At 37.5% G+C, this 57,671-nt stretch carries 52 protein-coding genes (1 of these 52 running past the window's edge); 28 read left to right on the plus strand and 24 right to left on the minus strand.

The genetic code is table 11. The annotated features are described in order from the left end of the window. The first annotated feature begins 177 nt into the window (after positions 1-177). The 3 genes from ACK4HO_RS07635 (at position 178) to ACK4HO_RS07645 (ending at position 1,994) form a co-directional block, all read left to right on the plus strand. Positions 178-771: a hypothetical protein gene (locus ACK4HO_RS07635; RefSeq protein ID WP_409664560.1), complete on the plus strand. Its 594-nt coding sequence runs from the start codon at positions 178-180 to the stop codon at positions 769-771. Between the two features lie 198 nt (positions 772-969). Continuing rightward, complete coding sequence (locus tag ACK4HO_RS07640; protein WP_409664562.1) at positions 970-1,440, plus strand: DUF1905 domain-containing protein; 471 nt, start codon at positions 970-972, stop codon at positions 1,438-1,440. A gap of 56 nt (positions 1,441-1,496) precedes the next feature. Continuing rightward, positions 1,497-1,994, plus strand: a complete 498-nt coding sequence (locus ACK4HO_RS07645) for a nuclear transport factor 2 family protein (RefSeq protein ID WP_409664564.1) — start codon at positions 1,497-1,499, stop codon at positions 1,992-1,994. A 45-nt stretch (positions 1,995-2,039) separates the two neighbouring features. Here the strand turns inward: ACK4HO_RS07645 and ACK4HO_RS07650 are convergent, their stop codons facing one another. The 9 genes from ACK4HO_RS07650 to ACK4HO_RS07690 all read right to left on the minus strand — a co-directional run bounded on the left by ACK4HO_RS07650 (position 2,040) and on the right by ACK4HO_RS07690 (position 10,921). Further along, the gene (locus ACK4HO_RS07650) at positions 2,040-2,270 is read right to left on the minus strand and encodes a YdcH family protein (RefSeq protein ID WP_409664566.1); all 231 of its coding nucleotides are present in this window, start codon (positions 2,268-2,270) and stop codon (positions 2,040-2,042) included. Positions 2,271-2,324: 54 nt separating this feature from the next. Beyond that, positions 2,325-3,026 (minus strand): sulfite exporter TauE/SafE family protein, encoded by a 702-nt coding sequence (locus tag ACK4HO_RS07655; RefSeq protein ID WP_409664568.1) that lies wholly within the window; start codon positions 3,024-3,026, stop codon positions 2,325-2,327. 29 nt (positions 3,027-3,055) lie between these two features. Beyond that, a complete protein-coding gene (locus tag ACK4HO_RS07660; protein ID WP_409664570.1) occupies positions 3,056-3,502 on the minus strand; it encodes a FixH family protein in 447 nt (148 codons plus the stop codon). Positions 3,503-3,514: 12 nt separating this feature from the next. Beyond that, a complete protein-coding gene (gene ccoG / locus ACK4HO_RS07665) occupies positions 3,515-4,936 on the minus strand; it encodes a cytochrome c oxidase accessory protein CcoG (RefSeq protein ID WP_409664572.1) in 1,422 nt (473 codons plus the stop codon). 30 nt (positions 4,937-4,966) lie between these two features. Further along, the gene (locus ACK4HO_RS07670) at positions 4,967-5,905 is read right to left on the minus strand and encodes a cbb3-type cytochrome c oxidase N-terminal domain-containing protein (protein ID WP_409664574.1); all 939 of its coding nucleotides are present in this window, start codon (positions 5,903-5,905) and stop codon (positions 4,967-4,969) included. Positions 5,906-5,930: 25 nt separating this feature from the next. Then, positions 5,931-6,098 carry a CcoQ/FixQ family Cbb3-type cytochrome c oxidase assembly chaperone gene (locus tag ACK4HO_RS07675; protein ID WP_409664576.1) on the minus strand — a complete coding sequence of 56 codons (168 nt, stop codon included), beginning with the start codon at positions 6,096-6,098 and terminating at the stop codon, positions 5,931-5,933. Positions 6,099-6,103: 5 nt separating this feature from the next. Beyond that, a complete protein-coding gene (gene ccoN / locus ACK4HO_RS07680) occupies positions 6,104-8,275 on the minus strand; it encodes a cytochrome-c oxidase, cbb3-type subunit I (protein WP_409664577.1) in 2,172 nt (723 codons plus the stop codon). Positions 8,276-8,277: 2 nt separating this feature from the next. Then, positions 8,278-8,472: a cbb3-type cytochrome oxidase assembly protein CcoS gene (gene ccoS, locus ACK4HO_RS07685; protein ID WP_121313422.1), complete on the minus strand. Its 195-nt coding sequence runs from the start codon at positions 8,470-8,472 to the stop codon at positions 8,278-8,280. A 73-nt stretch (positions 8,473-8,545) separates the two neighbouring features. Further along, on the minus strand, positions 8,546-10,921 hold the full coding sequence (locus ACK4HO_RS07690; protein WP_409664580.1) for a heavy metal translocating P-type ATPase: 2,376 nt from the start codon (positions 10,919-10,921) through the stop codon (positions 8,546-8,548). 103 nt (positions 10,922-11,024) lie between these two features. Between ACK4HO_RS07690 and ACK4HO_RS07695 the strand changes: the two genes are divergently transcribed. Then, the gene (locus ACK4HO_RS07695; protein WP_409664581.1) at positions 11,025-11,705 is read left to right on the plus strand and encodes a Crp/Fnr family transcriptional regulator; all 681 of its coding nucleotides are present in this window, start codon (positions 11,025-11,027) and stop codon (positions 11,703-11,705) included. 74 nt (positions 11,706-11,779) lie between these two features. Here ACK4HO_RS07695 and ACK4HO_RS07700 read toward each other — a convergent pair whose 3' ends face one another. The 3 genes from ACK4HO_RS07700 to ACK4HO_RS07710 all read right to left on the minus strand — a co-directional run bounded on the left by ACK4HO_RS07700 (position 11,780) and on the right by ACK4HO_RS07710 (position 15,939). After that, positions 11,780-14,599, minus strand: coding sequence for a T9SS sorting signal type C domain-containing protein (locus ACK4HO_RS07700; protein WP_409664583.1), 2,820 nt, complete (start codon positions 14,597-14,599; stop codon positions 11,780-11,782). Between the two features lie 365 nt (positions 14,600-14,964). After that, complete coding sequence (locus ACK4HO_RS07705; protein ID WP_409664585.1) at positions 14,965-15,378, minus strand: DUF6691 family protein; 414 nt, start codon at positions 15,376-15,378, stop codon at positions 14,965-14,967. 3 nt (positions 15,379-15,381) lie between these two features. Then, on the minus strand, positions 15,382-15,939 hold the full coding sequence (locus tag ACK4HO_RS07710) for a YeeE/YedE family protein (protein WP_409664587.1): 558 nt from the start codon (positions 15,937-15,939) through the stop codon (positions 15,382-15,384). A gap of 94 nt (positions 15,940-16,033) precedes the next feature. On the opposite strand from ACK4HO_RS07710, the gene ACK4HO_RS07715 reads away from it, so the two are divergent. The 5 genes from ACK4HO_RS07715 (at position 16,034) to ACK4HO_RS07735 (ending at position 26,434) form a co-directional block, all read left to right on the plus strand. Then, complete coding sequence (locus ACK4HO_RS07715) at positions 16,034-16,525, plus strand: DUF4199 domain-containing protein (protein WP_409664589.1); 492 nt, start codon at positions 16,034-16,036, stop codon at positions 16,523-16,525. A gap of 40 nt (positions 16,526-16,565) precedes the next feature. Further along, the gene (locus ACK4HO_RS07720; protein WP_409664591.1) at positions 16,566-17,021 is read left to right on the plus strand and encodes a 2-dehydro-3-deoxyphosphooctonate aldolase; all 456 of its coding nucleotides are present in this window, start codon (positions 16,566-16,568) and stop codon (positions 17,019-17,021) included. Positions 17,022-17,090: 69 nt separating this feature from the next. After that, complete coding sequence (gene kdsA, locus ACK4HO_RS07725) at positions 17,091-17,909, plus strand: 3-deoxy-8-phosphooctulonate synthase (protein ID WP_409664593.1); 819 nt, start codon at positions 17,091-17,093, stop codon at positions 17,907-17,909. A 20-nt stretch (positions 17,910-17,929) separates the two neighbouring features. Beyond that, entirely contained in the window at positions 17,930-18,775 is an 846-nt protein-coding gene (locus ACK4HO_RS07730) for a hypothetical protein (protein ID WP_409664594.1), read from the plus strand. Between the two features lie 33 nt (positions 18,776-18,808). Continuing rightward, a complete protein-coding gene (locus tag ACK4HO_RS07735) occupies positions 18,809-26,434 on the plus strand; it encodes a gliding motility-associated C-terminal domain-containing protein (protein WP_409664596.1) in 7,626 nt (2,541 codons plus the stop codon). A 34-nt stretch (positions 26,435-26,468) separates the two neighbouring features. Here the strand turns inward: ACK4HO_RS07735 and ACK4HO_RS07740 are convergent, their stop codons facing one another. Both ACK4HO_RS07740 and ACK4HO_RS07745 read right to left on the minus strand, forming a co-directional pair. Further along, positions 26,469-26,819, minus strand: a complete 351-nt coding sequence (locus ACK4HO_RS07740; RefSeq protein ID WP_409664598.1) for a DUF1801 domain-containing protein — start codon at positions 26,817-26,819, stop codon at positions 26,469-26,471. Beyond that, positions 26,820-28,193 carry a M28 family peptidase gene (locus tag ACK4HO_RS07745; protein WP_409664600.1) on the minus strand — a complete coding sequence of 458 codons (1,374 nt, stop codon included), beginning with the start codon at positions 28,191-28,193 and terminating at the stop codon, positions 26,820-26,822. A gap of 86 nt (positions 28,194-28,279) precedes the next feature. Here ACK4HO_RS07745 and ACK4HO_RS07750 point away from each other — a divergent pair, with 86 nt between their 5' ends. Genes ACK4HO_RS07750 through creD form a run of 5 tightly spaced genes read left to right on the plus strand, consistent with a single transcriptional unit; the run spans position 28,280 to position 31,400 of the window. Next, positions 28,280-28,888, plus strand: coding sequence for a hypothetical protein (locus tag ACK4HO_RS07750; protein ID WP_409664602.1), 609 nt, complete (start codon positions 28,280-28,282; stop codon positions 28,886-28,888). Between the two features lie 4 nt (positions 28,889-28,892). Further along, complete coding sequence (locus tag ACK4HO_RS07755; RefSeq protein WP_176307452.1) at positions 28,893-29,189, plus strand: winged helix-turn-helix domain-containing protein; 297 nt, start codon at positions 28,893-28,895, stop codon at positions 29,187-29,189. Positions 29,190-29,241: 52 nt separating this feature from the next. Then, positions 29,242-29,697 carry a hypothetical protein gene (locus ACK4HO_RS07760; protein ID WP_409664603.1) on the plus strand — a complete coding sequence of 152 codons (456 nt, stop codon included), beginning with the start codon at positions 29,242-29,244 and terminating at the stop codon, positions 29,695-29,697. Positions 29,698-29,699: 2 nt separating this feature from the next. After that, positions 29,700-30,014 carry a hypothetical protein gene (locus tag ACK4HO_RS07765; protein ID WP_409664605.1) on the plus strand — a complete coding sequence of 105 codons (315 nt, stop codon included), beginning with the start codon at positions 29,700-29,702 and terminating at the stop codon, positions 30,012-30,014. Between the two features lie 21 nt (positions 30,015-30,035). Then, the gene (gene creD, locus ACK4HO_RS07770; RefSeq protein WP_409664606.1) at positions 30,036-31,400 is read left to right on the plus strand and encodes a cell envelope integrity protein CreD; all 1,365 of its coding nucleotides are present in this window, start codon (positions 30,036-30,038) and stop codon (positions 31,398-31,400) included. 42 nt (positions 31,401-31,442) lie between these two features. On the opposite strand, the gene ACK4HO_RS07775 is transcribed toward creD, so the two are convergent. The 7 genes from ACK4HO_RS07775 to ACK4HO_RS07805 form a co-directional block, all read right to left on the minus strand. Then, complete coding sequence (locus ACK4HO_RS07775) at positions 31,443-32,489, minus strand: o-succinylbenzoate synthase (protein WP_409664608.1); 1,047 nt, start codon at positions 32,487-32,489, stop codon at positions 31,443-31,445. A 4-nt stretch (positions 32,490-32,493) separates the two neighbouring features. Next, entirely contained in the window at positions 32,494-33,693 is a 1,200-nt protein-coding gene (locus tag ACK4HO_RS07780) for a tetratricopeptide repeat protein (protein WP_409664610.1), read from the minus strand. Positions 33,694-33,762: 69 nt separating this feature from the next. Further along, the gene (locus tag ACK4HO_RS07785) at positions 33,763-34,440 is read right to left on the minus strand and encodes a metal-dependent hydrolase (protein ID WP_409664612.1); all 678 of its coding nucleotides are present in this window, start codon (positions 34,438-34,440) and stop codon (positions 33,763-33,765) included. Between the two features lie 16 nt (positions 34,441-34,456). Beyond that, the gene (menA, locus tag ACK4HO_RS07790) at positions 34,457-35,380 is read right to left on the minus strand and encodes a 1,4-dihydroxy-2-naphthoate octaprenyltransferase (RefSeq protein ID WP_409664614.1); all 924 of its coding nucleotides are present in this window, start codon (positions 35,378-35,380) and stop codon (positions 34,457-34,459) included. Between the two features lie 79 nt (positions 35,381-35,459). Then, the gene (locus ACK4HO_RS07795) at positions 35,460-36,962 is read right to left on the minus strand and encodes a PH domain-containing protein (RefSeq protein ID WP_409664616.1); all 1,503 of its coding nucleotides are present in this window, start codon (positions 36,960-36,962) and stop codon (positions 35,460-35,462) included. Continuing rightward, positions 36,962-37,477: a PH domain-containing protein gene (locus ACK4HO_RS07800; protein ID WP_409664618.1), complete on the minus strand. Its 516-nt coding sequence runs from the start codon at positions 37,475-37,477 to the stop codon at positions 36,962-36,964. The genes ACK4HO_RS07795 and ACK4HO_RS07800 overlap by 1 nt, the downstream gene beginning before the upstream one ends. A gap of 73 nt (positions 37,478-37,550) precedes the next feature. Further along, positions 37,551-38,393, minus strand: a complete 843-nt coding sequence (locus tag ACK4HO_RS07805) for a 1,4-dihydroxy-2-naphthoyl-CoA synthase (RefSeq protein ID WP_409664620.1) — start codon at positions 38,391-38,393, stop codon at positions 37,551-37,553. A 126-nt stretch (positions 38,394-38,519) separates the two neighbouring features. On the opposite strand from ACK4HO_RS07805, the gene ACK4HO_RS07810 reads away from it, so the two are divergent. Continuing rightward, a complete protein-coding gene (locus tag ACK4HO_RS07810; protein ID WP_409664621.1) occupies positions 38,520-39,611 on the plus strand; it encodes a C1 family peptidase in 1,092 nt (363 codons plus the stop codon). A 32-nt stretch (positions 39,612-39,643) separates the two neighbouring features. Here ACK4HO_RS07810 and ygiD read toward each other — a convergent pair whose 3' ends face one another. Continuing rightward, positions 39,644-40,522, minus strand: coding sequence for a 4,5-DOPA dioxygenase extradiol (ygiD, locus tag ACK4HO_RS07815; RefSeq protein WP_409664623.1), 879 nt, complete (start codon positions 40,520-40,522; stop codon positions 39,644-39,646). Positions 40,523-40,666: 144 nt separating this feature from the next. Here ygiD and ACK4HO_RS07820 point away from each other — a divergent pair, with 144 nt between their 5' ends. The 4 genes from ACK4HO_RS07820 to ACK4HO_RS07835 all read left to right on the plus strand — a co-directional run bounded on the left by ACK4HO_RS07820 (position 40,667) and on the right by ACK4HO_RS07835 (position 46,157). Beyond that, positions 40,667-41,911 (plus strand): MFS transporter, encoded by a 1,245-nt coding sequence (locus ACK4HO_RS07820; RefSeq protein WP_409664625.1) that lies wholly within the window; start codon positions 40,667-40,669, stop codon positions 41,909-41,911. 90 nt (positions 41,912-42,001) lie between these two features. Then, positions 42,002-42,871 (plus strand): lipoyl synthase, encoded by an 870-nt coding sequence (gene lipA / locus ACK4HO_RS07825; RefSeq protein ID WP_409664627.1) that lies wholly within the window; start codon positions 42,002-42,004, stop codon positions 42,869-42,871. An 84-nt stretch (positions 42,872-42,955) separates the two neighbouring features. After that, positions 42,956-43,942: a type I glyceraldehyde-3-phosphate dehydrogenase gene (gene gap, locus ACK4HO_RS07830; RefSeq protein ID WP_409664629.1), complete on the plus strand. Its 987-nt coding sequence runs from the start codon at positions 42,956-42,958 to the stop codon at positions 43,940-43,942. Positions 43,943-43,988: 46 nt separating this feature from the next. Continuing rightward, on the plus strand, positions 43,989-46,157 hold the full coding sequence (locus tag ACK4HO_RS07835) for an ATP-binding protein (RefSeq protein WP_409664631.1): 2,169 nt from the start codon (positions 43,989-43,991) through the stop codon (positions 46,155-46,157). Here the strand turns inward: ACK4HO_RS07835 and ACK4HO_RS07840 are convergent. Beyond that, positions 46,154-46,966 (minus strand): purine-nucleoside phosphorylase, encoded by an 813-nt coding sequence (locus ACK4HO_RS07840; RefSeq protein WP_409664632.1) that lies wholly within the window; start codon positions 46,964-46,966, stop codon positions 46,154-46,156. The genes ACK4HO_RS07835 and ACK4HO_RS07840 overlap by 4 nt on opposite strands. A gap of 217 nt (positions 46,967-47,183) precedes the next feature. On the opposite strand from ACK4HO_RS07840, the gene ACK4HO_RS07845 reads away from it, so the two are divergent. The 3 genes from ACK4HO_RS07845 to ACK4HO_RS07855 all read left to right on the plus strand — a co-directional run bounded on the left by ACK4HO_RS07845 (position 47,184) and on the right by ACK4HO_RS07855 (position 50,057). Further along, complete coding sequence (locus ACK4HO_RS07845) at positions 47,184-47,597, plus strand: RrF2 family transcriptional regulator (protein WP_409664634.1); 414 nt, start codon at positions 47,184-47,186, stop codon at positions 47,595-47,597. Between the two features lie 77 nt (positions 47,598-47,674). Further along, on the plus strand, positions 47,675-49,180 hold the full coding sequence (locus tag ACK4HO_RS07850; RefSeq protein ID WP_409664636.1) for an alginate export family protein: 1,506 nt from the start codon (positions 47,675-47,677) through the stop codon (positions 49,178-49,180). Positions 49,181-49,193: 13 nt separating this feature from the next. Beyond that, complete coding sequence (locus tag ACK4HO_RS07855; RefSeq protein WP_409664637.1) at positions 49,194-50,057, plus strand: sulfite exporter TauE/SafE family protein; 864 nt, start codon at positions 49,194-49,196, stop codon at positions 50,055-50,057. Here the strand turns inward: ACK4HO_RS07855 and lpxK are convergent. Further along, positions 50,052-51,056, minus strand: a complete 1,005-nt coding sequence (gene lpxK, locus ACK4HO_RS07860) for a tetraacyldisaccharide 4'-kinase (RefSeq protein WP_409664639.1) — start codon at positions 51,054-51,056, stop codon at positions 50,052-50,054. The genes ACK4HO_RS07855 and lpxK overlap by 6 nt on opposite strands. 57 nt (positions 51,057-51,113) lie before the next feature. Here lpxK and ACK4HO_RS07865 point away from each other — a divergent pair, with 57 nt between their 5' ends. The 6 genes from ACK4HO_RS07865 to ACK4HO_RS07890 all read left to right on the plus strand — a co-directional run. After that, positions 51,114-51,683, plus strand: a complete 570-nt coding sequence (locus ACK4HO_RS07865) for a hypothetical protein (RefSeq protein ID WP_409664641.1) — start codon at positions 51,114-51,116, stop codon at positions 51,681-51,683. 47 nt (positions 51,684-51,730) lie between these two features. Next, positions 51,731-52,825 carry a Nif3-like dinuclear metal center hexameric protein gene (locus ACK4HO_RS07870; protein WP_409664643.1) on the plus strand — a complete coding sequence of 365 codons (1,095 nt, stop codon included), beginning with the start codon at positions 51,731-51,733 and terminating at the stop codon, positions 52,823-52,825. 3 nt (positions 52,826-52,828) lie between these two features. Beyond that, positions 52,829-53,608, plus strand: a complete 780-nt coding sequence (locus ACK4HO_RS07875) for a zinc ribbon domain-containing protein (RefSeq protein ID WP_409664645.1) — start codon at positions 52,829-52,831, stop codon at positions 53,606-53,608. A 31-nt stretch (positions 53,609-53,639) separates the two neighbouring features. Continuing rightward, on the plus strand, positions 53,640-54,485 hold the full coding sequence (locus tag ACK4HO_RS07880) for an alpha/beta fold hydrolase (protein WP_409664647.1): 846 nt from the start codon (positions 53,640-53,642) through the stop codon (positions 54,483-54,485). 250 nt (positions 54,486-54,735) lie between these two features. Beyond that, a complete protein-coding gene (gene cphA, locus ACK4HO_RS07885; RefSeq protein ID WP_409664649.1) occupies positions 54,736-57,360 on the plus strand; it encodes a cyanophycin synthetase in 2,625 nt (874 codons plus the stop codon). 67 nt (positions 57,361-57,427) lie between these two features. Further along, positions 57,428-57,671, plus strand: the 5' portion of a protein-coding gene (locus ACK4HO_RS07890) for a DinB family protein (RefSeq protein ID WP_409664651.1). 218 nt of this gene lie beyond the right edge of the window; only the first 244 of its 462 coding nucleotides appear in the window; it begins with the start codon at positions 57,428-57,430; its stop codon lies beyond the right edge, outside the window.

A 57,671-nucleotide genomic window follows, 5' to 3' on the forward strand; every position in this document is an offset into this window, starting at 1 on the left:
GATAAATATGTCGTAATAAATTTAAGATAAGCACAGCCACTAACAGCAGTTTGTAACAACTGCGAAATTTGTTTAAACCGCAGGCCGATTTTCCGCTGGAAAATCTTTATTTTAGTAGAAATAAATTAATCACGCAGTCGCAGCTGTTACAATCTGCAAGACGTTACCAGCAATTCTATGAAACTACGAGCATATTTTGTTTTATTCTTACTTTGTCTTATTTCCTGTAACGGCGAAAGAAGAAATGAATCAGTTTCTTTACCGACAGAAGATGATATAAATGATGTTGTAAAAACAATCGTCTTCGATAAAGGATTTCATATTGCATCCGAAAATTTTCGATCGCCCATATGTATAGAATTGAATACTAGGAAAATTGTCGATTCTCGCAAAAAGGCTAAAGAGTATCCTACAAGTCCAATATACAGAATAGACACTTTAGCTATGTCTGACTTAATTGGAAATCCAAACTTACCAGTTAAAGATTTTTTCAAAGAAAAAGATTGGGAATTTATAAAGCTTCAAAACAAAAAAAATGTTCAGAAGTTGTCACCAAAAATGTTTGGAAATTTAAAGTTTACTACAGTTAATATAAAGCACGAAGATTGGTATTACCATTTTTCTGTTCCAATATTTTCGTCCGATTTAAAGAAGGCTTATTTACAATACTGTGGGATATATTTTGACAATCGCAACGATGGAACTGAAATATTTTTGGAGAAAAAAAATGACAAATGGGAGATAATAGAAACCACTTTCTGGTCACATTAGGAAGAAGAACGAACTGCTGGTAATAGCAGTTTGTAATTACCGCGCGCTTGGGCTTATCCCGAATTTTCTTCGAAAATTCAAAAAGGAAATTCATATTTGGAATCATCAGTAATAAATCATCGCAACTGTCACAATTTGCAGGACGTTAACAATAATATTTCTAAGAATAACTAAAGACACTTACTTTGAAATAAAACTATGAATTATTTAATAGAGAATGAAAAATTAGAAATACAACACATCCCGGGAAATGGTGCTTGGACTTACCAACTTATTATACCTAACACCAAAAATATAAAAGGAAAATGGGGAGATTTAAAAGTGTCCGGTAAAATTGACAACTTTGAAATTAAAAATAAAAATTTAGGTCCAATAAAAAACGCTGATAAAAAAATGTCCTTAAACGCTGAGATTAGAAATTCTATTGGAAAAGGTGCTGGTGATTTTGTCAATGTTACACTTTATCTTGAAAATCAAAACAAAGAAAAAAACAATAATAATGAAATGATTTTTGAATGTTTCAAAGATGCTGAAGTTTTAAATACTTTCAAAAAGCTCAAGACTGAAGAACAAAATGAAATAATTCAAAACATAAATTCCGCCGCTACAGAAAATCAAAAAGTAGAAAAAATTGTAAAGATTATTGCAAAACTTGAACAATTATATTAAAAAACATTTCGGTAGTCGTTTCGCTAGAGTATCAGAATTAAATCGCTAACAACCAAATGCAAAAAAAACTAATTTTCACCCTACTATTATTGGTATCAACCTTTGTCACCAAAGCCCAAGTGTCTAAAACTTCCGAATTGTTTTTGACTTTAAAAAAGTTGGACAGTACTTTCTTCGAACGCGGTTTTAACCAGTGTGATCTTGACTTTATTGACAAAGCCATTCACCAAGATTTAATGTTTTACCATGACAAAAGCGGGATTCAAAACCGAAAAGCTTTTATGGATAACACTAAGAAATACCTTTGTTCAGAAGCCAATAAAAAACCTATCCGAAAAGTGATTGTAGAAAGTTTGGAAGTGTTTCCTATGTACAACAATGGTATTTTATATGGTGCCATTCAAAGTGGAATCCATGATTTTTATCTCAGAGAACCTAACAAAGAAGACGTGCTTACCGGCAGCGCCAAGTTTACCCATTTGTATTTATTAGAAGGTGGAAAATGGTTGTTGAAAGAAGTTTTCAGTTTTGACCATAGCGCCAAAACCAAATAAACCACGACTTTCGACGTGGTTTAATAACTTAATAAACTTTTCAATCTATTTATTCAAATGCGCGTATAGTTCGTCTTTAAGGAATAGCAACTTGGCTTTCAACTCGTGTAAAAAGTTGTCATTGGCAATCTCGGAACCCATGTTGATTCGGTGGATTTGGTGTTCAATTTCGTGATACTCATCAAATAAGCCTCTGAAATGGGCATCAGAAACTTTTAGTTCATGTATTTTATCTTTGTGCTCTGGGAATTCGTGTATTAAATCGTGTTTTTCCATGGGTTATTTATTTTAGTGTTTAATATGGTTTGAAGTGGTTTAAAATTGTTGGTTTTAATGGCAATTGGCCTCCGCCTGAACAAATAAGTTCATGTTACTTGGTGAAACATAGGCGATGTCTAAACCCATGCCGCGCATTATAAAAAGTACTCCGATAATAACGGTGATTAATGGTACCATTCTTTGCCATTTGCTTCTGAAAGGCATAGACAAAATGCTACTCACATAAACCACAGCGCTCATCAATGGTATCGTTCCTAAACCGTAAAGCAACATATATGCCATTCCTAAAGTCACATTTTGCATCGCAATCGCACCAAAAAGAGCGGCGTAAACCAATCCGCAAGGCAACAATCCGTTAAATATTCCTATGGTGAAAAAAGCATCGGGTGTTTTGCGTTTGAATTGGTTGCCCAAACTGCTTTTGACTTTAGAAATCACACTGTAAATGGGTTTAGAAAAATTGTATTGGGCAAATATCCTATCGGGAATAATGGCTATTAAAATCATCAAAATGCCTAAGACAATTGAAAACCGCTGTTGCATTCCGGCGAGGTATAATCCTTTGCCTAATAATCCGAAAAGCAATCCTAAAGTCGCATAAGAAGTCAATCTTCCGGCGTGGTACAATAGAATTTGCAATGCTTTTTTGGTTGGATTATTTCTATCAACCGGTAACATCATGGCAATAGGTCCGCACATGCCAATGCAGTGCAAACTGGAAACTAAGCCGAATATGAGTGCGGTGTAAAGCATTTTTTTAGATTGTTAGACTTCTTAGGTTTTTAGAAATAAATTTCTTCTTTGTTCAAATAACTTTTTCCTTCGTATTCCCAGGCTACAGTAATACCCCAAAGACCGCCAACCAGATTGTTTTTAGGTATGAGCAAATCGTAAGCGGACAGTGAAATAGGGATTTCAAAATCCAGCTTTTGGTTTGACGGTCTATATAGGGATACTTTTCCTTTAATTTTTGAGTAGTCAAATTCTTTTGGGAAATTCACCACTAATCCATTAGCTGTTTTGGTAATGGCAACTTTCTCGGCAAGATTATTAGCATTTTGGATGCTTTCAATGTTGCCTTGAACCAGTTTCTCTTTTTTGTAATATTGCTCGGTAACCATTTCGTTATCGTATTGGCTATCCGATTGTACTTTGAATACAAAGTATAAAATGAAGCTCATGAACAGTGCTATCGCAATGACAATTCCTTTTCCCCAATTCATTTTCATAATTCCTAGCTTTTAGTTGAAACTTCTCGGACCAACAAAATTGGTGGTTGCGGTTTCGATTAATTTATTGTTGTTGTAGATTTCAATTTTCAATTCTACCTTTTCGTCTTTTAATTCGCTTTCCAAGATTTTGACGAAGAAAGTTCCCTTGCTGATCCCTTGTTTTGGCACTTTCGTAAATGGACTACCGACGAGTTTGATTTCGCCTTTGGGCTCGATTAATTTGAAAGTCACATGCTCAAACTCCTTTTCGGTTTTATTGATGATATCGTAATTGTAAATATTACTAATCTTGTCGCCATCATGTTGGAATAATTGTCCCGGCGTATGTAAAATCGTCGCTTCCACATCATTTCGCAAAAACAACATTCCGATGAAAACGCCAATCAAAATCGCCAAAACTGCGATATAACCTTTCATTCTGTTGGTTAACTTGAACGGTTCTTTCTTTACAATTTCATCTTCACTCGCATATCGGATTAATCCTTTCGGCAAACCAACTTTCTCCATAATCGAATCGCATTCATCGATACAGGCGGTACAGTTGATACATTCTAATTGTACGCCGTTTCTAATGTCGATTCCGGTTGGGCAAACATGCACACAGACTTTACAATCGATGCAATCACCTTTGCCTAAGGCTCTTCGGTCTTCGTTTTTATTGAATTTGGCTCTGCCGGTTTCCCCTTCACCACGAACATGGTCATAAGCGACATTGATGGTTTTGTTATCCAATAAAACGCCTTGCATTCTACCATAAGGACAAGCGATAATACAAACTTGCTCTCTGAACCAAGCGTAAATAAAATAGAAAACCGCTGTAAAAATCAATAACGCTACCAATGTGCTGGTATTTTGAGCCGGACCTTCTTTAATGAATTCAATTAGTTCATCACTTCCGATTAAATAGGCCAAAAACACATTGGCAATAATAAAAGAGATAATGAAAAACACTATCCATTTGGTCACACGCTTTCTAATCTTTTCAGCATCCCAAGCTTGTTTTGACAATCGCATTTGTTGGGCACGGTCACCATCAATCCAAAACTCGATTCGACGGAAAACCATTTCCATAAAAATAGTTTGCGGACAAAACCAACCACAGAATATACGTCCGAAAGCCACCGTAAACAACGCCAATCCCACTACTCCAATAATCATGGAGATAACGAAAAGGTGAAAATCTTGTGGCCAAAACGGAAAGCTGAAAATATTGAACCTTCTGTCGACTACATTAAAAAGTAAGAACTGATTGCCGTTGATTTTGATAAACGGTGCTGATAACAGAAAGGCTAACAATAAATAGCTGACTATTTTTCGCTTATCATAAAACGGACCCGAAGGTTTTTTAGGATGAACATATACTCGCTTCCCTTTCGCATCAATAGTTGAGATGCTGTCTCTAAAACTTTCATCCGGGATATTGTTTTCCATTTTGTTGTTGAATTAAGAATTTAATTCGAATTATTTTGCCGCTACTTTAGTGGTATCACTCGCTACTGTTGCTTCTACTTTTGGTGCCACTTCCTCTACCCATTTTTCACCTTCGGCCGCTTTCGCACCTGCTGGTTTAGTGCCTTGCAAGCTCATCACATAACTGGCAACTTTTTGCACTTCTTTCGTTCCTAAAGTTTTGGCCCATGCTACCATGGTTGGATTGTTTTTACTACCTTCTGCAATTATCTTAAAGACGTTTTTGATACCACCACCATTGATCCAATGTTCATCGGTTAGATTTGGTCCAACCACACCACCACCATCAGCTTTGTGACAAGCGGCGCAGGCATTGACATAAATTTCTTTCCCTTTCGCCAAACTCTCCGCGTCGGTAAGCAGCGTAACTTTATCTAATGTTATTTCTTCTTTAGGCGAATTCAGTTTGTTTTTTTCAATTTCGATATTGGCTGCTGCCACTTCCTGATCATATTCCTGAGCTTGGGTATATTCATCCATAACGTGGAATCTTACCAAATATATTGCCCCAAAAATGATGGTTGCATAGAACAAGTTTACCCACCAAGGCGGTAGCACGTTATCTAACTCTTTGATACCATCATAATCATGGTCGAGCATTACATCGGCTTCTTGCTCGATAGATTTGGAACGGGTCATGCTTTTCATTAAATTCTGCACCCATTTGCTTTCGGTAAATGAAACCGATTGTGCTTCTTCCAATTGTTGGCGTTGTTCCTCGGTTAGCATATGATAAGTCACTTTGTCTACTGCGCTAACCACAATTTCGATGGCTACCAACAAAAACAAGAAGACTACCAAAAACAAGGCTACCATGGGGAACTTGATAAAAGCCGGACGGTCACCTGAGTCTATGAAATATTCCAGGGCCAATAATACTATGGCAAAAATCACCGGAACTCTTACGTATGATGGAATTAATTTTTTCATTTTTATACTTTTTAAATTGGAATAATTAGTCTTCCAATGGAAGGTTGCTTACTTTTTTGATGGTTTCTTTGCTGTAGGTCATTGCCCAAACCGTGAACAAGACAAAAGCCGTAAAGAAAATCGTCAACGAAATGATAGGGTAAATCTCTACACCCGTAATCGTTTCTAAATTATGTTTGACATATTTTAACATGACGCTTATTTTTTAGATTTTACTTGGGTATCAGTTCCTAATCTTTGCAGATAAGCAATCAAGGCCACAATCTCTCTGTCTTTCAACGGAACAGTTGCGTTTCCGAAAGCTTTTTTGATATCGGCATTCGCTAATAACCTGGCTTCAATTTTAGCTGCTTGCTCGTCAGAAATTTTAACCGCATTGGCTACTTCTTCTTTAGAATAAGGCACACCTAAAGTCACCATCGCTTCTATTTTGGCTTGTAAAGTTGAATTGTCTAATTTATCTTTAATCAACCATTGGTATCTTGGCATAATAGAACCAGGAGAAATACTTTGCGGATCATACATGTGATTGAAATGCCAAACGTCATCTCTACCACCATTGAACGGTTTGCCCGGAACACCTTCTCGCGCTAAATCCGGACCGGTACGTTTAGAACCCCAAAGGAATGGATGGTCATACACATTTTCACCCGATTTAGAATACTCACCATAACGCTCTACTTCAGAACGGAAAGGACGAATCATTTGAGAGTGACAGCTCACACAACCTTCTCTGATATACAAATCTCTACCTTGTAATTCAAGCGGAGTATATGGTTTTACTGCGGCTATAGTTGGGATATTGGATTTCACTAAAATGGTTGGCAAAATTTGAATCAAACCACCAATTAAAATGGCAATGGTAGTATAAATCATAAATCTCACCGGTTTTCTTTCTAACCAAGCGTGCCATTTTTCACCTTTCAAACGGTTTGGACTGATAACTGCCAATGCTGGAGCTTCAGCCGGTTCGTCTTGAATAGCAGAACCTTGTTTTACAGTTTTTACAATGTTGTACACCAAAACAATCACCCCAACCAAATACAAAGTACCACCGATGGCGCGCATCCAGTACATTGGCATAATTTGGGTCACGGTTTCTAAGAAGTTACCATATTGTAGTGTTCCGTCCGGTTTGAATTGTTTCCACATAGAAGCCTGAGTAAATCCGGCCACATACATTGGAAGTGCGTATAAAATAATTCCTAAAGTCCCAATCCAGAAGTGGAAGTTGGCTAGCTTTTCAGAATATAATTTTGATTTAGTCATTCTTGGGATTAACCAATAAATCATGCCAAAGGATAAGAATCCGTTCCAAGCTAAAGCACCAACGTGTACGTGAGCAATAATCCAGTCGGTAAAGTGGGCAATAGCGTTTACGTTTTTCAACGACAACATCGGACCTTCGAAAGTGGCCATACCGTAACCGGTAATTGCTACGACGAAGAATTTCAATACCGCATCGGTACGAACTTTATCCCAAACTCCGCGTAAAGTTAACAATCCGTTGATCATACCACCCCAAGACGGCGCGATTAACATAACTGAGAATACTACCCCAAGGTTTTGTGCCCAATCCGGTAAAGAAGAGTACAACAAGTGGTGTGGTCCGGCCCAGATGTAGATGAAGATTAAAGACCAGAAGTGAATGATAGAAAGTCTATAAGAATATACAGGACGATTAGCCGCTTTTGGCACAAAATAATACATCATTCCTAAGAACGGCGTAGTTAAAAAGAAAGCTACGGCATTGTGTCCGTACCACCATTGCACCAAAGCATCTTGTACTCCGGCATACACCGAGTAAGATTTCATGGCAGAAACCGGTAATTCAAAACTGTTAAATATATGAAGTACTGCAACAGTAACAAATGTCGCGATGTAAAACCAAATCGCTACATAAATATGACGTTCTCTTCTTTTGATAATCGTACCAATCATATTGATTCCGAATACTACCCAAATCAAAGCAATGGCGATATCAATCGGCCATTCTAATTCGGCGTATTCTTTAGAAGTGGTGTAACCCAACGGTAACGTAATGGCCGCGGCTACTATGATTAATTGCCAACCCCAAAAGTGCAGCTTACTCAATAAGTCACTGAACATTCTGGCTTTAAGCAAACGTTGCATTGAGTAATACACTCCTGCGAACATGGCGTTACCCACAAAAGCGAAAATCACCGCATTGGTGTGTAAAGGTCTTAGACGTCCAAAACTCAGGAACGGAATTCCACTGGTGACATTGGGAAATAAAAACATAAATGCTAATATTAGCCCAACCAACATCCCTACAATACCAAAAACGATACTGGCATAAATGAAGTTCCTTACAATTTTGTTGTCATACTGAAATTGTTGCATTTCCATAATTATAATTGTTTTTCTTCGGTTATATTAATTTGATTTTTGTTAGTTTCTTTTACGAGCTCGTCGTCAAAAAGCATTCTGACGGATGGCGTATAGTCGTCATCATATTGTCCGCCTCTTACTGCTTTAATAAAAGCGTAGAGAAAGAACACTGCGACTACAATACTTATCGAGATTAACATATAAATGACACTCATACCTCTAATTTGTGTTAGACAAAATTACTGCTGTGGTTATTCTTAAAATATGACATTTGTCATACTTCGGATTTTATTTCTTTCCGGCAAAAACATTACTCATAATGGTTACAAAAGTCACAATGGTTATAGTACTCAAAGGCATGATAATCGCCGCTACTATGGGCAATAAATTACCGGTAACCGCGTAGCTCAAGCCGACTACGTTATAAAGCAATGACAATCCGAAACTCATATAAATGGTGATCATCGCGTTTTTAGAATACTTCAAAAAGAAATCAATCTTTGGGAACTGACTCGCATCTAAAATTCCGTCGCAAGCGGGCGAAAACACATTCACATTTTCGGAAATAGAAATTCCAATGTTACTTTGTGCCAAAGCGCCGGCATCATTCAAACCATCACCTATCATTAACACATTTTTACCTTCTTTTTGAAGATTGTCAATGTAGGCTAGTTTCTGTTCGGGTTTTTGATTGAATACCAAATGGGTTTTCTCAGGAAGCATTTTTTCTAAAATTCTTCGCTCTCCGTCATTGTCGCCCGACAATACTATGAGGTTGTATTTTTTAGCCAAACTTTCAAATAATTGTTCTAATCCTTTACGGTACTGATTATTAAAAACATAACTGCCTTTGTAAACGCCATTGATTTCAACATGGACTTTGGTTTTCTTATGCGTGTTTTCACTCATGTGTTGCAAGAACTGTGAAGAGCCTAATTTGATTTTGTCATCTCCCAATTCGGCAAAAACACCTTTTCCTATGATTTCTTCGAAATGGTTTACCTCCATTTTATCTTGAGGCAGAATAAAATCATACAATCTTCGGCTTAACGGATGGTTGGAACCTCTGAGAGCATTCTTTAATAGTTTCAATTCAAAATCATTCAAGACATCTCCTTCATAAGTTATAGACGTCTTTTCATTAGTGGTTATGGTTCCCGTTTTATCAAAAACTATAGTGTCTACTTTAGCCATTTGCTCAATGACGATAGCGTTCTTGAGGTATAATTTTCGGTTACCCAAAATGCGCAACACATTGCCTAAAGTAAACGGAGCTGTTAAAGCCAACGCACACGGACAAGCCACAATTAATATGGCGGTAAAAACATTAAACGCGGTGGAAACATCTATAAAAATCCAATAGCCAAAGGACACTACAGACAACAACAACAATGCCGGTGTGAAATAGCGGCTGATTTTATCGGTGATGGATTTGTGTTTTTGTTCGACTTTCTTCTGAAAAACGTCATTGCTCCACAATTGGGTTAAGTAACTTTGGGACACAGAAAACAACACTTCCATTTCGATGACTTTGCCTAGTTGTTTGCCACCGGCGAAAATCTTGTCACCGGATTTTTTTTCAATAGCAACCGCTTCTCCAGTCACAAAACTGTAATCGATGGAAGTTTTATCTGAAATTATAATTCCGTCAACCGGGATTAATTCTTGGTTGCGAATTAAGAGTCTGTCTCCTTTTTTGATGTCGTAAACCTGAACCGCTTCTTCGGCACCATTCGGTAAAACTTTGGTAATAGCAATGGGAAAATAGGATTTGTAATCGCGTTCAAACGAAAGAAAATCATAAGTTTTTTTTTGGAATAACTTTCCTAATAACATAAAGAAAATCAACCCACACATGCTATCGAAGAAACCTTGTCCGTAACCAAAGGCAATATCTATTGTACTTCGGATAAACATTACCACTATACCTAATGCAATTGGGACTTCAATATTCAACATGCCTTGTTTAAGGCTTTTCCAAGCCGCTACGTAATAAATTGAAGCTGAATAAAGAAAAGCCGGAAGCGACAAAGCAAAAGTCAACCAACGGAAGAAACCTTTGTACTGTTCTATCCAAAATTCATTGACTTCAAAATATTCGGGAAACGACAGTAACATGATGTTACCAAAACAGAAGAAAGCTACCCCTAATCTGTAAATTAAGGAGCGATCAATTTTCTTTTTGCCTTCGTCAAAATTTTCTAAGCTGATGTAAGGTTCGTAACCAATAGAACAAAGCATCTCAACAATTTGTTTAAGATTGGTCTGTTCAGGATGATAAGTAATTCGGACTTTCTTATTGGGAAAATTAACTTGAGAGGTTATGATTCCCGGTTGAAGCCTTTGTAAATTTTCCAGAATCCAAATACACGAACTACAGTGAATATGAGGAATGTAGAGTGAAACAATATGTGTTGTAAGCTCTTCGAACTCGAGAAGCTTGTGTACAATTTCTTCATTAGCTAAAAAATCATATTTGCCTTTTATATCAAGTGGTGTAGCGCCGGGCGCTGATTGAAAATCATAATAACACGACAAGTCATTCTGACTGAAGATTTCGTAAACTGTTTTACAACCGTTGCAACAAAAACTTCGATCATCGAAAAGAATCTTGTCTTTTTCTATGATTTCATTACCACAATGGAAACACTGTGATGTATTCATAATTTGCTCATTTTACCTTTGACAAAGGTCAAACAAGCGTTAAAATTAAAATATGATATTTGTCATACTTTCGATATATTTGTAAAATCAAACCCAAAGCAGTATGAGTAAATGTGAACAATGTATCGTGAGACAGTTTAGCTCTCTTAAGACATTGACCAAAGATGAGTTACTCAAAATGGCCGAATGTAAAACTTCTTATACCATCAAAAAAGGAGAGCCTATTTTTGAAGAAGGTGAAGTCACCAATGGCATTTACTGTGTAAAGGATGGTGTTTGTAAACTTTCCAAATTGAGTTCCAATGGAAAAGACCAAATTGTAAAACTGGTCAAACCGGGCGAATTGTTAGGACAGCGTTCCATGATTAGCGAAGAACCGGCGAATTTGAGTGCGGTAGCTTTAGAAGACATGGAAGTTTGTTTTATTCCTAAAACCGAGATTATCCAATTCTTTACCCAAAACAATCAATTTTCGATGAGTGTGATGAAAACCATCTGTGGCGACTTGAAAGAAGCCGATGATCATATGGTTGAATTGGCTCAGAAGAGTGTTAAAGAGCGTTTGGCCGGAACCTTAATTTATTTGGAAGAAACTTTTGGTACCGATTCTGATGGCTCGCTTCGTTTACAATTATCTCGTGAAGAATTAGCCGGCATGATTGGTACTGCTACCGAAAGTTGTATCAGATTACTTTCCGAACTCAAAAAAGGTGGTTGGATTGATTTGACAGGTAAAAAAATAAAGATAGTCGACAAAAATAAACTCCGTCGCATCGCAGAATAATTCCTTATTAATTTAAACAAAAAACCACCCCAATCTTGCGATAAAGGTGGTAGCTGATAAGATAACAGGGTTAGTTATTGTATCAACGTTTTCTTTGTATGTGTTTGTCCGTTTTCTAAAGTTACTTTTACCAAAAGCATTTGTGAAACGCTTTGCAATTGAACTGATTCAAAGGCATTGGTTTCTATATTATTTTGGCTGAATAAAAGTTTGCCTAAAACATCAAATACTTCCACTTTAGTTATTGGAGTTGAAGCGCAATAAACAGACAGCCCTTGATTATTTGAAACTACTTTAATGTCATTATCTGAAACTGTATTTGAATCAATTCCCAAAGCTTGAGTAGCATATCTTAATTCGAATCGGTCATTAAAAGTACCACTAATAGTTGTAAAGGTATAATTTCCAGCTTTTAAATCGTAGTAAAGTCCGGTGGCATTATCTAACAAATATACATTTTGATTGTTAAATAAGCCGTCAAAGTTTTCCAAACTGATGGTCAATTCGCCATCAATAATAGTCGAGTATCCAAATGGAACCACATCTACTTCTGAAAAAGGCAAAGCTTTCCCTTGGATAGACAAATCTGTTGTTCCAACCGTGGTGTAAATCGAAACCGGATTTCCTACTACGGTAGTTTTTCCATCAAAAAGGGCATCAAAATCATTCGTGGCGTTTTGGATGTATCCTACTAACATTTCATTGTAAGCGCCTTCATTATTGCTAATAGAAAGCCAAACTCTGTGTTTTTCTAAAGTCTGAGAAACTGAACCGCCATTATCATTATTTACGGTATTATTGGTTCTGAAAAACTGATTGTTGTTTCCTGAAATTCTCATCGAATTTTTAAAAGTAGCCGAATACGTTCCGTTAGCCAAAGCGGTATTGGCTTCTATGAAGAAACCTTGTCCGGCTGCGACTTTCCCTGTTGGAACAACTCCGCCTGAAAGTGCGGCACTTGCCGTTTTTACGCCTCCGGTCAAATTGTATTTAGCATAATCATTCACCGAATAATTATTATTGGTAATGGCTGTATTGTGTGTCCAAAGAAAAATGGTTCCGTTTACGATTCCGGAATTAGCCGTATCGGTTAAGAACAAATCAATGTCAATTGCCGAAGGATAAGGATTTCCAATCAAATTATTCGTTCCGATTGATTTTACAATTGGTGTTGAAATGATGCCGTTATTAGGGGTACCAATAAAGGTAGATTGCAAGATTAATGTCGGATTATAAACTAAATTTTCAGGCGCTCTTGAAAGATAACCTACTCCTAAAGCCATAGTAGTTCCTTCAGTTTGATAAACGTAGTTATTAATGCTTGGATTAAAAAAATAAAAATAAGAATCACCGGCCAATTGGCTTAGCGTTGCATTATTCACGGGTGATGACCAATATCCGTAATCATACAACTTCATTGGATTTGTATTTCTTTTATAGGTAATATTGCCCGAATTTACAGCGGAATCATTGGTTTGCACCAAACTGGCAGTATCTTCAAAGGTCAAAGAACCTCCTGGATTTATGCTAACCTCATTGGCAATAGTCAAAGTATGTCCGGCATTAAAAATTACTGTTCCCGAAGTCACACTACAACTACAACCCGAAATATTTCCTGAGGAAGTATAATTTCCTGAAAAAATTAATCTTTGTGCCAATGTCGGAGTGCCATTTGACCAAACAGTTCCGTTCCAAGTATTGGACGGTTGTTGTGAAATAGTAACGCTACCGGAAGCTATTGAAGAACATGAACCTAATGTGGCTGTAACGGTGTAAGTTCCGGATGGAGCCGAAACCGTAGAACCTGATATGGTAACGCCTAAAGAAGGAGAAACTGAATAAGTGTAGCTCGCATTATAATTGGTTACAGTAAAACTTCCTGAGGTTAAAGTACACGATGGTTGTGTCAAACCACCAATTGTTGGTTGTGACGGCGAAATGGGTTGGGCATTAATAGTAGCGCTAGTTACCGATGAAATACAACCCGATGCACTTTTTGCCGTAACATTATAAGTACCTTGAGCTACTGATGTAAAAACTCCGGTGGTGTTGGTATAAGTTGAACCGTTTATGCTATAAGTCATGCCTGAAGCAGTCGGACTGTTAATGGTAATAGTTCCGGTAGCTACACTACAAGTGGGATGCGTTATTGTTAGATTTGGAGCAGTCGGTATTGTATTAACTGTTACTTGTACCGCTTTTCTTGGGGTTGTAACACCACTTGAATTGGTAACAGCCTCAACATAATAAGTTGTGGTTGCAGACAATGTTCCGGTGGTGTAAGTTACTGTGTATGGACTTGAAGTTACTGTTGAAGTAGCTATTGGACTTCCTCCGGAAGCTACTGTGTAAAAATTGAAAGTAGTTGACGAGGTTGGCGCAGGGTTTTGAGAAGCTGTAATAGTTGAAGTTCCTGAACCACAAATAGCTGTTGCTGAAGCAATCACTACATTAAATCCTCCATTGGATACTAGATTAGGAAAATCTGTAACTGCTCCTCCGCTTCCGTTGCAGGATGCCACTTTTATTGAACCGATTTTAATTAAATCAGAGGCACTACAATTACTACCGGCACTGATATTACCACCGCTTTCTACAACTATAGATGAACCGGCAGCTAAGGTCAAATCGTAATTACCATTGGAAAAATCAATGTTGGCATTATTTCTAATTACAAACTGAATGGCGCCGTAGCAACTTAAATTTAAATTTTGATTCATCACCACATTAGTCGGATTGGTTCCGTCTCCAATGTAAATAGTGGTACAACCCGAAAATGTGCTACAAGTAACAGTACTTGAATTAACATTGGGCGAACCGGTTAAAGTACATTGAGCAGAAATCTCATAAGAGAAACCTAAAATGATAACTAATAAAAATAATAACTTTTTCATAAATGCTGTTTTAGCTAGACTTGGAATGTAAAACTTCAGCAAAATTAAGCCCTAACTACAAAAACCTACACTTTTTCCGACGTTTGACACAAAAACTCTATGAACTGCGCTTTTGTTGCATTTAATAGTGAAATTTGGACTTTTATCGAATTATTATTTATTTTAAGTGATGATATTTGGCTTTTTTATGTGAAATATTTAACAAAAGGCGAGAATAAATTTTACATTAAATTCATATACGGATTTAAGAAAGTTTCGGATTTTTTAATATACATATTAAAAGAGGAATTGTCAAAACAGCGCATTTATGATACAAAAAAAGCGTCCCAATGATGGAACGCTTATATCTATTTTATTTATGGTAATTAATGTGGTAATTTATCTTTCAGCACACCATATAAGAAAGTGCCGAAAATTGCGCCTATTAATATCAGTCCTACGCTTAAAAATCCGGCGCCCAGCAGGATAAAAATGGGTCCGGGACAAGCGCCAACCATAGCCCAACCCAATCCGAAAAGAATACCGCCTATCCAATAGCGTGCATTGCCTTTTTCTTTGTCTTGGATATAAATTGGTTTGCCGTTAATATCTTTGATTTGCTTTCTCTTGATAAATTGAAGTCCGATAAAACCCGTAATAATAGCAACGGTGATGATGCCATACATATGAATGGATTGGAACTGAAACATTTCATAAATTCGATACCAAGAAACCGCTTCTGCTTTGGTTAAAATAATGCCGAAAATAAAACCTACTATAATATATTTTAATAAATTCATGTCTTAAAAAATTAGAGGTAAAATTAAATGCGCCATAAGCAATCCGCCGACAAAAAACCCAATTACCGCTTTAAGAGACGGCAACTGCAAATTACTCAAACCTGAAATGGCATGACCCGAAGTACAACCTCCGGCATAACGCGAACCAAACCCGATTAAAATGCCGCCAACGATTAATATAAAAATCATTTTAGGCGATTGGAATATAGCACTTCCAAAAAGAGTGTCAGGTAATAATTTACCGTTGGGTGCTTCAATTCCCATAGTAGCTAATTGCTCAATAGTTTTGGGGTTAATATCCACATTCGAAGCATCGCTTAGAAAATTCACCGCCACATAACCGCCAATCATTGCGCCTACAACCACAGCCAAATTCCAGCGTTGTGATTTCCAATCCCAGTCGAAAAAAGGTACTTTTTTCCCAATACCGGTAATTGAACACAAAGAGCGCAAATTGGAGGACATGCCGAAAACTTTACCGAAATAATTTAGGGTCAGCATAACCATTCCGATTAGAAAACCCGAAATAGCCCAATGCCAAGTGTGAGTAATAAATTCCATTTAACTTTTTTTTACAAAAATAGAAATATTAAAGTGTTTGGCGGTATAAAATTTATTGAAATAAAGTATTTTTGACCTTCAAACAAACCCTAAAATGAAAAACTATTCTGTAGAAATAAAATGGACGCTCCGCTACATACTTCTAGTATTGGCATGGGCTATCGGTGAGAAGTTTATCGGACTACACGACCAACACATTGACAAATACATTATTTATACTAATCTTTTTGCACTTCCCGCTTTTTTGTTTTTTTATTTGGCCCTGAGAGAAAAAAAGAAGTATTTTTTTAACAATCAAATGACTTGGACACAGGGATTTGTGACCGGTATTATTTTGTCTTTTTTTATTGCTTTGCTCCTGCCTTTTGCGCAATTGGTTATCTACAAAAGTATTACACCTCATTTTTTTGAAACCGCCATTGAATACAAAACAAAAAGTCCTTTGATTAAATACCACATGACACTTGAAGCGGCCAAAAGTTATTTTAACCTAAGAAGTTTTATCATTGAAAGCATCTATACTGAATTATCAATGGGTACTATAGCCGGATCGATTGTTGCCTTAATGATTAGAAACAAAAAATAAATAGCACGATTATTGTATTATCGAAAAAAAACAGTCAATCATGAAAATATTTACCAAACTCTCTCTATTTGTTGTACTGATTTCATTATTTACTTCTTGTGTCAGTACCCGTTCCACTTTAAAAAATGTGGATGACAATGCGCCTATTCCGACTCTAAAAGGAGATGCTTTTGTATTAACCGAATACAGCAAAGACAAAAAATACGGTTACGACCCGGATTATCCTATAAATGTTTTTTATAAAAATACCAAAGACGAAAACCTCAACGCCGAAAGGTATCTCAGAGCATTGGCCGGACCAAATGGAGAAAAAATAACTTTTACCAAATTGGAAAGCTGCTGTCCGTTTCCAACCAAAAGAACAGAAATTGGTGCCGGTTTTTTAGATATTTACGAACTGAAATGGGAAGGCCAAAAGAGTCCGATAAAACTTTATGTAAACATTTATGAAAGAGGATATTTACTTGTTCCTGTTGGGCTTAGCCTCAAAAAATAACTTAACAAAATAACTATATAAAGTAACTAAATTATTCATAACTTAGCGGTTTTTAAAACCTGAAATTTTATGAATATAAATACCATTCCACAAATCAAGAATACCGATAGTGGAAATTTCTTTGTACTTGCTGGACCATGTGCCATTGAAGGTGAAGAAATGGCGATGCGAATTGCCGAGAAGTTAGTTGGCATCACTGATAAATTACAAATTCCATACGTTTTTAAAGGCTCATTTAAAAAAGCCAATCGCTCCAGAATTGACAGTTTTTCGGGTATTGGCGATGAAAAAGCGCTTAAAATTCTTCGCAAAGTTTCGGAAACTTTTCATGTTCCAACTGTAACTGATATTCATACCAATGAAGATGCGGCGATAGCTGCTGCCTATGTTGATGTTTTACAAATACCGGCATTTTTAGTTCGCCAAACCGATTTGGTTGTGGCAGCTGCCAACACCGGAAAAGTGGTCAACTTGAAAAAAGGACAATTTATGAGTCCGGAAAGCATGAAACATGCCGTTCAAAAAGTTTTAGATTGCAATAATCAAAACGTGATGGTTACCGATAGGGGAACCATGTTTGGTTATCAAGACATGATTGTTGATTTTCGCGGTATTCCAACAATGCAACAATATGCTTCTACGGTTCTTGATGTTACCCATTCGTTACAACAACCAAACCAAACCACAGGTGTAACCGGCGGAAGACCGGATATGATTGAAACCATTGCCAAAGCCGGCATAGCTGTTGGAGTAGACGGGATTTTTATTGAAACCCATTTTGATCCGGCTAATGCCAAAAGCGATGGTGCCAATATGTTACACTTAGACTATTTTGAAGGGTTAATGACAAGATTAGTAGCTATCAGAAAAACAATCAATTCATTTTAATTTTTAAATTCATCTAAGCCTTGAAAAAAATATTTTTTGTTTCATGTTTGACAATTTATGCCTTAACACAAACCGTTTCAGCGCAAGAAAAAACAGCCAATCCTGATAAATACACCGCCCAGAACAAAGGTAAAATGTATGTGTTTTGGGGTGGAAATAGAGAAAGCTATTCTAAATCAGATATTCATTTTAAAGGAGACAATTACAATTTTACTTTGAATGACGTAACAGCCAGAGATAAACCAAAAGGTTGGCAAATTGACTATGTGAATCCGGCACGAATGACGATTCCGCAAACCAATTTGAGGGTCGGTTATTTTATTAATGATCATTATAATGTTTCTATTGGATTTGACCACATGAAATATGTAATGAATCAGAATCAGGTGGTTAACATCTCCGGGGATATCAACGAAGGAACTGCGTTTGACGGTACATACAACAACGAACCTATAACATTGACTGAAGATTTTTTAACTTTTGAACATACCGATGGTTTGAATTATGTGAACACCGAATTTTCGAGAGTTGACGATATTTCAAAGCTTTTTAAAATTCGCAATACGGATAAATTTCAACTCAATATTACAGAAGGATTAGGTGCCGGATTTTTATATCCAAAAACCAACACCAAGTTACTGGGCAAAGAAAGATATGACGAGTTTCATGCCGCCGGTTATGGTGTTTCTGCAAAAGTGGGGCTAAACCTTACTTTTTTCAAACACTTTTTTGTTCAAGCAGAATTAAAAGGGGGTTACATTGACATGAATGACATTAGAACTACCGGAAGTAAGTCTGATAGTGCTTCGCAACATTTTTATTTTTTACAGAGAATCATAGCCTTTGGAGGCATTTTTAAAGTATAATTTTTTTATTTACCCAACCTAACACCAACCCGTATGAAAAAAATTACATTACTATTATTAATCATTTTCTTTTCCATAAGTGGGTATTCCCAATTAGCGTTAGAAGGATTTGAATCAACCACCGGACCTACCGGATTACCATCAACCACTTGGACATTGGGCACAGGAAACTGGGCAGTCTTTGACAATGGAATTGGCCTCGGACAACGATGGGGAATCAACAGTTCTGTAACGACACCACCTACACCTCCTATTGTTTATCAAGGGACTAATGCCGCTTATGTAAACAGAGAAAATATAGGTCAAGGAAATACTTCTGAAGACTATTTGGCAACGCCATTGGTTACTATTCCAACAAACGGGCAGCTTCATTTTTACACCAGAAGTTTTACTACCGGTAACCAAGGAACAATTTACCAAATAAAAGTAGCGCCTGCCAATGCTTCACAAACCGATCCTGGAGCTTATACATTGGTGACCCAATGGACAGAAGTAGATTTGACTACTACCTACAATATTTATGAAGAAAAAGTAGTTAGTTTATCAGCCTATGCCGGACAACAGGTATATGTCTCTTTTGTAAAAATATACAACCAACCGCTAACTACCTTGGATGGAGACCGTTGGTTAGTTGATAATGTTAGCATCATAGAGCAATGTTTGGATCCTACCACACTTGCAGCTTCGGGAATTACACAAACCTCAGCCAATTTGAGTTGGGGCAATCCTAGTGGAGCCACTTCATGGGAAATTGAAATCTTACCGGCTGCAGGTACTTTTACCGGAGTGGGTGTAGTATATAATGGGATTTTGCCTTATAATGCTACCGCTACGGCAACCGGAACAGCATTCACGCCATCCACGGATTATAAATATTATGTTAGAGCACTTTGTAGCAATGGCGGAAGCAGTCTATGGGTTGGGCCTTTTTTATTCTCAACTACTTCCCCTGGTATAAGTTGTGCTGCTCCGATTGTTATTGGCACTTTACCATACTCAACAACTGATAACACTTCAAACTACAGTGATAATACTGCTATCGAAGGTGTACCGGGAACTTCTTGTGGTGCTGCAAATGGTTACCTCAACGGTAATGATGTTGTATATGCCTATACTGCGACTGCCAATGGTGTAATTAATGTTACGATGACCCCAACAGCAACCTATTCGGGAATATTTGTTTATAACAGTTGTGCCAATATTGGTGTTAGTTGTATTGCCGGAGTTGGTAATTCCAATACCGGAGTTAGAACATTTGACTTAACGGTTACCGCAGGAACTACTTATTATATTGTGATTTCTACTTGGGCATCACCACAAACTACTGGATATACTTTAACCTTGCAAACCGTTAACTGTCCACCACCTACCATTCTAAATGCTACGGGAATCAGTCAAAACGGAGCCAATATAAGTTGGGCAAATCCCGGTGCTGCTACTTCTTGGGAGTATGTGGTGCAATCGGCAGGTTCGGCAATCCCAACAGGTTCGGGTACCCAAACCAGCAGCAATACAACCAATCCTATTTCGGGATTAACTTCCGGAACCAATTATCAGTTTTATGTTAGAGCCGATTGTGGCAACGGAACTTTTAGTGCTTGGACAGGTCCTTATTTGTTTTCTACCGCGGCCAATTATTGCGCCGGCAATCATTTTTATGACACCGGTGGAGCAACAGGAGTTTATAATAACAGTGCCAATGTTACAACTGTAATTTGTCCGGATACGCCCGGTGATCAAATTACGGTTATCTTCAATACTTTCAACTTGGAAAGTGGATTTGACTATTTAAAAATTTATGATGGAAATAGCGCTACCGGCACTACTCTGCTTGGCAATTTTACCGGAGCTACACTTCCTCCATCCTTTACTTCGAGTGCTGTTAACGGATGTTTGACTTTTGTCTTTACCTCTGATACTTCAGTAACTTTGGCCGGTTGGGATGCTACCATATTGTGTTTGCCACCACCAACTTGTCCGAAACCAACAGCAGTCAATATTTCTGCTATTGGACAAAACAGTGCAAGTATTGCATGGACAGAAGTTGGAACTGCCACAACATGGGAAGTTTTATTATTACCGGCTGGTTCTCCTGCACCATTAGCATCTGCTTCCGGAATTACTACTACAGACAATCCATACTTAGTTAATGGTTTGACTTCAGCCACCTCTTATGATGTGTATGTAAGAGCCATTTGTAGCACAACTGATATTAGTTTGTGGTCAAACAAAGTGACTTTTACCACCTTGATTACCAATGACGAATGCGCCAATGCCATAATAGTTCCTGTAAATCCAGCCACTTTTTGTACCTTTACAGCTTCTGGAGCATTAACGGGTGCTACTGCCTCTACTCAAGGAAACACTTGTTTCGGGACCGATGACGATGATGTTTGGTTCCAATTTACGGCTACAAGTACACAACATATAATCTCATTATTAAATGTAGCCGGATCTACTCAGGATTTATTCCATGTTTTATACACCGGTAGTTGTGGAGGTTTAACCCAATTGTACTGTAGCGACCCTAACAGTAGCACTGCCAATAATTTAACCGTAGGACAAGTTTATTACATAAGAATTTATTCTTACACTTCAACTCCGAATCAAAATTCAACCTTTAACATATGTATTACTACTCCTGTTCCACCGCCAACTTGTATTAACAATCAGCCGGCAGGAAATACGTGTCAAACAGCAACACCTATTTGTAATTTAAATGGGTATTGTGGAAGCACCTCTTCAACTTACACTGCAGATTATTGGTCACAATTAAACACTGCATTTTGTGGTTCAATTGAAAACAACTCCTTCTTGACATTTGTAGCTACTTCAACCGCTATTTCATTTGATGTTTGGGTAACAAGCTCTACAGATAATGGCGGTATACAGATTATGATTTTTAGTGCTACAAATTGTTCTGGAACGGTAAACGAATTTACATGCTGGAGTCCGGGTATAGTTCCATCAGGTTCTACCAATATTTCAGCTAATGGACTTGTCGTTGGAAATACTTATTACATCATGATTGATGGTTTTGGAGGTGACGTTTGTGATTATGTTATTGCAGCGAATAGCGGTATTCAAACACAAGTCAATGCGACAACTTCAGATGACACCCTATGTTTAGGTGATACTGTAAATCTAAATGCAGTCGGCGGAAACGGATCATATAATTGGACCTCATCACCGGCTACAACAGGCCTTAGCGCGACCACGGGAAGTGATATAACTTTTACTCCAACAGCTTCAGGTGTTTATACAATCACAGCGACATCAACAGATGGTAATACCCTTTGTCCTCAAGATGTATCCGATTTTGTTACTATAACCGTGAATAATGATGACGCTCCTGTATTTGATACTTTTGGGCCTTATTGTGAAGGTGAAACAATTCCTGCTTTACCAACAACATCTAATAATGGTGTAACCGGAACTTGGTCAACGGCTTTAGTCAATAACACACAATCCGGAAGTTATACTTTTACGCCTGATACGAGTGAATGTTCTTCACCTGTTACTGTTTCAATCACTATTGATCCAATAATTAACCCAAGTTTTGATACTATTCCGGCTTTATGTAATGGTGAAACATCTCCAATATTGCCTACATTATCAAACAATAATATAACCGGTATTTGGAATCCTTTAATCATTGACAATACCCAATCAGGAACTTATACCTTTACCCCTGATGCGGGTCAATGTGCCACAGCTGTAGTTGTGAATGTAACTGTTGACCCTTTAGATACGCCAACTTTCTTGTCTCCGGCACCTATTTGTAGCGGAGATACACCTCCGGTTTTACCTTTGACTTCATTGAACGGAATTACAGGAACTTGGTCACCGTCAGTAGTTGACAATACCCAAACAGCGACTTACACCTTTACACCGGATGCTGATCAATGTGCTACAACTACTACTATGTCAGTGACTGTTTATCAGAATTGCTCTTTTGGTAGTTATGCTAGTGCTGTATGGTTAACCAATTGTCAAACCGGAGACTTCTTTAATACTGTGGGTTCTGGTGCTTCTATCATTGGACCTGCCCAAAATATTTTCCCGAACACAGATTTCGGAACTTATGTTTCCTATTCCAATACTTTTAAATTAAGAGGCGCAGAAGTTAAAACCTTTAAAATTGCTACAGCTAATGTTTGTAGTGCTCGTTTATATTACCGAATTTATCCTGCTTCCGGAACTCCGGGAACTTTTGCTGTGATGGATTTACCTTTCTTAGATGACTGTGTTAGTGGCTCTTTCCCAAGTGGTGGACCATGTAATACAGGTGATCAGAAATGGCAAAAAGTACTGACCGATGCTGAACTCCCAATTGATTTGACAGCTTATCCAGCTGGAGAATATATACTCGAGGTGTATTATGATGTAACCGGAGATGTTAATTCAACCACCCAATGTGATGACACTATCCTGATTAATAATAACGGAGCTAATTACATTGCGACTTATACTTTACAAGCCAATCCAACCTTTACTTCTATAACACCAACGACATGTGTTGCAAATGATGGGGAAATTACTATTGGAAGTTTGGCTCCTAATACAACCTATTCTTTGACTTATTCAGATGATAGTACAACGGTTGGCCCAACTTCAATAACAACTGATAACACAGGAGCTTATTCGATAACCGGATTAAATGCCGGAACTTATTCAAACTTCAGTTTTACGGTTAACAGTTGTTCCTTTACCTCTACCGATGTTATCACATTTAATATTCCGTCGACAGCCCCGGTAACCGGAACAGACCCTTTGACTTGTAATGGAAATACCGGTACAATCACTATAAGTAATTTGATTCCTAATCAAACTTATGCGGTAACCTACACGGATGACACCATTTTGGTTGGTCCTGCAAACTTTACTTCAGATGTCAACGGACAAATCACACTAACAGGATTGAATGCCGGTGTCTATACTGCTTTTAATCTAAACACGGCGAATTGTACGGTAACTTCTAGCGATACAGTAACTTTAATTAATCCGGGTGCGCCTGTAGTATCAGTTAATAGTACTGCTATTTGTAATAATCAAACAGCAACTGTAACTGCTACACCGCAAACTCCGGGTACTTATAATTATGTATGGACTGTTCCAGCCGGTTTTACTAATCCGGGTAACGTTGCCAGTTTTGTGACTACTGTTCCAGGAACATATACTGTTGTGGCAACTCCTATAGCAACTCAATTCTGTAATGGTAGTTTTGAGAGTCCAACCGCTACAGGTCAGTTTCCTAATATGTTGAATGAAAATGTAGTTCCTTGTTGGGACACAACTGCAGCTGACGGAATTCTGGAAGTTTGGCCTGCTGCCGGATTTGAAAATGTTTTTGCATACCAAGGCACGCAGTTTATTGAAATGAACGGAAATTCAATTGCTACAATATTCCAAGATTTTACCACAAGTCCGGGTTCACAATTACAAATCTCCTTCGCTCACCGTGGCCGTCAAGGTAATGATACTGTTAGGGTTGAAATTGGACCGGTTGGTGGACCTTATGTTAGTTTAGGCAACTTTACTGACGGTAATACCGCTTGGGTTTTACACAATTTAACTTATACTATTCCGGCTATCGGAGGTAACAACTATAGTTTGCGATTTGTATCTGTATCCAGTACAGGCGGAAATCCTTCTGTTGGTAATTTCCTTGATGCTGTTACCGTTACTTCTACTGGATGCAGCTCGCTGCCAACTTCAGGAATGGTTTCTTTATCGCCTTCAACAAATTTAGTTTTAAGTTCAAACAACAACAGTCAAAATATTTGTATTAATACTGCTATTGCCAACATAGTTTACACTGCTACTAATGCTGATAGTGTTAACGTTACAGGTCTTCCTTCCGGAGTGACCGGTACATTTGATTCAGGAACAGGAGTATTCACTATTAGTGGAACTCCGACCCAATCCGGTATTTTCAACTATGGCTTAAGCACTTCTAATAGTTGTAATACAGTCGCTTTAACAGGCACCATTACTGTAAATCCAACAATTACACCAACATTTACTCCAATCTCAATTTGTAATGGACAAACTGTGGCATTTCCTGGAACTTCATTGGAAGGATTAACAGGAACATGGAATCCGGGAAACATAGACAATACACAATCGGGATCATATACATTTACCCCAAATTCTGGTCAATGTGCTCTGCAAGGAACTTTAACTATTACAGTAAATCCTTTAGTACAGCCAACATTTAGTCCTGTATCGCCAATTTGTTCAGGAGACCCATTAAATCCTCTGCCTACCAATTCAATTGAAGGTATAGTTGGTACTTGGTCACCAGCATTGAATAATACTGCTACAACAACTTATACTTTTACACCGAACGCAGTTAATCCTTCACCAACTAACTTAGTTGTAAATGGTGACTTTACTGCCGGAAACTCAGGCTTTAACACAGATTATCAATACCTTGTTGATGCCGGCCTAAACGGAGTACAAAAAGCATATGGAATTGTCGCTGTAGCTAATACTTGGTTCCAGTTCTTCCCGGCTTGTAACAGTAATTCACCATCAGGAGGAAATATGATGGTAGTTGATGGCTCTACAACAAATGGTGGGAATGATATCGTTTGGTCTCAAACGGTTACAGTTCTACCTAATCAAACTTATAACTTTAGTTATTGGTTACAAACTGTATCTATGCCAAACCCTGCCATCGCAGAAGTTACCATAAATGGGGTCTCTATAGGCATGACAACTGCACCAGGAAACAATTGTGAAAGCGGTCAATATTCTTATACTTGGAATTCGGGTTCTAGCACAACAGCGCAAATTGCTATCTATGACAGGAATATTCAATCTAATGGAAATGACTTTTCACTTGATGATATTTCTTTAATCCAAGCGAACTTCATTCCATGTCCTACATCAACAACGCTTACTATTACGGTTAATCAACCGGTAACATCAACTTTTAATGCTATTTCGGAACTTTGTTTTGGAGGTACAGCTCCGGCTCTACCAACTAACTCTTTAGAAGGATTTACCGGGACTTGGACACCGGCAGAAATTGACAATACAACTTCTGGAACTTATACTTTTGTTCCTGATGCGAATCAATGTGCTACCAACGGAAGTCTAGCTGTAACAGTACAAAGTAGTTTTGATTTTGAAATTACCGGAAGTTGTGTCGGAAATAATTTCATTTTAGAGGTTGCTGCAGTCAATGCATCTTTTGATGTTAATGCCGCAAGTTTTGCTTGGTTTACCAGTAACCAACAGTTGGTAGGTTCGAACGCAAACACATTTGATGTTAGTCAATATTTAAATTCGACTACTACTGTAGAAGAATTGCCTATATCATTTAACGTGACCGTAACTACTCCGGATGGTTGTTTTAGAAACGAGTCGATTACATTAGACAGAATTTATTGTGACATACAAAAAGGTATTTCTGCCGATAATGACGGTAACAATGATTTCTTTGATTTGAGTTTACTCGATGTTAAAAATCTTAGTATCTATAATCGTTACGGAATGAAAGTCTACAGTAAAAACCAATACCGTGACGAATGGAGAGGTCAATCCGATAAAGGAGAAGAATTACCGGATGGCACTTACTATTACGTGATTGAATTCAATAATGAAACCGAAGCCAAAACCGGTTGGATTTATAAAATAGGTCAAAACTAAAATTAAAAACGTCCCGGTTATCGGGACGTTTTTTTTAATATAAAGTCTTAGCTTCTTCAATAACTGCAACTAAAATATCATTATCTATTTTATCTAAAGCATAATAACGCAATGATTTTATAGTATTTCTGCCGTTGTCTGCAATTAAATGCTGTTGTTGGCTATTCAACTGAAAACCTTTGGCAAAACCAACATCTACAAATTGGTGTTTGTGACTCGCATTAAGATAGCAAAACGGTTTCTTTTTGTAATAGAAATAAGGTATTCCCCACTTGAATTCCAAATTTGCCTCGGGCAAAGTATGTTCAACTACTGCGACAATATGCAGCAAAATGTCGCGATACTTTTCGGGTTGGTTGAGTATGTATAATTCGGTTGGTTTCAATTAATCAATGCCATATTGGTCAAATAAATATAATAAAGCAGCCATACTAGCAGCACCCAATTCTAATTCTCTTTTATTGATGGCATCAAAAGTATCATTGGCGGCATGATGGTAATCAAAGTAACGCTGTGAATCGGGACGTAAACCGGCTTTAACTATTTTAGTCGACGTTAACGGATGAATATCCGAACCCGTGTGACCTTTCACAAAAAGATGAATCAAATAAGGTTCAAAAAGCGGTATCCAACTTCTGACTTTGGTAAAATTAGGTTCATCGCATTCCAAAGAAAAACCTCTGGGAGTAAAACCACCCGCATCACTTTCCATGGCAAAAATGTGGTTCTCATTATTGCGTTTGGATTCTGCTTCATATTGCTTTCCGCCTCTTCCACCGTTTTCTTCGTTCATGTATAAAACCACTCGCATGGTATTTTTAGGTTGGTAGTTGAGTTTCTTAAAAAGCTCCAAAACCGCCATGCTTTGAACACAACCGGCGCCATCATCGTGTGAACCATCGGCCAAATCCCAAGAATCTAAATGACCACTTACCACCATAATTTTTTCGGGATGAACTGTTCCTTTGATTTCTCCAATTACATTGTAGGAAAGAACCTCTTCCAATTGTTGACACGATTGCTTAAAATAAAAGTTGAGTTTTGGATTTTCTTTCAATTTTTGGCTTAACAATTCGGCACCATTCGTACTTATAGCAGCCGTTGGAATGTATTTTTCTTGGGGTAAATTGCCATAACTGGTAGCTCCGGTATGCGGAAAATCATCCAATCTTAAATTGAGAGAACGAACTATAGCACCAACAGCGCCAAACTTTGCTGCTTCTTGGGCTCCGGATCTTCTTTGGTCGCCACATCGGCCGTAGGATACAAAAGCATCAATATTCTCGGGCTCCATCGGACGATTATAGAAAACTATTTTACCTTTAATTTTGGCTTCGCCCAAAGTTTCAAGCTCTTTCAAACTTTTTACTTCTATAACTTCTGCTGTTAATCCGTTTTTTGGCGTAGCTATAGAACCGCCAAGGGCACAGATAGGAACACTGATTTTATTTTTTTGATCTAAAATATAAGCGGTTTCTTTTTCGCCTCTTACCCATTTGGGTACCATCACTTCTTGGAGATAAACCCTATCCAAACCTAAAGTCTCCAATTGTTGTTTGGAATAAAGTACGCCTTTTTCAGCGCCGGCAGAACCGGACAAACGATGCCCGATTTTATTCGACAAATCGTCAAGCCACACATAACTTTTAGAATTGGTCAAAGCCATTTTATAGATGTCTTTCAACATTTGCTCGTCTTTGGTTTGACCAAATGTTAAAGAAGTCAGGAAAAATAAGGATCCGAAAAGCAATTTGTTCATAGGATTAATTTTTCTCAAAAATAAATGAAAAAACATTTGGTTGCGGAAAAATTATTTACTTACTTTGTTTTTCAAAGTACTTTTATATGGAAACTAAAGATTATTTAAAAGACATTCAAGACATCAAACAAATGATGGCGCAATCTAGTCAGTTTATCTCGCTAAGCGGCTTATCGGGTATCCTAGCCGGATTGTATGCTTTTGGCGGTGCCATTGCAGTCAACTTTTTAATCGACAATCACCATACCAAGTACATCACTTTGGAAAGCACGACCTTCAAACTAATCATAGCGGTTGCTTTGGCAGTATTGGTTTTATCCTTAATCACGGCTTATTTGCTGACCGTCAAAAAAGCGAAAAAAGTTGGGGAAAAAGTGTGGAATCCATCGTCAAGAAGACTGTTAATTAATTTTTGTATTCCGTTGTTTACCGGCGGTATTTTGTGCTTACTTTTATTGAGACATGGAATTTACGGTCTCATTGCGCCTATCTCCTTGATATTTTATGGATTAGCTTGTGTCAATGCCAGTAAATATACTTTGCGAGACGTTCGTTATTTGGGTATCACCGAAATCATTTTAGGCTTAATCGCCGTAGAATTCTCAGGATACGGTTTGTACGTGTGGATACTAGGTTTCGGAATTTGCCATATCATTTACGGCGCTGTGATGCATTATAAATACGATAGGAATTAATTTAGTGAAAAACCTCATTCAAAATATCAACAAAGCTTTTGACCACCGAATACGTTTGGGGATCATGTCGGTATTAATGGTCAACGAAAGTGCCGATTTTAATATGCTCAAGGAATTACTCGGTGTAACTGACGGCAATTTAGCCAGTCACACTAAAGCCTTAGAAACCGAAGAATACATCATGATTGAAAAACAATTTATCGGAAAAAAGCCCAACACGCGTTACATCGCTACGGCAACCGGAAAAAAAGCCTTTCAAGATCACATTGAAGCGCTTGAAAAATTAATATCGAAAAGCTAAGCTATTTTTTTATTCATTTACTTTGAATTTCAAAGTACTTTTAATTTAATTTATGAGAGATTTAATTATCGAAAAAATGTATGAGTGGAGCAAAAAGCCCTACCAAAAATTCTTTAAAAAGAACGAACCTTGGAACGTAACTCCCAAAGAACTGATTCAGTATCCACAAGAAAGTTTGGGCTTTCATATGGGTTGCTTTTTGCTAAAATACAATTTCGAAATGCAACCCAAACTCGAAGATCACGATGTCATTCATGTGTTGACCAACACCGGAGTTTCAGTCATTGAAGAAATCGGAATGCAATATTATTTATTGGGCAACGGGAAAAAAAGCGCCTATTTGTATATGGTGATTTTCATGGGTACACTCTTCTACCCTAACCGATTCAATACCTTTTTAGATTTTTATAAAAGAGGTAAATCGGCGCATCAATTCCATGATTTAGAATTTAAAAAAATGCTCCACCTTACGGTTCAAAATATTCAAACCACTTTTAATATTAAATAATCATGGAAACACAACTCATTGACAAAACTGAAACTCCCGGACAATTTTCAACCTATTTAGCGATGGGTTCTTTTGGTATCGGAACATTGCTATTTCTAATGCATTTCATTCTTCCGGAATTTGGATTGCTCTATTTCATCGGTTATTTCTATTTGCTTTTCGCTTTTTTGATAAATCTGGCAGTTTTTCTGTATTTACTCTTTCAGTTTTTCACACAACCCAAAGATCGAGAAGCTTTAACTGTCAAAATGTTGATTATACTGGCCAATATTCCAATTGCATTATTTTACCTCTATATAATATTTAACAAATTTTAATCTTATTTAAAACACTACACCATGGAAAATCAAGAATTTCAAGAAAACCAAATTACAGAAGAAAAAACATTCTTCCAATCCACAACCGCCAAAATGATTATGGTTGGCGCACTCACACTCTTTTTACTCATTCCGCTATTCTTTGTTCAAGATTTGATTAAAGAACGTTCCCAACGAAAATCAGAAGTTGTCGATGAAGTGTCGACTCTTTGGGGAAGCAACGTCTCTTTTTACGGTCCGGTTTTAAGAATTCCGTATAATACTTACGAGAATCTAAATGTCATTGACCAAAAAACCGGTGTAACCACTTTACAAAGAAGAGCAACCACTAATTACGCTTATTTCTTCCCGAATGAATTGAACAATATTTCTAAAGTAAAGAAAAATGAATCTCTTAAACGAGGTCTTTTTAACCCGGTAGTTTTTACGGCAGACATGAACTTTAAAGGAAATTTCACCGCGCCTAATTTTGCCAAACTCAATATTCCGGAAGAGAGCATTCAATGGGACAAAGCCGCAATCATTGTCAAAACTACCAATTTGAAAAGTATCAAAAGCGAGCTAAAAATCCAGCTCAACAATGAAAAACTAACGTTTGAACCACAACCGGATGAAAAAAGCGATTACAGCGTTTTGGCTACCAATATTTTTGATTACAAAGTCTTAGCCGCCAATAACCAAATCAATTTTAATTTTGGCATTACTTATAACGGAAGTAACAGCATCAACTTCATTCCGATTGGAAAAGTAACCAATATTGGGATTGACTCCGATTGGGAATCGCCAAGTTTCGAAGGTTCGTTTGCCGCCAATGACACTACGAAAGTCGTAAACAAAGACGGATTCCATGCAGATTGGAAAGTATTAGACATAAACCGCACGTTTTCGCAGCAATACGCGAATGTTTTACCCAATTTGGATGATTATCTGTTTGGCGTAAAATTTATTGAAACAGTCGACGAATATCAGCAAAACGAGCGTGTTTCCAAGTATGGCTTCCTAGTAATCGGTTTGACATTTCTGATTTTCTTCTTAATTCAATCGATAAGCAAAATCAATATTCATATTTTTCAATATTCAATGATAGGCATTGCGCTGATTATGTTTTACACTTTATTGATTTCAATTACTGAACACAGTAGTTTTAGTTTAGCTTATGCTATTTCCGGAATTGCGGTGGTAGTTATGATTACACTCTATTCGATTTCGATTTTGAAGAATAGAAAATTCCCGCTGTTTATTGCGACGTCACTTTCCGTTTTGTACACCTTCATTTATGTGATTATCCAAATGGAAGATTATGCGCTTTTGGTGGGAAGTATTGGCTTATTTTTCATCCTCGGAGCCGTGATGTATTTCTCCAGAAAAATTGATTGGGGAAAGTAACTTTCTAAAGCAAAAAAACCTGTTCAAATGAGCAGGTTTTTTTCATTCTAAATAGTCTAAATCGATTTTCCAATCGAGCTCATTTTGATACCAAAGTTGGCCCTGTGAAACTTGCAACGGACAATCAAAATTATTGGTATACAAACTTCCGGTTCCTAAACCTTGCGGCATCGGATTATTGAGTCCGAAAGTAAATTGGGCAATCGCATTCAAACCCACATTGCTTTCCAAAGCGGAAGTAATCCACCAACCGATATTGAACTTTTCGGCAAGAGAAATCCATTCTAAAGTGCCGCGAAAACCACCGATAAAACTCGGCTTCAAAATGACATATTGCGGTTGGATTTTTTGGAGCAATTGTTCTTTTTCTTCAAAAGAAAACACCCCGATAAGTTCTTCATCCAAAGCAATGGGCAAATTAGTGCTTTTACACAAAACTGACATCATGTCAGTATGATTTTTTTGAATCGGTTGCTCTATGCTATGTAATTTAAAACCAGTTATTTGATTAATTTTATCTAAAGCTTCATTTTCAGCAAAAGCACCGTTGGCATCAACCCGAATCTCGATGGTTTTTTCATCAAAATTTTGGCGAATAAAGCGCAATAATTCGATTTCTTTGTTGAAATCTATGGCACCAATCTTCATTTTTATACAGGTAAATCCTTGGGCAATTTTCTCTTCAATTTGACGTTTCATAAAGGCTTCATCACCCATCCAAACGAGTCCGTTAATGACAATGGATTTTTCGCCTGACGTAAATTTTGACGGAAATAAAACAAACGGATTTTCACTTTTTAAAGATAAAAAAGCCATCTCTACTCCGAATTGAATCGAAGGAAATTCTATCAATTCTTGCCATAATTTTTCCTGGCCAAGGTGAATATTTTCACAAACCCATCGCAATTTTTCTTCATAATCTGGACGATCATCAGCCGATAATCCGCGTAAAATACCGCACTCGCCTATGCCTTTTTTACCGTCTTTTTCGAGTACCAAAAACCAGGTTTCTTTGTCGGTCAAAACGCCCCGAGAAGTACCCGAAGCCTGTTTGAAATGAAGGATATATTTATGGTAAGTTGCAGTCATTTTTTTAGTCTAAAACGCGTAAAATCTTCTTGAAATTTTCGGTACCAAAGCCATTATTTTTAAACTGTTCAAAATCAATTTTGGTCTGTTCGATCCAACTTTTGTGGTTGGCCAAATTGTTTTGTTGGTACTTTTTGTGAAGGTCTTTGGACTTATTTACTCTGTCTGTATACATATAAATATGCGCCAATTGCAATCGATAATTCAACTCTGATGGATTCATGGAAATGGCTTTCAAATAAGCTTCTTCCGCTTTTACAAATTGCCTGGAAGATAAATAAAAAGTGCCCAACAAACCATAATCAATGGCTTTAGCACGGTTTTTCTCAATGATTTCCTTTTGGATTTTAAGAATCGCTTCTTCAGATTTATTACTAAAATTAAGCTTTGTAGCTTCACTTCTGACCATTTCTAAGTAACTATTTAATTGCCCTGATTTCACCAGACTTTCTTCAGCAAAACCATCCATAGCCTTAGCTTTTTCAGCCGGTAATAGCTTTTTATAGTCACTGTAAGCATATTTGGCAATAAAGACTTCCATAAAATTCCCCAAAAACAAATTCTTGTTGGATACTTTTTTGGCAATCTCCAACTGCTCAATTTCTTTTAAAAGACTCTTTCTATTTTCCACTGTCCAACCACTTCGCAAATTATAATTAACCCACGGGACGACTTCTAAAATAATTTTTTCCTTCATCACCCAATTGTCGCTTTGAAATCCAAACCACAGATTCTGTATGCCTTGAGGTATGCATTTTGATTTTTCTGTTAGGAGCTTGGCGGCCTTGTTTACCGGTTCTTCTTGAGACACACAAGCATTGCTCGCAACACCGGTTTTTTCGTATTGCAAAGCGTCATTTTCATTGGTAAATACATAAAATTTACACTTGTCATCCCCTGAAATAGAAGAAAGCAAAAACACCGTTCCGGCAGCACCTTGACTAATTCCTGTTGGATCCGGAATAGCTTTTAAAACAGAAACCAAACTCGAACTGATTTTTTGATTGTCATCTAAAAGCGAAATGCGATAAACTACTTCAGTAGTACCAACAGGAAAATCGGCTGTTTTGATGGCTTTTCGTTTTCCGGCATTGAGTATAATAGTTTCATTAGTCGTTCTGATATTGTCCCAAAAGCCTTCGTTGCTTTGTGCAAAAGCTAAAGAGGTACAGACCAATAGTAATCCTAAAATTGAAAATTTCATAAGATGTTTTTCGTTCCTAAAACAAGAAGAGTGCCAAAACTGACACTCTCATTCTCTGTATTAATATTATTAAAGCGAAATACTTTCTCCTATTTCGAGTAGCATCAAGTCTTTTCCGGCATCGAAGAATTTCTTTTTGGCTTCGTCGTGATTGATTACGATAAATCCGAAGGTATCAAAATGACAACCTAAAACCTTGTCACAATCGACAAAATCAGCCGCTATGATTGCATCTTCAACATCCATGGTAAAACAATTCCCGATTGGAAAAATGGCCAAATCGAGTTTCGTTCGCATCGGAATCAATTTCATATCCATGGTCAAAGCTGTATCGCCAGAGATGTAAATATTTTTGTGTTCTCCTTCGATTACAAATCCGCCGGGATTACCGCCATAAGTTCCGTCAGGAAACGAACTCGAATGCGCAGCAGCCACATATTTCACTTTACCAAAATCAAACTGCCAGCTTCCGCCTTGATTCATTGGGTGGTATTGCAAGCCTTTGTTTCCGAAATGAGTCGCGATTTCCCAATTGGATATAATCACGGAATTATTGTTTTTCGCCACAGCTTCAACGTCTAAAATATGGTCGAAATGAGCGTGTGTAATTAGGATGTAATCTGCTTTTAAAGCATTGATATCAATATGAGCCGCTTTTTCATTTCCGGAAATGAATGGGTCAACAAGTAAATGTTTTCCACCTACTTCAATTCCGATACAAGAATGCCCATAAAATGTAATTTTCATGACTGCATTTTTTTAATTAAACGTAATTCACCACAACATCTGAAATAAAGAAAATCAGACACAGGGCCAAAAGAACTGAAAGCAAAAAAGTGCTGATGGCCAACTTCTTCAATTCGGGATCCAACAGTTTAGAATTTTGGTTTTTATAAACGGTAATCAAATGACTTATCAAAGGGAAATAAGCAACCACAAAAATATATTGGTCGAAGTGAAAATCATTCAAAAAGGCAAACAGCAACACCAAAACCATAGCCGAAATCACCAAAAAGAAATGGTACTTTTTAGCCGCTGCGCCACCCATTTTGACCACAATAGTATTCTTTCCGGATTTTCTGTCGCTTTCCTCGTCCCTCATATTGTTTAGGTTTAAAACACCAACACTCAAAAAGCCAATGGCCGTTGCCGGCAACAACAGCAACCAATCAATAGTTTTCGAGAACATAAAATAAACCCCAAAAGCACTCACCAATCCGAAGAAGATAAATACAAATAAATCGCCGTAACCTCGGTAACCGTAAGCACCTTTTCCAACGGTATAGCGAATCGCAGAAGCAATTGCCAAAACCCCTAATACTAAAAAGACAAAAGAATACAACAAATAACTTTCTTTAAAAGCAAAATAGATTAGCAAAACCGCAAAAGCCAAAGTAATCAAAGCTGTAATCACCATCGCTTTTTTCATGGCTTGCGGAGTTATGAGTCCGCTTTGAATGGCGCGTTTTGGCCCAACTCTGTCATCGTTATCCGTGCCTTTTACCCCATCGCCGTAATCATTGGCAAAATTGGACAGAATTTGCAAACCTAAAGTGGTCAGCAACGCAAAAATAACGATGTTCCAATTGAACATTCCCTGTGACATCGCATAAAAACTTCCAACAATAATACCCGATACCGAAAGTGGTAAAGTTCTAACTCGAGCGGCTTCAACCCAGTGTTTCATATAATTTTAAATATTAAATTTTAGATATTAGATATGATTTTGATATTTGATATTTCAAATCTAATATCTAATATTATTGCTACATCCAGTTGCTGTTAGAGGTTTCTATCTCATACAGCCAAAGGTTTACATATTCGTTTATTTTGTCAAATTTACCCAAATGAAAAGTAATATTGCCACCGGCAGTGTGCATCGTCAACGAACCAATATTCAGGCTTTTGTGCCAAAACAACTGCGAAGTCGTGATGGCTTGTATTTTGCCGATTTCAATTATTTCATGGTCAACATCCCAAGCGCCGCTTTGTTTGATGATGTGGTTATCATTGACAAACAAACGGTAATTTCGGAATCCGAAAAACAGTAAAACCGACATAAAAATAGTGTAAAAAACAGCAATATTTGCGTAATCAAACACTATTGGCTCTCCATATTTCCCAAACAAATAATAACCCGTTAAAGGTAGCACAATAATGATAAATACAGAAAAAATCAGTCTGCGGAAATTAGGCTGCATCATCATACCTTTTTCAGGCAATTGTTTAAACAATAATTTTAAAATTTCATCGCGTTCCCTCGTATTACAACCCGGAATTTCAATCAGCGATTTATTGTCTTTCTTTTCGTTGCTGATGGCTTGTCTAATTTTGATTTCCAGCACATTGAGCTTCTTTTGAAAATAGTTACTTGATATCTTAACTATCTGCACTTTCTCGGGTTTCAATATCGTACTTTGGGTGTTGATTAGGCCATAAGTCAACATCAGCGACCCTTTTTGTTTGGTAACAGTATAGTCGAAAAACTTAATGATGGTGCGCAAAATATTGATTAAAAAAACTACGCTGAACATGATCAAAACAAAAACAAGCGCCGAATACCAAACCGAGTTACTATCGACAAAACCCTCCAGTTTTTCTGTGCTGATTACATCCTCTGCACCGGCTTGGTGGAGGTTTTCATAAATGGTAAAAAAGAACGTCAGTATCAAACCGACACTTTTTACATAGTTGGAAGTAATTCCGATTTTGAGTAAACTGCCCAAATTGATTTTAAGAAACGGAATCGCTTTATATTCTGTCTTTTCGGCGGCAATATCTTCCACGGAAACGACTGCTTTTTTACCTTCATTTTCTAATAATTTCGATTTCAAAGCCAAAGCTAAATTATGCGAAATAGCTTTGATATTGCCTTCTTTTTTGTCGCTTCCGGCAGTGTCAACATCTAAGGCATAAACGCCGATTAAGCGTTGAATCAAATTTTGCTTGATGTTTACCTGTTGGATTTTATGTAGCTGAATCGTCGTTTTGGTTTTGTTAATAATACCGTCACTAATGATAAACTCTTCGTTTTCTTCATCGATATAGAACGTAAAATTTCGGTATTTTAAAAAAGAATAAACACCAAAATAAACCGCTACAGCGAGTAAAGTTAAGGAAGCGATAAAGACAGATTGAGGATTTGCCTTAAATAAAGTAATGACAATAATCGGCCACGTGGCTTTGAGCACTTGGAAAATCATCTCGAGAAAAATCACCAAAACACCCACCAAAGACTGGCGTTGCGGCTGATTGAAATTGGCCTCCATTAGAGTTGTTTTTGAATTTTACCCATCAGCAATTGCTTGATGTTTTCGGCTTCCTCTTTGGCAATCCCCGGAATCTCCAAGTCACTGGAAACGCCACCTGCGGTAAAAATTTCCACTTTGGCTAAGCCAAAAAAACGGGCAATAAAACCTTCATGAAGCGCTACGTGTTGGACGCGATTATAAGGAATCACCATTGTATTGGTGGCAATAATACCACTTCTGAAAATCACATCGTGGTTTCTGAAAGCATAGGCTTTTTTCTTAAAACTAATTCGTGACAACAATAAAGCAATGCCAAAAATAGCTACGTAGGCAGAGAAAATTAGCGGCTTATGTTCTATTTCTTCATCCACCAAAAAAAACAAAGTAACCATAATGGCTATGCCTAACAAAAAAAAGCCCGAAAGACTAATCAAAATCACTTGCCAATATTTAGGGTCGATAGGTGACAATTGAACCGCTTCAAACCGTGGCAAAGCCTTTGTATCAATGATTTCATTGGTAAAGTTTTCCATATATATATCTCAAAGAATTATTTTTTTATAAATCCAACCTGATGACTGAACACTAAATACTGAACACTCATTTTTATGGAATCCATTTGTTTTTCCCGAAATTCGGTTTTCTTTTTTCCAAAAAGGCATTTCGCCCTTCAATAGCTTCATCAGTCATATACGCCAAACGCGTGGCCTCACCGGCAAACACTTGTTGTCCTACCATACCGTCATCGGTTAAATTCATGGCGAACTTCAACATTTTTATAGACGTTGGAGACTTTTCTAAAATCTCCTGTGCCCATTGGTAAGCAGTATCTTCTAATTCTTCATGCGGAATTACGGCGTTTACCATGCCCATATCAAAAGCATCTTGCGCAGTATAATTTCGACCTAAAAAGAAAATCTCACGCGCTTTTTTCTGTCCGACCATTTTGGCCAAATAAGCCGAACCGTAACCGCCGTCAAAACTCGTTACATCAGCATCGGTTTGCTTGAAAATAGCGTGTTCTTTACTGGCTAATGTCAGGTCACAAACGACATGCAAACTGTGTCCGCCACCAACAGCCCAACCCGGAACCACTGCAATCACGACTTTGGGCATAAAACGAATTAAACGCTGAACTTCTAATATATTCAATCGGTGATAACCGTCTTCGCCAACGTAGCCTTGATGACCGCGTGCTTTTTGGTCTCCACCACTGCAAAATGACCAAATACCGTCTCTGGTACTCGGACCTTCGCCGGATAGCAAAACAACTCCAATAGAAGTGTCTTCCATGGCATCGTAAAAGGCATCGTACAATTCACTGGTTGTTTTTGGACGGAAAGCATTGCGCACATTCGGTCGGTTAAATGCTATTCTGGCAACGCCGTCACACTTTTTATAGGTGATATCTTCAAATTCTTTGGCAGTAATCCAATTGATAGTGCTCATGTCAAAACTTGCTTTATAGGGATTATTATATTTTAGTTAAAAATAATTGTCGGCAAACAAAATCTATTATTTTAGCGTAAAAATAAATCATTTTTTGAGTTAAACCTCATCACCAAACATATTCTTATGAATAAAACTTTTATCACCGTTACCGCATTATTTTTGAGTTTAAATACTTTTTCCCAAAAGTATGATTTTCAAATCATTAAAGACATCGAAGCTACTCCGGTAGTCGCCCAACAAAACACCGGAACTTGTTGGAGTTTCTCCACCACTTCTTTTCTGGAAGCCGAAATTATCCGTATAAATGGCAGCAAAGTGGACTTATCTGAAATGTACAACGTGAGAAACATTTACTTAGACAAAGCTGATAATTATGTCATGCGTCAGGGCAAAGCCCAATTCGGAGAAGGCGGTTTAAACCACGATGTAATCAACAGTGCACGAAAATACGGTATTGCTTTAGAGAGTGATTTTACAGGAAAAATCAATCCCGATGAGGCATATGACCACACTGAAATGGTAGCAGAATTAGAAGAAATTCTTAAAACAGCCGTAGATCTAACTCCTGCAAAATATGCTAATTGGAAAGAAGACTACAAAGCTGTTCTAGAAAAATATATGGGCAATGCTGATGAAGTAAAGCCTTTCAATGCACAAAAAATTTCAGCGGAGTATAAGATTGATTTGAATGATTATATCACGATAACTTCTTTCACACATGAACCCGTTTATTCCAAATTTATCTTGAATATTCCTGACAACTTTGCCAATGGTTCCTTTTATAATTTGCCTTTGGACGAATTTGTTCAAAATATTGATTATGCACTTAACAAAGGTTTTACACTTGCTTTGGACAGCGATGTCAGCGAAAAAACATTCTCCGGTAAAAACGGATTAGCGGTTATTCCTGAAAAAACTGAAGATACTGTGGCTATATTAGAAGAAATCAAACCCGAAAAAAAGATTACTGCTGATTTCCGCCAAACCGAATTTGAGAATTACAACACTATGGATGACCATTTGATGCACATAGTAGGCAAAGCCAAAGACCAAAAAGGAAATGTTTATTATAAAGTCAAAAACTCTTGGGGAACCGAATCAGGTAGAGAAGGTTTTGTTTATATGAGTGTTTCTTATCTTAAATTAAAAGCCATATCTGTATTACTCCACAAAGACGGTTTACAACCACAGACCAAAAAAGCATTAGGTTTATAACAAAAAGGGAAGCGATTAGCTTCCCTTTTTATTTATCCTATTTTAACCGAAGTCATCGTCAATGAACCGCCGACAGCTTTGTCATTGAAGAAACTTACTGAATCCGTTTTATCTTGTAATCCCAAAGTATAAAGCAACGGATAATAATGGTCCGGTGTCGGAATCGCCAACTTGGCTGCGCTATCTAACTTTTCGTAAGCAATTAAAGATTGAGCATCTCCGAAAGTGATTTTGTCTTTAAAAACCTGATTGATTTCATGAGCCCAATCGTATCCGAATTCGGGTTCGTTGAGTTTGTCCCAAGCCACCATTCTCAAATTGTGCACCATATTACCGCTGCCGATAATTAAAACGCCTTTTTTACGTAGCGAAGCCAATTCTTTGGCCAAATCATAATGGTATTGTGGTGGCTTAGTGTAATCAATACTCAATTGCAATACGGGAATATCGGCATTGGGATACATGTGTCGCACTACTGTCCAAGTTCCGTGATCTAAACCCCAATCATGGTCGAGTTCAACTTGGGTTGATGTGATTAATTTGGAAGTCTCTTGAGCCAATTCCGGACTTCCTTTTGCCGGATATTGCACATCAAATAAAGCTTGAGGAAATCCGCCAAAATCGTGTATGGTTTTCGGATTTTCCATGGCGGTAATATGCGTTCCGTTGGTTAACCAATGTGCGGAAACTACTAAAACTGCTTTAGGTCGGGGAATTTCTTTTCCATATTTGGTCCATGTTCTTGAAAACTCATTGTCTTCAATGCCATTCATAGGCGAACCGTGACCAATGAATAAAACGGGAAGTTTAGTATCGGTTGTTTTTAAGTCTTTTGACCAATTGTATAAAGGGTTTAATGCCATCATTGTCGTTCCTCCTATTGCTAATTTTATAAAATTACTACGCTTCATATAGTGCAACATTTGTATATACAAATATATGCCAATTTGTTCACGAACAAACCCTATTGTAAAAAATTTAACAGGTAAACCAAAATAAGGTTTGCACACGCAAAAAAACTTATATATTTGATTGTTATTGTTTAAATCTCTTAAATGCAACAATTTACCCGTCAGGAAAAATTAAAACACTTGTTTGGTTTTCCCGTAGTCATTGCCTCATTAGGCTATTTTGTGGATATTTATGATTTGTTACTTTTTGGTATTGTTCGCATTCCCAGTTTGAACGATATGAACTTAGATGCCGATACGGTTGGCACCATGATTATCAATTACCAAATGATTGGATTGGTTTTGGGTGGTATTATTTGGGGTGTTTATGGCGATAAAAAAGGAAGACTTTCAGTATTGTTTGGTTCGATAATCGTTTATTCATTGGCCAATATTGCCTGTGGCTTTTTACCCCAAATGGATTTTGCAGACAAAGGAATGATTTACGCTTGGTTGCGCTTTATCGCCGGAATTGGTTTGGCCGGAGAATTAGGCGCCGGAATTACCTTAGTTTCCGAAACTTTACCCAAAGAATTGCGAGCCATTGGCACTTCTATTATAGCCGGATTTGGAGTATTGGGAGCTGTTGTAGCCCAATTTACAGTAGAATTGGCCGGAAGTTGGACTACCGCTTATTTCATCGGTGGCGTATTGGGATTGATGTTGTTAGTCCTTAGAATCAGTGTAGCTGAAAGCGGCATGTACCAATCGGTTAAAGAAAATACTTCCGTTAAAAGAGGTGATTTTTTGGCCTTTTTTACCAACAAAATACTTTTTGTCAAATATTTGAAATGCATCCTGATTGGCGTTCCTATCTGGTATTGCATCGGAATCCTGGTCTTTATGGCCAACCAATTTGCTCCCGAAATGGGCATCACTTCCATCGACCCCGGAAAAGCGATTATGTGGGCATATATTACAACTTCTGTCGGTGATTTCTCGAGCGGTTTTATTTCACATGCTTTGCATTCGCGAAAAAAAACCATTCTTTATATGTTATTATTTACTTTGATTGGTGTGGCTTTGCTCCTTTTCAGCGGTCATAAAACCGAAAACATGTATTATTTTTATTGTGGCTGGATTGGCTTAGGTTGCGGTTTTTGGGCCATGTTTGTTACGGTTTCTGCAGAACAATTTGGCACCAACATGAGAAGTACGGCAGCGACTAGTATTCCGAATATGGTTCGCGGCACAGTGCCAATCATGTTAATAGGATTCGACTATTTGAAGCAAACCAATTCGGTGATTATCTCGGCTGCAATTGTAGGTTTGATTGCATTTGCTTTGGGCATATATTCCACTTTGACCATCAGCGAAACTCATAATAGGCATATGGATTTTGTGGAGTGAAAAAATCCTCTTTTTAACAACAATTTTGGAATCCAAAATTCTATATTCTAAATCCAACCTTTGTATCTTTGCACCTCGTAAATTGCAATTATGGAATCAGTACTAGAAAGCAACCAACCAATCGGTAAACCCAAATGGCTAAAAGTCAAATTGCCTATCGGTCAAAAATATACCGAACTACGTGGTTTGGTCGATAAATACAAGCTTAACACTATTTGTACTTCGGGCAGTTGTCCTAATATGGGCGAATGTTGGGGCGAAGGCACAGCCACCTTTATGATTTTGGGAAATATCTGTACGCGTTCGTGTGGATTTTGCGGCGTAAAAACCGGCAGACCCGAAACCGTTGATTGGGACGAACCCGAAAAAGTAGCGCGTTCGATTAAAATCATGAAAATCAAACATGCCGTAATCACCAGCGTTGACCGCGATGATTTGAAAGATATGGGTTCGATTATTTGGTTCGAAACCGTACAAGCCATCCGCAGAATGAATCCGCAAACCACTTTAGAAACGCTTATCCCCGATTTTCAAGGTGTAGAAAGAATCATTGACAGAATTGTTGAAGCCAATCCTGAAGTAGTTTCCCACAACGTAGAAACCGTTCGCAGATTGACTCGTGAGGTTAGAATTCAGGCAAAATATGACCGAAGTTTGGCCGTGTTGAAATACTTAAAACAACAAGGTATCAAAAGAACCAAATCGGGCATCATGCTCGGATTAGGCGAAACCGAAGAAGAAGTCATTCAAACCATGCAAGACTTGCGCGATAATGACGTAGACATCGTTACCATTGGTCAATATTTACAACCCAGCAAAAAGCACTTACCGGTAAAAGAATTCATCAGACCGGAACAATTCGAGAAATACGAAAAAATTGGTAAGGAAATGGGCTTCCGTCATGTGGAAAGCGGTGCTTTGGTGCGTTCGTCTTACCATGCGGAAAAACATATATTATAGTCGAAAGTCGTAAAGTCAAAAGTCGAAAGACATAAAATTGACTTTAAGACTTTAAGACTTTAAGACTTTAAGACTTTAAGACTTATGACAAAAATTGCCATCAACGGTTTCGGAAGAATCGGGAGAAATTTATTCCGATTGCTTTTAAACCATCCCACGATTGAAGTAGTTGCCATTAATGACATTGCTGACAATCGCACAATGGCACATTTAATCAAGTACGACAGCATTCACGGCGTTTTGCCTTATGAGGTTTCTTTTGATGAAAATTCGATTATAGTTGACGGAAAACATTATATCTTTTTTCACGAAAGAGAAATCAGTAACCTAAAATGGGAGCATATTGATTTTGTAGTAGAAAGTACAGGCAAATACAAAACCTTCGAAGACATCAACCAGCATATTTTGGCCGGAGCCAAAAGAGTAATCCTTTCCGCACCGAGTGAAGTCCCGGAAATTAAAACCGTAGTTTTAGGCGTAAACGAAAACATTTTAGACGGTACAGAGCTAATCGTTTCCAACGCCAGTTGTACCACTAACAATGCCGCGCCGATGATTCAAGTCATTAACGAATTGTGTGGCATTGAACAAGCTTACATCACTACGGTTCACTCCTACACTACTGACCAAAGTCTGCACGACCAACCCCACAAAGATTTGCGTCGCGCTCGTGGTGCAAGTCAGTCCATAGTTCCTACCACAACCGGAGCAGCCAAAGCTCTGACCAAAATTTTTCCAAAAATGGAAGGCAAAATTGGTGGCAGCGGTATTCGGGTTCCCGTACCTGATGGTTCATTGACGGATATCACTTGTTATGTGAAAAAACAAGTAAGTATTGAAGAAATCAATTGGGCTTTCAAAAACGCCGCAGAAACTAACCTAAAGGGAATTCTTGCTTATACGGAAGACCCTATTGTTTCGGTAGATATTTTAGGCAATCAAAACTCTTGCCTGTTTGATGCGCAACTGACTTCTGTGATTGATAAAATGGTAAAAGTCGTGGGTTGGTATGACAACGAAATAGGTTATTCTTCCCGAATTATTGACCTAATAATTTTGTTAAAAAAATAAATTTGCTACATTTATAGTCCTGAATCCTATATAATCCTGCAAATTTATGAGATGGTTATTCCTATTATTACTATTTCAAACCCATAGTTTTGGACAACGAAAAGCGACTGCATCTTTTGATAGCACGGCTTACTACATTGACTTGGTCAATTTTAACAAAAAAATCAACAATTACAAATCGTCACTTTACTTCTCTCAAAAAGCAATTAATTATGCTGATTCAGAAGGAAATACCAAACAAAAATCAGACGCTTTCTATTCCTTAGGTTCAACTTATTTCGAACTAAAGAAATACGAAGATGCCGTTGAAGTTTTTTCAAAATGCACAACCTTACTAAGCGCTTTACCACCTAGTAGCCAACAGGCCATTTGCTATTATAATATGGGAATGTGTTACATGAATTTGGATGACTTTCTAAAGGCTGAACACAATTTTAATAAAGCCCAAGCCATATACAACATTCTAAAAATTGATGCTTCTGAACCTTTAAAACTTCAAAAAGGGATATTGTATAAAGCTAAAGGAAAAACAGATTTGGCCGCAAAATTATTTAATCAGATTATATCAAAACCCGATATTGAAGACATCTATAAAACTAAAGCAGAAGCTTTATACCAATTGGGGTCAATTGAAGAGAATTTAAATCACAACAACTTAGCGCTAAATTATTTCAATCGCTCCTTAGCGTTAAACAACCGAAGTAAAAACTTTGACCAAAAAGCAGCTATTTTGCTTTCATTGAGCAGAACCAATGAAAAATTGTTAGATTTAAAAAAATCCCATGCTTATTTAAAAGAACATTTAGCCTTAAAAGACAGTCTCACTTCTGCAAGTCAACAAAAATTGGATGCCAATGATTATCAGGAATTCAAAGAAAGCGAACGAATGAAAGCCCTTGTGCAAATGACTAAAGAAAGTGACGCCCAAAAAAGAACCAATAAATTCGTGAAGTTAATTAGTATATTGGCCATTTCACTAATTTCAATTTTGTCGCTTTTGAGTTTGTCATTGTATAAAAACAACATCATCAGAACACGGTCAAACGACCTTTTAAAAGAAAAAAACTTAGAATTGGAAATCGCCAAAGACAAAGCAGAAAAAGCTTCCAAAGCGAGAGCTGAATTCCTTTCAACGGTTAGTCACGAATTGCGTACACCACTCAACGCCATTAACGGTATTACTCATTTGCTCATAGAAGACAACCCGAAGCAAACCCAATTGCATTATCTGAATTCATTGAAATTTTCAGGGAATTACTTATTGACATTTATCAATGAAATATTAGAAATCAATCGAATAGACTCGAGCAATATTGAAATTGAATACATCGATTTTAATTTGAAACAATTGTTGCAGAATATTCAAAACTCAATGAATGAAATTGCCACCAAAAACAATAACAAATTCACTTTGGAAATTGACCAAAACATCCCGGAAATCTTGTTGGGTGACCCTACCAAACTTTCCCAAATTTTTATCAATCTAATCAACAATGCTTTAAAGTTTACCAAAAATGGTGAAGTGACTGTTATTGCCCGATTGGTTGACCAAGGCAGTGATTTTTCCCGAATAAATTTTGCCATCAACGACAATGGAATCGGTATTCCGGAAGAAAAACAAGAATCTATTTTTGACAGTTTTTCGCAAGGTTCCATCGAAATCAACCGAAAGTATGGTGGCACCGGTCTGGGATTAACCATCGTAAAAAAACTAGTTGACTTATTGGGTGGCGAAATCACTTTAAAAAGTGAAATTGGTGTAGGAACGTCTTTTGCTTTTGAACTCAATTTACTCAACGGATGTAAGGAAATCAAACCCGAAAAACCTAAATCTTACTCCGATGATGTTTTGGCCGGTAAAAATGTTTTGGTTGTTGAGGACAACAAAATAAACCAGATGGTTACCAAAAAAATGTTGGAAAACAAAGGCATGAAATGTAAAATTATCGACAATGGAGAAGAATCAATCGCGATAATGAATGCCGAAAATGATTTTGATTTAATTTTAATGGATGTCCACTTACCCGGAATTAACGGAACGATTGCCACACAACACATTCGCGAATTCAATACCGAAATGCCTATTATAGCATTAACGGCTATTTCATTAAACGAAAATAGAGAAATGTTATTGTCTTTCGGGATGACGGATGTAATCACCAAACCCTTTGAACCTGAAAATTTCTATCGGGTAATTGCTATGAATTTAGTTTAGTATTGCAAAATCAGTTCTTTAATCAAAAGCCTAACTTTAGGTTCCGCTTCTTGTGCTGCTTTTAAAACTTCTTCATGGGTGATACTTTCCAAGTGTTCTTCGCTGCCGATATCGGTAATCACCGAAATTCCGAAAGTTTCCAATTCCATGTGACGCGCCACAATTACTTCGGGAACGGTTGACATTCCGACACAATCAGCGCCCAAAACTTTGACCATCTTATACTCGTGTAAGGTTTCAAAAGTTGGTCCTTGCAAACCAAGATAAACGCCATCATGGACTTCAATAGCAGAAGCTTTGGCAATCTCTTTAATTTTCGCAATCATATTCGGGCTGTAAGGCTCATTCATATTGACAAAACGCGGTCCGAAACGGCTATCGTTTTTCCCTCTCAAAGGATGTTCAGGCATCATATTGATATGGTCAGTAATAATGGCGATAGAACCCACTTTATAATTCGGATTCACACCACCGGAAGCATTGGAAACAATCAATTTGGTTACACCAATATATTTCATCACTCTAACCGGAAACGTAACTTCCTGCATCGAATATCCTTCATAATAATGAAATCTGCCTTGCATGGCCACGACTTTTTTATTGCCTAAAGTACCAAAAACCAGAGCGCCTTTGTGACCTTCAACCGTTGACACCGGAAAGTTCGGGATTTCATGATAAGGCAAAGTAAATTCAACTTTAATATCATCGGTAAAACTGCCTAATCCGGAACCTAAAATCACACCGTATTCAGGTGTAAAATTGGTTTTATTCTTAATATAATTAACGGTTTCTTGTACAAGTTCCCACATGGATTTGAATTTTATAAATTATTTATTTTTAAGACTAACAATATTAAAAAACTTTAAAGCAATACTACTATAATTGCCCATTGATTTTTGAACAAAGTAAAACTAAATGCTATCAATCGATTATGACTTTTATCATGAATAGTTTTTTTAACTTGATGAAAAATAGCTTATTTTTGAGCATCCCAAAAGGAACTCTTTTGAAGTAAACCCAACATTTATGCTCTCTAAAAAAGCCAAATACGCTATAAAAACGCTTATTTATTTACATCAAAATAAGACTTCCACACCTATTTCAGCCAAAGTTATAGCCGAACAAGAACGAATTCCTTATAAATTTTTAGAAACCATATTGCGTGATTTAAGACAACACAAAATTCTAAAAAGTTCACGTGGTCCTGAAGGCGGTTATAGTTTTTTAAAAGAATCCAATTCAATTACAGTAGCCGAAATCATTCGGTTAATTGATGGTCCAATTGCCTTAATTCCTTGTGTTTCTGAAAATTTTTACAGCAAATGCAATGAATGTGTTGATGACGAAGAAACTTGTAAAATAAGAAAATTATTTGGCCAATTGAGAAACGAAATGTTACCGATTCTTAATAAAACTATTGAAGAACTGAATTCGATTTAGATTTTTTTTTTAAAATTTATATCATATATATTTGATAGGAATTATATGTTTTATATTTTTGAAAAAAATAAAGCCAAATGATCAAAAGAAAGAAGTTGCTTTTATTGCTTTTTTTAGCCGCACCCACAATGCTGTTTTCCCAAACAGATACGCTTGTAAAAAAGATAGTGAAAGAAAAAGACCTTCGCCTTTCCTATTACGTTGAAGCAGAAAGCTTCGGAACCAAAAGAGAAACCGAACCTCAAAACTATGTATTGAATTACAGTGAAATAAACGGCGACAAATCTTCTAAATCCAATTGGCTAAACCTTGGTTTATATTCCAGAATGCGTTCAGAATGGCGTCATAATGATATTCGAAGAACGGATACTTACAGTAATGATTATCTTTTACTTTTTAAAACGCGCGCCTATATTGGAATAATTAATATTCTTGATCCCTTTAGAGGCGCAATTGAATTTGGAGATTCCAGAAGAAACAATGGAAATTACGCTCCCGACAACAGAGATGTCAATCCTACCGATATCATACAAGCTTATGCCGAAATCTATTTCGATAAAATATTACCCAAAGATGCTTTAGGCAATAAACGCCCCACTTTCCTCAGATACGGAAGAATGGCTATGGAAATGGTAGACCGAAGATTGATTGCTACCAATCAGTGGCGTAATACTACCAATAATTTCAGAGGTTTCAGAATGCAAATTGGTCAGGATAAAAACGATTGGCAAATGGATTTTTTGCTTTTAAATCCAATCCTGAGAGATATTAACGACTATGACAAACCCGATACTAACCAAGAGTTCAGTGCCATTATCGGGCATTGGCGAAAATGGTCAAACATCATTACTATTGAACCTTATTATTTGTCCTTAAAGCAAGAGGCTGCAATAGCCAATGGAAATAAATCCAGAAACATACAAAGTCTGGGACTTCGATTGTATGGTTGGATAAAAAGCACCGGTTTTAACTATGATGTCACCGGCATACATCAATTTGGCACTGACAATCACAAAACACAAAAAGCGTATGCTGCCACTGCAGAAATAGGATACACCTTCCAAAAAACTAAATATAAACCAAGGCTAAGCGCTTTCATAGGTTATGCAAGCGGTGATAAAAATCCTAATGATAACGAAAGTAATCGATTTGAAAGGTTCTTCGGTTTTGCTCGTCCGTGGTCAGCCGATGACTATATCATCATGGAAAATATTATTGCGCCCAAAATCAAACTGGAATTCCAGTCAAAAATTAAAAACACTTTGGTAAAAGTAGATACCGGTTACAATTTTTATTGGCTGGCCAGCAAAACAGACCGCTTTAATAATCTATTAGGCGGAACCGCAAATAATCGAGATTTAACAGGCCAAAGTGGCAGTTATCTCGGTCATAATTTCGATTGCAGAATTCGATTCTACCCTGTAAAATATCTCGAAACCAACATTGGATACTCCCATTTTATCACGGAAGAATTTGTGCAAAACCAACAAATGGTGTTAAACGGAAATTATGCTTCCGACTCAGACTTCGTTTATCTCGAACTGACTTTCAACTTTCTAGAATTAATCAAGAAAACAAAATAAACCACCATAAACCATGAAAAGAATAAGACTAAGACACATCGGAATTTTTATTGTGCTGTTAAAACTTTCATTAATTGCCATTGTAGTTATAAAATATTTACCCGAGGCAAAGCCTGAGGATTTAACTTTTGACCAAACCTTTTTATGGTTTGTATTGGCCGGTTTCTTGGCGCAAATTGTAGATGGTGCACTGGGAATGGCTTATGGTGTAACTTCAAACACTTTACTGTTAAGTACCGGTCTTTCGCCTAAAGTAGCCTCAGCAGCTGTACATACCGCAGAGGTTTTTACCACAGGTGTTTCTGGTTTGTCGCACATTAAATTTGGGAATTTTGACAAAACACTTTTTTTCAAATTAGTTATTCCGGGCGTTATAAGTTCGGCCATTGGCTCCTATCTTTTGGGAAATATCATTGATGGCGATTTCATCAAACCTTATATTATGATTTACTTATTGGTTTTAGGAATTATAATCCTTAAAAAAGCATTTGCTAACCAAATCAACCATGAAAAAAACATAAAAAATGCTCCCTATTTGGCGCTGTTTGGTGCATTCCTGGATTCGATTGGCGGCGGTGGTTGGGGTCCGATTGTGACTTCAAATTTAATCAACAAAGGAAACACACCCAATATTGTCATCGGAACAGTAAATACTGCCGAATTTTTTATCACTTATGTAAGTGCCGGAATTCTAATTTATTTTGCAGGAATCCAAAGTTGGCAAATCATATTGGGGTTAATTGTAGGTGGCATTGTGGCTGCGCCTCTCGGTGCTTATTTTACCAAAAAAATATCCCGAAAATCACTAATGACCATGGTTGGAGTACTAATCATAATAACCTCACTTTATGGCATTATAAAAGCATTTTGGTTATAGTTGCATTGCTTTCAATACAAGTGTATCAAATTGGTCTTGCCTGGAAATAAATTTGGATTTTATAGGTAAATAATACAATTTTCCACTAAAATTATGAGTCATAAGTCGAACAAAATCCTTTTCGGTTGTCACGATAATTTTATCGACTGCTTGGCTTTTGATGTTTAAAATATCGCTTTCGGTAAAATGATGATGGTCGGCAAAAGTCATAACCAAATCATTCCCTGATTGCAAATAATCAAAAAACGGTTTCGGCTTAGCAATTCCGGCCAACAATAATTTTTCTTGTAATTTGACTTCACCGACTTCTAAACTACTGGTTTTGTTATAAACCTTATCATCATAATCAACAAAGCTGAAGAAAATAGGTAAATCCAAACCAATCTTCCTTTTGATATTTTCCTGTGCAAGTTCCGTCATGTTCGACGGACATTTGGTGACAATTATAAGATTTGCTCTTTTAGCACCACTCCTACTTTCTCTAAGATTTCCTGTGGGCAACATAAAATCGTCGCAAAACAAATCATCATAAGAAGTCAAGAGAATATAAAATCCGGCTTTTACTTTTCGGTGTTGGAAAGCGTCATCGAGTAAAATCACTTCGGGCTTATCTTTTTGTGCCAATAATTGAGTGATACCATTACGTCGGTCGGCGTCGACTGCGACTTGTATCTGTGGAAACTTTTGAAAATACTGAAACGGTTCGTCTCCGAGAATTGCCACATTAGTATTGGCATCCGCCAAAATAAAACCTTCCGATTTTCTCTTGTATCCTCGACTCAAAGTAGCAACTTTATAATGTGGCGAAAGCAACCGAATCAAATATTCAATTTGGGGTGTTTTCCCGGTGCCGCCAACACTGAGATTACCAACGGCAATCACCGGAATGTCGAAAGAATACGATTTTAGTATACCTTTATCGTAAAGATAATTTCTAACAGAAGTGATAATGCCATACAGAATGGCCAAAGGAAAAAGTAATTTTCGCAACAAAATCATAGTACGAAAGTAACGATTTTTTATCTTTGAATGAAAATATTACGGTTCCAATAACTAATGAAACTACTCAGCCTGCATTTTCTTTTATCGTTTCTCTTCCTCACACCACTGTCTTTTTCGCAAGAAGCTGACAATACGGCTATTTTGAAAATCATTTTCAATAAATATTACAAAAACGAAAAAGTCATAGCCAAAGGCAGACTTCAACTTCTAAATTTCTATTGCGGAAAAGCACCAAATAACGAAGAAGTATTAGAAGTAATTTCAGGAAATGATTTATTGAAAAAAAATGCAAGCGAAATCAAAAAGCAAATCATAATCGGCATCAACGAAGATTGGTCAAAAGAATACAATGTCTTGTTTGACAATCAGAACCAATATTTGAAAAGTAAAGTCAATGCGTGTCTGTCTTTGGAAGAATTTCAAGAAGTATCCAAACAATACGGCGAAAACAACCAGCGTTTGCTCATTATTAACAAACCGATTTACTTTGCCAAAAACCAATATGCCTTAGTAAAAGTCGCTTTTTACAGAAGTATCGAACACAATAGCGGTCGATTTTTACTATTAGAAAAAGTAAACGACACATGGATTATTAAAGAATATTTAAACGAATGGGCAACTTAGTTAGTTTTCAGTCGCAGTCAAAGTATTCAGTTAGCAAATAAAAAAATATGAAGATTAAAGAAATACTCTCAGTTTTAGAAGAAATGGCGCCTTTGGCTTATGCTGAAGACTTTGACAATGTTGGTTTACTCGTTGGTGATGCCAACGCAGAAGCCACAGGAATCTTAGTTTGCCACGACGCTTTAGAAAATTTAATCGATGAAGCGATTGCTAAAAAATGCAACTTGGTCGTTTGCTTCCATCCTATTATATTCTCAGGTTTGACGAAAATTACGGGTAAAAATTATGTCGAGCGCGCGGTTTTAAAAGCCATCAAAAACGACATCGCCATTTATGCGGTTCATACGGCTTTGGACAATCACAAACACGGCGTGAATAAAATCTTCTGTGATGCTTTGGGCTTGACCCAAACCAAGATTTTGGTTCCCAAAAAGAATTTCATCCAAAAACTCGTAACCTATACCATTCCCGAAAATGTTGAAACTTTACGCAACGCGCTATTCGACGCCGGAGCCGGAAAGATTGGCAATTACGAAGATTGTAGTTTCAATTCTAAAGGCATTGGAACCTACATGGGCAACGAAGACAGCAATCCTGAAATTGGGAATCGCTTCGAATTTGTGGAAAATGAAGAAATCAAAATCGAAGTCACTTTTGAAAAACATTTGCAATCTAAAGTCTTGAAAGCCTTATTCACCAATCATGTTTACGAAGAAGTCGCTTACGAAATCTACGAATTGCAAAATCACCATCAAAATATCGGTCTCGGCATGATAGGCGAACTCGAAAAACCAATGAGTGAAAAAGACTTCTTAGCCTTTGTCAAAGATAAAATGCAATGCGGAAGTATTCGTCATAGCGAATTGTTAGGAAAACCAATAAAGAAAGTAGCCGTACTTGGCGGTTCGGGAAGCTTTGCAATTAGCAATGCCAAACAAGCCGGAGCCGATATTTTTCTGACCGCCGATTTGAAGTACCACAACTTTTACGAAGCTGAAAATCAAATCGTTTTAGCTGATATCGGACACTTTGAAAGCGAAAGATTTACAAAAAATTATATTGTTGATTTTCTTAAGAAAAAAATCCTTAATTTTGCAATCATTTTTTCGGAAGAAAATACAAATCCAGTTAAGTACTTATAAAATATGGCGACTACAAAAGAACTAAGTGTTGAAGACAAATTAAGAGCTATCTACGACTTACAAATCATAGATACAAGAATTGATGAAATCAGAAACGTTAGAGGAGAATTACCTTTAGAAGTGGAAGATTTAGAAGATGAAGTTACTGGTTTGAGCACTCGTTTAGATAAATTAAAAAGCGATTTGGTAGCTATCGAAGAGCAAATCAAAACCAAAAAAAGTGCCATCGAAGAGCATCAAGCGGCCATCAAAAAATACACCGAACAACAAAAAAATGTTCGCAACAACAGAGAATTCAACTCTCTGACTAAAGAAGTAGAATTCCAAGAATTGGAAATTCAATTGGCTGAAAAACAAATCAAAGAATTGAAAGCTTCTATCGATCACAAAAAAGAAGTAATTGCCAGTTCAAAAGAGCGTTTAGACCAAAAATCTTCTCACTTAAAACATAAAAAAGCAGAATTGAACGACATCATGGCCGAAACCCAAAAAGAAGAAAGCTTCTTAATGGAAAAATCAGCCGAGTATGAAGGACAAATCGAAGAAAGATTATTGGCAGCCTACAAAAGAATCCGTTCAAGCGTTCGCAACGGTTTAGCAGTAGTATCAATTGAGCGTGGTGCTTCGGCTGGTTCGTTCTTTACGATTCCACCACAAACCCAAGTAGAAATCGCCGCTCGCAAAAAAATCATCACCGATGAGCACTCAGGAAGAATCTTAGTAGACGCTTCATTAGCAGACGAGGAAAGAGAGAAAATGCAAAAATTATTTGCTCACCTATAATAATTAATCCCGATTCATTCGGGATTTTTTTATGAAGAAAATCCAGTATTTTTTAATCACCAAATCGGTTGGACTCTACATCAACCTAATCAGTTATTTCTTTCCGGAAAAAGCAAAACAAATCGCCTACGCCATTTTCAGCCAACCCCGAAAAGGAAAAATCAAAAACGGCAAACTACCTAAAACATTGCAGAATGCCCAACAGGAAACCTTGCATTACGACGGCGAAGATTTCCAAACCTACATTTGGCAAGGTTCTGAGGAAATTATCCTTTTACTTCACGGCTGGGAAAGCAATGCCTCACGCTGGAAAAAGCTTTTGAACCAACTAAAACCCTTAGGCAAAACCATCATCTCCATCGATGCACCGGGTCACGGATTAAGCTCGGGCAAAGAATTCAACGCACCACGTTATGCCGAATTCATTCACGTTTTGACACAAAAACACAACCCAAAAACACTCATCGGTCACTCCATCGGCGGCGCGGCGATTACTTATTATTTGCACAAATATCCCAACGACCACATTGAGAAAATCGTTTTACTTGGCGCGCCATCAAGTTTCAAAAAATTAAGCGACAACTTTGTCGATATCTTGAGCCTGAACAACAAAATGAAAAACCTTTTGGAGAAACATTATCAGGAAAAATTCAATATTCATATTAATGAGTTTGCCGGACACCTGTTCGCCAAAAACTTCCCGCAAAAAGCCATCATTGCCCACGATATCCATGACACCGTCATCCTCGTTGAAGAAGGCAGACATTATGCTTCCACTTGGAAAAATTCAACATACATCGAAACCCAAGGCTTAGGCCACAGCATGCACGACAAAGAATTGTACCAAAAAATAGCCGATTTTATTACAGAAGCGTAAAGGCTTGCGCTTTCTTGTTGTCCCTTTTCCCGCTATTCGCGCTACATGGTAGCCGCTAATATCGGGGCTAGATAGGTTTTGTCTTTTGTATCAGTCATTTTAAAAACCTGAAAATCAACACCCCAAAAACAAAACACTTTGGGCAAAAACATCTTTTTAGCTTTTCTGCAAAAAAAGTAGCGACCAAAAACAAATATTTCCTATTTTTAACAAAATCATTACCTATTAACATTACAAACTATTCCAAAACATGAAGATTCTAAAAATACAAGCATTACGCGGCCCAAACATCTGGAGTGTACAACGCAAAAAATTAATCCAAATGCGCTTGGATTTAGAAGAAATGGAACAATTTCCAACCAATAAAATCGAAGGTTTTCGCGAACGCATTGAAGCCATGTTTCCTACCATGATAGAACACCGTTGTTCAGAAGGAACGCGTGGCGGATTTTTCTCCAGAATCGAACGCGGTACTTGGATGGGACATGTTATTGAACACATCGCTTTAGAAATTCAAACCCTAGCCGGCATGGAAACCGGTTTCGGAAGAACTCGTGAAACCAAAACTCCGGGAATATACAATGTAGTCTTCAGCTATACCGAAGAAAACGTCGGCATGTTCGCCGCCGAAAGCTCAGTAGCCATAGCCGAAGCTCTAATTGCCGGAACTGAATACGATGTAGAAGGCGATATCCAAAAAATGCGTGAAATCCGTGAGCGTGTCCGTCTCGGACCATCAACAGGAAGTATAGTAGATGAAGCCGTTGCCCGTGATATTCCTTGGATAAGATTGGGGACAAATTCACTAGTACAATTAGGTTACGGTGTAAACCAAATGCGTTTTCAAGCCACTATCACTTGTAAAACCAGCAGCATAGCGGTTGACATCGCTTGTAACAAAGAACAAACCAAACGCATGTTAGACTTGGCCTCCATCCCGGTAGCCAATGGCGGTATTTGTGTAGACGAAGAAGATTTAGAAACAACCATCAAAAAAATTGGTTACCCAATCGTAATCAAACCTTTAGACGGTAATCACGGAAAAGGCGCTTCTATTAATGTAGTAACTTGGGAAGATGCCGTTGCCGGATTAGAATACGCGCAAAAATACAGCCGAAGAGTCATTGTAGAAAAATTCATCACCGGTTTCGATTTCAGGGTTTTGGTGATTGATAACAAATTGGTCGCAGCAGCCAAAAGAGAACCGGCACACGTAGTCGGCAACGGAAAAGACACCATTCAAACTTTAATCGAAGAAACCAATAAAGACCAAAGACGCGGTTACGGACACGAAAATGTCTTAACCCAAATCGACGTCGATCGAGATACTTTAGACTTACTAGAAAAACTAAACTATACCGTTGATTCTGTACCCAAAAATGGCGAAATCGTTTATCTAAAATCAACAGCCAACTTAAGCACCGGCGGAACTTCTATTGATGTTACCGATATGATGCATCCGGAAAATATTTTCCTTTGTGAACGTATTTCTCGTGTAATCGGCTTAGACATTTGTGGTGTTGATATTATGGCGGAAAATTTAACCCAACCCTTAAAAGAAAACGGCGGTTGTATTTTGGAAGTCAATGCTGCTCCGGGTTTCCGTATGCACTTGGCGCCAAGCGAAGGTTTGCCAAGAAACGTTGCCGCTCCGGTAATCGACATGCTTTATCCTCCGGGAAAACCAAGTCGCATTCCGATTATAGCCGTAACGGGAACCAACGGAAAAACCACCACTACCCGATTATTAGCACACATTGTAAAAAATAACGGTTATAAAGTAGGTTTCACGACTTCCGACGGAATCTATGTGCAAAACCACATGATGGAGAAAGGCGACACGACCGGACCACTTTCGGCCGAATATATTTTGAAAGATCCAACGGTAGAATTTGCCGTATTGGAAACCGCTCGCGGCGGAATTTTACGCTCCGGTTTAGGCTTCAGTCGTTGTGATATTGCGATTATAACCAACATACAAGAAGACCATTTAGGTTTGGCCGACATTCACACTTTAGACGATTTAGCTCGCGTAAAAGCGACTGTAGTTCGTTCCGTAAAAAAAGACGGTTGGGCCATTTTAAACGCCGAAGACGAACAATGTTTGAAAATCGCGAACGAGTTGAGCTGCAACATCGCCTATTTCAGTATGGACGAAAACAATCCGAAAGTACAGCAATTTGCCAAAGAAGGAAAAGTGGTTGCCGTTTACGAAAACGGTTATATCACCATCAAAAAAGGCGAATGGAAAATCAGAGTGGAACGTGCTACACATGTGCCGTTGACTTTGGGCGGAAAAGCGAAATTCATGATTGCCAATGCACTTGCTGCCACTTTAGCCGCTTATTTACAAGGATTCAAAACCGAAGATATTAGTTTGTCATTGCAAACGTTTATTCCGAGTGCGGCGCAAACTCCGGGTCGTATGAATATTTTTGAGTTTAAGAAATTCAAAGTATTAATCGATTTTGCCCACAATCCATCAGGCTATAAAGGTGTTGAAGAATTTTTAACCTCAGTAGATGCCACTAAGAAAATCGGAATCATTGCCGGAGTTGGTGACCGAAGAGACGAAGACATCAGAGAATGTGCCACCATCGCCGCTCGCATGTTTGATCATATCATCATTCGACAAGAAAAATACCTACGCGGCAGAACAGAAGAGGAAATTATCGGTTTAATTATGGAAGGCATCAACGCTTCGGGCAGAACTGTTACACATGAAATCATTGCCAAAGAAGTTGAAGCCATCAAACACGCCATCAACAGCGCGCAAGACGGCACTTTCATTACGGCTTTAAGCGACGTGGTAACCAACGCCATTGACATCGTTCAGGAATACTTGGACAAAGAAAATGAGGATGGAAATATTTAAAATTAAATTCTAAAATAATGAATCCCAATTTCCAATAGGTTTTTGGGATTTTTTAAACCCTAAAGAAATGAAACGACTTCAAGATATTCTCAACCAAATCGAAAGCCACATTCCTCATCACGAAAAAGTAAATGATAAGGTTTCACAATCTACCATTGGTTGGCAATTAGACCATAGTTTATTGGTTATTAACGGTGTTGTCGAACAAATGAAAATTTCCAATCCTGAAAATTACAAATGGAAATTCAAATGGATTCGGGTCTATATTCAAATCACAAACAAGATTCCAAGAGGCAAAGTCAGAGCACCAA

The sequence above is a fragment of the Flavobacterium sp. genome (genome assembly GCF_046296355.1).
Lineage (GTDB): Bacteria > Bacteroidota > Bacteroidia > Flavobacteriales > Flavobacteriaceae > Flavobacterium.

Excerpts from the sequence above, each read along its gene's own strand:
- ACK4HO_RS07635 (WP_409664560.1), top strand. The coding sequence starts at position 178 with ATGAAACTACGAGCATATTTTGTTTTATTCTTACTTTGTCTTATTTCC.
- ACK4HO_RS07640 (WP_409664562.1), top strand. The coding sequence starts at position 970 with ATGAATTATTTAATAGAGAATGAAAAATTAGAAATACAACACATCCCG.
- ACK4HO_RS07645 (WP_409664564.1), top strand. The coding sequence starts at position 1,497 with ATGCAAAAAAAACTAATTTTCACCCTACTATTATTGGTATCAACCTTT.
- ACK4HO_RS07650 (WP_409664566.1), bottom strand. The coding sequence starts at position 2,270 with ATGGAAAAACACGATTTAATACACGAATTCCCAGAGCACAAAGATAAA.
- ACK4HO_RS07655 (WP_409664568.1), bottom strand. The coding sequence starts at position 3,026 with ATGCTTTACACCGCACTCATATTCGGCTTAGTTTCCAGTTTGCACTGC.
- ACK4HO_RS07660 (WP_409664570.1), bottom strand. The coding sequence starts at position 3,502 with ATGAAAATGAATTGGGGAAAAGGAATTGTCATTGCGATAGCACTGTTC.
- ccoG (WP_409664572.1), bottom strand. The coding sequence starts at position 4,936 with ATGGAAAACAATATCCCGGATGAAAGTTTTAGAGACAGCATCTCAACT.
- ACK4HO_RS07670 (WP_409664574.1), bottom strand. The coding sequence starts at position 5,905 with ATGAAAAAATTAATTCCATCATACGTAAGAGTTCCGGTGATTTTTGCC.
- ACK4HO_RS07675 (WP_409664576.1), bottom strand. The coding sequence starts at position 6,098 with ATGTTAAAATATGTCAAACATAATTTAGAAACGATTACGGGTGTAGAG.
- ccoN (WP_409664577.1), bottom strand. The coding sequence starts at position 8,275 with ATGGAAATGCAACAATTTCAGTATGACAACAAAATTGTAAGGAACTTC.
- ccoS (WP_121313422.1), bottom strand. The coding sequence starts at position 8,472 with ATGAGTGTCATTTATATGTTAATCTCGATAAGTATTGTAGTCGCAGTG.
- ACK4HO_RS07690 (WP_409664580.1), bottom strand. The coding sequence starts at position 10,921 with ATGAATACATCACAGTGTTTCCATTGTGGTAATGAAATCATAGAAAAA.
- ACK4HO_RS07695 (WP_409664581.1), top strand. The coding sequence starts at position 11,025 with ATGAGTAAATGTGAACAATGTATCGTGAGACAGTTTAGCTCTCTTAAG.
- ACK4HO_RS07700 (WP_409664583.1), bottom strand. The coding sequence starts at position 14,599 with ATGAAAAAGTTATTATTTTTATTAGTTATCATTTTAGGTTTCTCTTAT.
- ACK4HO_RS07705 (WP_409664585.1), bottom strand. The coding sequence starts at position 15,378 with ATGAATTTATTAAAATATATTATAGTAGGTTTTATTTTCGGCATTATT.
- ACK4HO_RS07710 (WP_409664587.1), bottom strand. The coding sequence starts at position 15,939 with ATGGAATTTATTACTCACACTTGGCATTGGGCTATTTCGGGTTTTCTA.
- ACK4HO_RS07715 (WP_409664589.1), top strand. The coding sequence starts at position 16,034 with ATGAAAAACTATTCTGTAGAAATAAAATGGACGCTCCGCTACATACTT.
- ACK4HO_RS07720 (WP_409664591.1), top strand. The coding sequence starts at position 16,566 with ATGAAAATATTTACCAAACTCTCTCTATTTGTTGTACTGATTTCATTA.
- kdsA (WP_409664593.1), top strand. The coding sequence starts at position 17,091 with ATGAATATAAATACCATTCCACAAATCAAGAATACCGATAGTGGAAAT.
- ACK4HO_RS07735 (WP_409664596.1), top strand. The coding sequence starts at position 18,809 with ATGAAAAAAATTACATTACTATTATTAATCATTTTCTTTTCCATAAGT.
- ACK4HO_RS07745 (WP_409664600.1), bottom strand. The coding sequence starts at position 28,193 with ATGAACAAATTGCTTTTCGGATCCTTATTTTTCCTGACTTCTTTAACA.
- ACK4HO_RS07750 (WP_409664602.1), top strand. The coding sequence starts at position 28,280 with ATGGAAACTAAAGATTATTTAAAAGACATTCAAGACATCAAACAAATG.
- ACK4HO_RS07760 (WP_409664603.1), top strand. The coding sequence starts at position 29,242 with ATGAGAGATTTAATTATCGAAAAAATGTATGAGTGGAGCAAAAAGCCC.
- ACK4HO_RS07765 (WP_409664605.1), top strand. The coding sequence starts at position 29,700 with ATGGAAACACAACTCATTGACAAAACTGAAACTCCCGGACAATTTTCA.
- creD (WP_409664606.1), top strand. The coding sequence starts at position 30,036 with ATGGAAAATCAAGAATTTCAAGAAAACCAAATTACAGAAGAAAAAACA.
- ACK4HO_RS07775 (WP_409664608.1), bottom strand. The coding sequence starts at position 32,489 with ATGACTGCAACTTACCATAAATATATCCTTCATTTCAAACAGGCTTCG.
- ACK4HO_RS07780 (WP_409664610.1), bottom strand. The coding sequence starts at position 33,693 with ATGAAATTTTCAATTTTAGGATTACTATTGGTCTGTACCTCTTTAGCT.
- ACK4HO_RS07785 (WP_409664612.1), bottom strand. The coding sequence starts at position 34,440 with ATGAAAATTACATTTTATGGGCATTCTTGTATCGGAATTGAAGTAGGT.
- menA (WP_409664614.1), bottom strand. The coding sequence starts at position 35,380 with ATGAAACACTGGGTTGAAGCCGCTCGAGTTAGAACTTTACCACTTTCG.
- ACK4HO_RS07795 (WP_409664616.1), bottom strand. The coding sequence starts at position 36,962 with ATGGAGGCCAATTTCAATCAGCCGCAACGCCAGTCTTTGGTGGGTGTT.
- ACK4HO_RS07800 (WP_409664618.1), bottom strand. The coding sequence starts at position 37,477 with ATGGAAAACTTTACCAATGAAATCATTGATACAAAGGCTTTGCCACGG.
- ACK4HO_RS07805 (WP_409664620.1), bottom strand. The coding sequence starts at position 38,393 with ATGAGCACTATCAATTGGATTACTGCCAAAGAATTTGAAGATATCACC.
- ACK4HO_RS07810 (WP_409664621.1), top strand. The coding sequence starts at position 38,520 with ATGAATAAAACTTTTATCACCGTTACCGCATTATTTTTGAGTTTAAAT.
- ygiD (WP_409664623.1), bottom strand. The coding sequence starts at position 40,522 with ATGAAGCGTAGTAATTTTATAAAATTAGCAATAGGAGGAACGACAATG.
- ACK4HO_RS07820 (WP_409664625.1), top strand. The coding sequence starts at position 40,667 with ATGCAACAATTTACCCGTCAGGAAAAATTAAAACACTTGTTTGGTTTT.
- lipA (WP_409664627.1), top strand. The coding sequence starts at position 42,002 with ATGGAATCAGTACTAGAAAGCAACCAACCAATCGGTAAACCCAAATGG.
- gap (WP_409664629.1), top strand. The coding sequence starts at position 42,956 with ATGACAAAAATTGCCATCAACGGTTTCGGAAGAATCGGGAGAAATTTA.
- ACK4HO_RS07835 (WP_409664631.1), top strand. The coding sequence starts at position 43,989 with ATGAGATGGTTATTCCTATTATTACTATTTCAAACCCATAGTTTTGGA.
- ACK4HO_RS07840 (WP_409664632.1), bottom strand. The coding sequence starts at position 46,966 with ATGTGGGAACTTGTACAAGAAACCGTTAATTATATTAAGAATAAAACC.
- ACK4HO_RS07845 (WP_409664634.1), top strand. The coding sequence starts at position 47,184 with ATGCTCTCTAAAAAAGCCAAATACGCTATAAAAACGCTTATTTATTTA.
- ACK4HO_RS07850 (WP_409664636.1), top strand. The coding sequence starts at position 47,675 with ATGATCAAAAGAAAGAAGTTGCTTTTATTGCTTTTTTTAGCCGCACCC.
- ACK4HO_RS07855 (WP_409664637.1), top strand. The coding sequence starts at position 49,194 with ATGAAAAGAATAAGACTAAGACACATCGGAATTTTTATTGTGCTGTTA.
- lpxK (WP_409664639.1), bottom strand. The coding sequence starts at position 51,056 with ATGATTTTGTTGCGAAAATTACTTTTTCCTTTGGCCATTCTGTATGGC.
- ACK4HO_RS07865 (WP_409664641.1), top strand. The coding sequence starts at position 51,114 with ATGAAACTACTCAGCCTGCATTTTCTTTTATCGTTTCTCTTCCTCACA.
- ACK4HO_RS07870 (WP_409664643.1), top strand. The coding sequence starts at position 51,731 with ATGAAGATTAAAGAAATACTCTCAGTTTTAGAAGAAATGGCGCCTTTG.
- ACK4HO_RS07875 (WP_409664645.1), top strand. The coding sequence starts at position 52,829 with ATGGCGACTACAAAAGAACTAAGTGTTGAAGACAAATTAAGAGCTATC.
- ACK4HO_RS07880 (WP_409664647.1), top strand. The coding sequence starts at position 53,640 with ATGAAGAAAATCCAGTATTTTTTAATCACCAAATCGGTTGGACTCTAC.
- cphA (WP_409664649.1), top strand. The coding sequence starts at position 54,736 with ATGAAGATTCTAAAAATACAAGCATTACGCGGCCCAAACATCTGGAGT.